Annotated in this window: 47 protein-coding genes and 1 pseudogene (2 of these 48 only partly in view); 22 read left to right on the top strand and 26 right to left on the bottom strand. The window is 34.8% G+C overall.

Going from position 1 to position 57,671, the window contains the following annotated elements; genetic code table 11:
* A protein-coding gene (locus IPN31_03160) for a cyclic beta 1-2 glucan synthetase (GenBank protein ID MBK8680900.1) crosses the window boundary here: on the top strand, positions 1-8,182 show its 3' portion. 458 nt of this gene lie to the left of the window's left edge; only the last 8,182 of its 8,640 coding nucleotides appear in the window; its start codon lies off the left edge, out of view; its stop codon occupies positions 8,180-8,182.
* 280 nt (positions 8,183-8,462) lie between these two features.
* Here the strand turns inward: IPN31_03160 and IPN31_03155 are convergent, their stop codons facing one another.
* Together IPN31_03155 and mnmE are read right to left on the bottom strand one after the other, a co-directional pair.
* On the bottom strand, positions 8,463-9,512 hold the full coding sequence (locus IPN31_03155) for a DUF1016 family protein (GenBank protein MBK8680899.1): 1,050 nt from the start codon (positions 9,510-9,512) through the stop codon (positions 8,463-8,465).
* Positions 9,513-9,539: 27 nt separating this feature from the next.
* Complete coding sequence (gene mnmE / locus IPN31_03150) at positions 9,540-10,907, bottom strand: tRNA uridine-5-carboxymethylaminomethyl(34) synthesis GTPase MnmE (protein MBK8680898.1); 1,368 nt, start codon at positions 10,905-10,907, stop codon at positions 9,540-9,542.
* A gap of 65 nt (positions 10,908-10,972) precedes the next feature.
* Here mnmE and IPN31_03145 point away from each other — a divergent pair, with 65 nt between their 5' ends.
* From IPN31_03145 to IPN31_03130, 4 genes are read left to right on the top strand one after another with little or no spacing between them, the layout of a single operon-like run.
* Entirely contained in the window at positions 10,973-11,734 is a 762-nt protein-coding gene (locus tag IPN31_03145) for a hypothetical protein (GenBank protein ID MBK8680897.1), read from the top strand.
* A gap of 3 nt (positions 11,735-11,737) precedes the next feature.
* Positions 11,738-12,553: a hypothetical protein gene (locus tag IPN31_03140; GenBank protein ID MBK8680896.1), complete on the top strand. Its 816-nt coding sequence runs from the start codon at positions 11,738-11,740 to the stop codon at positions 12,551-12,553.
* A gap of 30 nt (positions 12,554-12,583) precedes the next feature.
* The gene (locus IPN31_03135; protein ID MBK8680895.1) at positions 12,584-13,039 is read left to right on the top strand and encodes a low molecular weight phosphotyrosine protein phosphatase; all 456 of its coding nucleotides are present in this window, start codon (positions 12,584-12,586) and stop codon (positions 13,037-13,039) included.
* A gap of 9 nt (positions 13,040-13,048) precedes the next feature.
* On the top strand, positions 13,049-14,449 hold the full coding sequence (locus IPN31_03130) for a histidine--tRNA ligase (protein MBK8680894.1): 1,401 nt from the start codon (positions 13,049-13,051) through the stop codon (positions 14,447-14,449).
* Positions 14,450-14,451: 2 nt separating this feature from the next.
* Here the strand turns inward: IPN31_03130 and dnaJ are convergent, their stop codons facing one another.
* The 9 genes from dnaJ to IPN31_03085 all read right to left on the bottom strand — a co-directional run bounded on the left by dnaJ (position 14,452) and on the right by IPN31_03085 (position 23,625).
* Positions 14,452-15,612, bottom strand: a complete 1,161-nt coding sequence (gene dnaJ / locus IPN31_03125) for a molecular chaperone DnaJ (GenBank protein MBK8680893.1) — start codon at positions 15,610-15,612, stop codon at positions 14,452-14,454.
* 1 nt (position 15,613) lies between these two features.
* Positions 15,614-16,171, bottom strand: a complete 558-nt coding sequence (locus IPN31_03120) for a nucleotide exchange factor GrpE (protein MBK8680892.1) — start codon at positions 16,169-16,171, stop codon at positions 15,614-15,616.
* A 69-nt stretch (positions 16,172-16,240) separates the two neighbouring features.
* Complete coding sequence (locus IPN31_03115; protein ID MBK8680891.1) at positions 16,241-16,792, bottom strand: redoxin domain-containing protein; 552 nt, start codon at positions 16,790-16,792, stop codon at positions 16,241-16,243.
* A gap of 100 nt (positions 16,793-16,892) precedes the next feature.
* A complete protein-coding gene (murA, locus tag IPN31_03110; protein MBK8680890.1) occupies positions 16,893-18,197 on the bottom strand; it encodes a UDP-N-acetylglucosamine 1-carboxyvinyltransferase in 1,305 nt (434 codons plus the stop codon).
* Entirely contained in the window at positions 18,197-18,817 is a 621-nt protein-coding gene (locus IPN31_03105) for a DUF4290 domain-containing protein (protein MBK8680889.1), read from the bottom strand. Before IPN31_03105 ends, murA begins: the two co-directional genes overlap by 1 nt.
* A gap of 118 nt (positions 18,818-18,935) precedes the next feature.
* Positions 18,936-19,895, bottom strand: coding sequence for a transketolase family protein (locus IPN31_03100; protein MBK8680888.1), 960 nt, complete (start codon positions 19,893-19,895; stop codon positions 18,936-18,938).
* Between the two features lie 3 nt (positions 19,896-19,898).
* Positions 19,899-21,290, bottom strand: coding sequence for a VWA domain-containing protein (locus IPN31_03095; protein ID MBK8680887.1), 1,392 nt, complete (start codon positions 21,288-21,290; stop codon positions 19,899-19,901).
* On the bottom strand, positions 21,287-22,642 hold the full coding sequence (locus IPN31_03090; GenBank protein ID MBK8680886.1) for a VWA domain-containing protein: 1,356 nt from the start codon (positions 22,640-22,642) through the stop codon (positions 21,287-21,289). The genes IPN31_03095 and IPN31_03090 overlap by 4 nt, the downstream gene beginning before the upstream one ends.
* Positions 22,643-22,779: 137 nt before the next feature.
* Complete coding sequence (locus tag IPN31_03085) at positions 22,780-23,625, bottom strand: transketolase (GenBank protein ID MBK8680885.1); 846 nt, start codon at positions 23,623-23,625, stop codon at positions 22,780-22,782.
* Positions 23,626-23,836: 211 nt separating this feature from the next.
* Between IPN31_03085 and IPN31_03080 the strand changes: the two genes are divergently transcribed.
* Genes IPN31_03080 through rnc form a run of 3 tightly spaced genes read left to right on the top strand, consistent with a single transcriptional unit; the run spans position 23,837 to position 26,063 of the window.
* Complete coding sequence (locus IPN31_03080) at positions 23,837-24,073, top strand: acyl carrier protein (protein ID MBK8680884.1); 237 nt, start codon at positions 23,837-23,839, stop codon at positions 24,071-24,073.
* Between the two features lie 13 nt (positions 24,074-24,086).
* Entirely contained in the window at positions 24,087-25,334 is a 1,248-nt protein-coding gene (gene fabF, locus IPN31_03075) for a beta-ketoacyl-ACP synthase II (GenBank protein MBK8680883.1), read from the top strand.
* A 6-nt stretch (positions 25,335-25,340) separates the two neighbouring features.
* A complete protein-coding gene (rnc, locus tag IPN31_03070; GenBank protein ID MBK8680882.1) occupies positions 25,341-26,063 on the top strand; it encodes a ribonuclease III in 723 nt (240 codons plus the stop codon).
* Positions 26,064-26,098: 35 nt separating this feature from the next.
* Here rnc and IPN31_03065 read toward each other — a convergent pair whose 3' ends face one another.
* Both IPN31_03065 and IPN31_03060 read right to left on the bottom strand, forming a co-directional pair.
* The gene (locus IPN31_03065) at positions 26,099-27,385 is read right to left on the bottom strand and encodes an efflux RND transporter periplasmic adaptor subunit (protein ID MBK8680881.1); all 1,287 of its coding nucleotides are present in this window, start codon (positions 27,383-27,385) and stop codon (positions 26,099-26,101) included.
* A gap of 14 nt (positions 27,386-27,399) precedes the next feature.
* Complete coding sequence (locus tag IPN31_03060; GenBank protein MBK8680880.1) at positions 27,400-28,746, bottom strand: TolC family protein; 1,347 nt, start codon at positions 28,744-28,746, stop codon at positions 27,400-27,402.
* A 160-nt stretch (positions 28,747-28,906) separates the two neighbouring features.
* Between IPN31_03060 and IPN31_03055 the strand changes: the two genes are divergently transcribed.
* Positions 28,907-31,186 (top strand): UvrD-helicase domain-containing protein, encoded by a 2,280-nt coding sequence (locus tag IPN31_03055; GenBank protein MBK8680879.1) that lies wholly within the window; start codon positions 28,907-28,909, stop codon positions 31,184-31,186.
* Between the two features lie 288 nt (positions 31,187-31,474).
* Here IPN31_03055 and IPN31_03050 read toward each other — a convergent pair whose 3' ends face one another.
* The gene (locus IPN31_03050; protein ID MBK8680878.1) at positions 31,475-32,854 is read right to left on the bottom strand and encodes a tryptophanase; all 1,380 of its coding nucleotides are present in this window, start codon (positions 32,852-32,854) and stop codon (positions 31,475-31,477) included.
* A 110-nt stretch (positions 32,855-32,964) separates the two neighbouring features.
* Between IPN31_03050 and IPN31_03045 the strand changes: the two genes are divergently transcribed.
* The 3 genes from IPN31_03045 to IPN31_03035 all read left to right on the top strand — a co-directional run bounded on the left by IPN31_03045 (position 32,965) and on the right by IPN31_03035 (position 35,439).
* Positions 32,965-33,276, top strand: a complete 312-nt coding sequence (locus IPN31_03045; protein MBK8680877.1) for a hypothetical protein — start codon at positions 32,965-32,967, stop codon at positions 33,274-33,276.
* Positions 33,277-33,459: 183 nt separating this feature from the next.
* Entirely contained in the window at positions 33,460-34,743 is a 1,284-nt protein-coding gene (locus tag IPN31_03040) for a citrate synthase (protein ID MBK8680876.1), read from the top strand.
* A gap of 318 nt (positions 34,744-35,061) precedes the next feature.
* Positions 35,062-35,439: a glutaredoxin gene (locus IPN31_03035; GenBank protein MBK8680875.1), complete on the top strand. Its 378-nt coding sequence runs from the start codon at positions 35,062-35,064 to the stop codon at positions 35,437-35,439.
* Here IPN31_03035 and IPN31_03030 read toward each other — a convergent pair whose 3' ends face one another.
* Both IPN31_03030 and IPN31_03025 read right to left on the bottom strand, forming a co-directional pair.
* Positions 35,440-35,880: a hypothetical protein gene (locus IPN31_03030; protein ID MBK8680874.1), complete on the bottom strand. Its 441-nt coding sequence runs from the start codon at positions 35,878-35,880 to the stop codon at positions 35,440-35,442.
* Between the two features lie 4 nt (positions 35,881-35,884).
* On the bottom strand, positions 35,885-36,391 hold the full coding sequence (locus tag IPN31_03025) for a DUF4442 domain-containing protein (GenBank protein MBK8680873.1): 507 nt from the start codon (positions 36,389-36,391) through the stop codon (positions 35,885-35,887).
* A 60-nt stretch (positions 36,392-36,451) separates the two neighbouring features.
* Here IPN31_03025 and IPN31_03020 point away from each other — a divergent pair, with 60 nt between their 5' ends.
* Positions 36,452-36,730: an ATP-dependent Clp protease adaptor ClpS gene (locus IPN31_03020; protein MBK8680872.1), complete on the top strand. Its 279-nt coding sequence runs from the start codon at positions 36,452-36,454 to the stop codon at positions 36,728-36,730.
* Positions 36,730-37,416, top strand: a complete 687-nt coding sequence (locus tag IPN31_03015; protein ID MBK8680871.1) for a leucyl/phenylalanyl-tRNA--protein transferase — start codon at positions 36,730-36,732, stop codon at positions 37,414-37,416. The genes IPN31_03020 and IPN31_03015 overlap by 1 nt, the downstream gene beginning before the upstream one ends.
* Positions 37,417-37,567: 151 nt before the next feature.
* On the opposite strand, the gene pdxH is transcribed toward IPN31_03015, so the two are convergent.
* On the bottom strand, positions 37,568-38,203 hold the full coding sequence (gene pdxH, locus IPN31_03010; protein MBK8680870.1) for a pyridoxamine 5'-phosphate oxidase: 636 nt from the start codon (positions 38,201-38,203) through the stop codon (positions 37,568-37,570).
* Positions 38,204-38,343: 140 nt separating this feature from the next.
* Between pdxH and IPN31_03005 the strand changes: the two genes are divergently transcribed.
* Positions 38,344-38,925, top strand: a complete 582-nt coding sequence (locus tag IPN31_03005; GenBank protein ID MBK8680869.1) for a carboxypeptidase-like regulatory domain-containing protein — start codon at positions 38,344-38,346, stop codon at positions 38,923-38,925.
* Between the two features lie 3 nt (positions 38,926-38,928).
* Here the strand turns inward: IPN31_03005 and IPN31_03000 are convergent, their stop codons facing one another.
* Positions 38,929-40,353, bottom strand: coding sequence for a hypothetical protein (locus IPN31_03000; GenBank protein MBK8680868.1), 1,425 nt, complete (start codon positions 40,351-40,353; stop codon positions 38,929-38,931).
* A gap of 164 nt (positions 40,354-40,517) precedes the next feature.
* On the opposite strand from IPN31_03000, the gene IPN31_02995 reads away from it, so the two are divergent.
* Both IPN31_02995 and IPN31_02990 read left to right on the top strand, forming a co-directional pair.
* Positions 40,518-42,215, top strand: a complete 1,698-nt coding sequence (locus IPN31_02995; protein ID MBK8680867.1) for a hypothetical protein — start codon at positions 40,518-40,520, stop codon at positions 42,213-42,215.
* A gap of 28 nt (positions 42,216-42,243) precedes the next feature.
* Positions 42,244-44,556: a M4 family metallopeptidase gene (locus tag IPN31_02990; protein MBK8680866.1), complete on the top strand. Its 2,313-nt coding sequence runs from the start codon at positions 42,244-42,246 to the stop codon at positions 44,554-44,556.
* Positions 44,557-44,834: 278 nt separating this feature from the next.
* Here the strand turns inward: IPN31_02990 and IPN31_02985 are convergent, their stop codons facing one another.
* A complete protein-coding gene (locus IPN31_02985; protein MBK8680865.1) occupies positions 44,835-45,716 on the bottom strand; it encodes a flavin reductase family protein in 882 nt (293 codons plus the stop codon).
* 18 nt (positions 45,717-45,734) lie between these two features.
* Positions 45,735-46,770: pseudogene (locus IPN31_02980) on the bottom strand (fumarylacetoacetate hydrolase family protein).
* A gap of 71 nt (positions 46,771-46,841) precedes the next feature.
* On the opposite strand from IPN31_02980, the gene IPN31_02975 reads away from it, so the two are divergent.
* From IPN31_02975 to IPN31_02955, 5 genes are all read left to right on the top strand, one after another.
* Positions 46,842-47,324, top strand: a complete 483-nt coding sequence (locus IPN31_02975; protein MBK8680864.1) for a DUF456 domain-containing protein — start codon at positions 46,842-46,844, stop codon at positions 47,322-47,324.
* Positions 47,325-47,633: 309 nt separating this feature from the next.
* Positions 47,634-48,551, top strand: coding sequence for a hypothetical protein (locus IPN31_02970; GenBank protein ID MBK8680863.1), 918 nt, complete (start codon positions 47,634-47,636; stop codon positions 48,549-48,551).
* 6 nt (positions 48,552-48,557) lie between these two features.
* On the top strand, positions 48,558-49,991 hold the full coding sequence (locus tag IPN31_02965; GenBank protein MBK8680862.1) for a T9SS type A sorting domain-containing protein: 1,434 nt from the start codon (positions 48,558-48,560) through the stop codon (positions 49,989-49,991).
* Positions 49,992-50,411: 420 nt separating this feature from the next.
* Positions 50,412-51,329: a hypothetical protein gene (locus IPN31_02960; protein MBK8680861.1), complete on the top strand. Its 918-nt coding sequence runs from the start codon at positions 50,412-50,414 to the stop codon at positions 51,327-51,329.
* 8 nt (positions 51,330-51,337) lie between these two features.
* Positions 51,338-52,771 carry a T9SS type A sorting domain-containing protein gene (locus tag IPN31_02955; GenBank protein ID MBK8680860.1) on the top strand — a complete coding sequence of 478 codons (1,434 nt, stop codon included), beginning with the start codon at positions 51,338-51,340 and terminating at the stop codon, positions 52,769-52,771.
* A 6-nt stretch (positions 52,772-52,777) separates the two neighbouring features.
* Here IPN31_02955 and IPN31_02950 read toward each other — a convergent pair whose 3' ends face one another.
* From IPN31_02950 to IPN31_02925, 6 genes are all read right to left on the bottom strand, one after another.
* A complete protein-coding gene (locus IPN31_02950; protein ID MBK8680859.1) occupies positions 52,778-53,131 on the bottom strand; it encodes a hypothetical protein in 354 nt (117 codons plus the stop codon).
* A 13-nt stretch (positions 53,132-53,144) separates the two neighbouring features.
* On the bottom strand, positions 53,145-53,921 hold the full coding sequence (locus IPN31_02945) for a TIGR02757 family protein (GenBank protein MBK8680858.1): 777 nt from the start codon (positions 53,919-53,921) through the stop codon (positions 53,145-53,147).
* Entirely contained in the window at positions 53,918-54,691 is a 774-nt protein-coding gene (locus tag IPN31_02940; GenBank protein MBK8680857.1) for a PrsW family intramembrane metalloprotease, read from the bottom strand. The genes IPN31_02945 and IPN31_02940 overlap by 4 nt, the downstream gene beginning before the upstream one ends.
* A gap of 9 nt (positions 54,692-54,700) precedes the next feature.
* Positions 54,701-55,840 (bottom strand): cystathionine gamma-synthase, encoded by a 1,140-nt coding sequence (locus tag IPN31_02935; protein ID MBK8680856.1) that lies wholly within the window; start codon positions 55,838-55,840, stop codon positions 54,701-54,703.
* Between the two features lie 10 nt (positions 55,841-55,850).
* On the bottom strand, positions 55,851-57,095 hold the full coding sequence (locus IPN31_02930; protein MBK8680855.1) for a DUF1015 domain-containing protein: 1,245 nt from the start codon (positions 57,093-57,095) through the stop codon (positions 55,851-55,853).
* Positions 57,096-57,202: 107 nt separating this feature from the next.
* Positions 57,203-57,671, bottom strand: partial view of a 3-phosphoglycerate dehydrogenase gene (locus IPN31_02925; protein MBK8680854.1) — the 3' portion only. The gene runs 452 nt beyond the window's last position; the window shows 469 of its 921 coding nt (coding positions 453-921); the start codon falls outside the window, past its right edge; the stop codon is at positions 57,203-57,205.

Genomic DNA, 57,671 nt, shown 5'->3' with positions numbered 1-57,671 from the left:
ATATCAAACCGTTACCAATTTAAAATTGGGTGAATTGTGGTCTATTCCTATTATGTTGCGATTGGCATTGATAGAAAATATCCGTCGTGTTTCTGCACGATTTGCCAATGATAGAATGGAAAGAGATTTGGCGAATTATTGGGCGTTAAAAATGATTGAAACTGCTGAAACTGCACCAAAAGAAATTGTAATTGCATTGGCAGATATGGCAAGGTCCAACCCGCCAATTAAAAGTGCGTTTGTAGCAGAATTAATTCGTCAGTTAAGAGGTAAAGGACCTGATCTCGCATTAGTATTAAATTGGGTGGAGCAGCAATTATCCGGCAGTGGATTAACCGGTGCAGAAATGGTAAATGCCGAAAATCAAAAGCAGGCAGCAGATCAGGTTTCTATAAGTAATAGTATTGGAAGCTTGCGCACACTTGCATCCATTGACTGGAGAAATTTTGTTGAATCTCACAGTATAGTAGAAAAAATATTGTTGCAGGATAATAATGGAATTTATGGCAACATGGATTTTTCTACACGAGATCATTATCGGCATGTGGTTGAGCACATTGCTAAAAAAAGTGCATTGAGTGAAGAAGGTGTTGCGCAAATTGCAATTCAATTAATGCATGAAGACAGATCAACTGTAGGCAGTGATCCACGAACAGCACATGTGGGATATTATTTAATTGGAAAAGGAGTAAGCGATACAAAGAAGAGAGTAAAAATGCATATGTCAGGAATAGACAAAATGCAAAATTATTTTAAACGTCATGCACTGTTCTTTTATATTACTTCAATTTTATTAATCTCATTTGCAATTGGGGCTGCCATTTTCTTAAAAGTATTTTCTGAAACTTCAGATACCTGGGTGCTTGTATTAGTGAGTATTCTTGCTATAATTAGTGCAAGTCAACTGGCTATTTCAGTAGTAAATTTTTTCACAACACTATTAGTGAAACCTAACCTGCTGCCGAGAATGGATTTTTCCGATAATATTCCTGAATCGGCAAGTACCTTAATTGTTGTACCTACATTACTTTCCAATATAGATGATCTAGAATATTTAATTGAATCATTAGAGGTTAGATTTTTAGCCAACAGAAAAAACAATTTATACTTCGGTTTATTAACTGATTTCACGGATGCTGCACAAGAAAAATCTGATGAAGATGAATTAATATTAGATGCTGCAAAAAAAGGTATTGAAGCTCTCAATAGAAAATATCAAAGAGATAAGAATGATTTGTTTTTACTTTTTCACCGGCCAAGAATTTGGAATCCCAATGAAAATGTTTGGATGGGATATGAAAGAAAACGAGGGAAACTTTCTGATTTAAATTTATTATTAAGAGAAAATTCGAGTGAACATTTTTCATTGATTGTAGGGGATCAATCTATTTTCCCGAAAATAAAATATGTAATTACATTAGATACTGATACTAAGCTACCCTTAAATACTGCATGGAAATTAGTAGCCTCAATGGCTCATCCTTTAAATCGTGCATGGTATGATGAAAAAAAGAAACGTGTTACGAAAGGCTATGGAATTTTACAACCAAGAGTAACTATTAGTTTACCGGATATTTCAAGTTCCAGATATAGAAAAATGCATGGCAACGAACCCGGTATTGACCCCTATACCCGAGCATCTTCGGATGTGTATCAGGATTTATTTGGCGAGGGATCTTTTATCGGAAAAGGTATTTACGATGTAGATATTTTTCATAAAGTTTTGGAAAGGAAATTTCCTGAAAATCGTATTCTTAGTCACGATCTTTTAGAAGGCTGTTATATACGTTCCGGATTATTAAGTGATGTACAATTGTTCGAAAAATATCCGCCTACATATCGTGCAGATATGAAAGTGAGATTACGCTGGTTGCGAGGGGATTGGCAGATTATATCCTGGCTATTTCCGGTAGTGCCCGGCCCGCAAAAGCAACGTTATAAAAATCCCATTTCCGGATTATCCCGTTGGAAAATATTTGATAATATCCGCCGCAGTTTTGTACCGATAGCACATACGTTATTTTTGTTATTAGCATGGTTTGTTCTTCCTTCTGTATTGTTCTGGACAATTGCTGTTTCACTGATTATTGTGTTCCCGATTTTTATTACAACTCTCTTTGATATTTTTAGAAAACCCAAAAATGTGTTACTGCGATATCATGTAAAAAATTCTTATCAAAATCTACAGGAAATTACTGTTAAAACTTTATTCACTCTTATTAGTCTGCCTTATGAAGCCTATGCAAATTTGAGAGGAATATTGAGAACACTATGGCGGATGTTGATTTCTAAAAAATATTTATTGGAATGGGAGCCATCCGCAAATACTTCAAAAGAATATCAATCGAGTTTAGCAGCCGCATATGCTACGATGTGGGTAGAGCCTTTTCTCACCGTTGCAGTATTTACTTATTTATGTTTATATGCACCCGAGAAACTTTATATCACCGCACCAATTTTATTTCTATGGATTGCTGCGCCACTTATCACATGGATTACCAGTAAGCCAAAAGCAAAACCTGTTTCCACATTATCTGATGATCAACATATTTTTCTTCAGAAACTGGCGAGAAAAACCTGGAATTTCTTCGAGCAATTTGTAGTGTCAACAGATAGTTGGTTACCTCCGGATAATTATCAGGAACAACCCGTTGAACTGATTGCTCACCGCACTTCGCCAACCAATATTGGAATTGCATTATTGGCGAATTTAAGTGCTTATGAATTTGGATATATTACTATCGGGAAGTTTATTGAACGCTCTACAAATACTTTGAAAACCATGAAAATAATGGAGCGTTATAATGGTCATTTTTATAATTGGTATGACACACAAACTCTGCATCCACTTTATCCAAAATATATTTCAACTGTGGACAGTGGAAATCTTGCAGGACATTTGTTGGTTTTGAAACAAGGATTATTCGCAATTCCACATCAACCAATATTCAGATTAAAATTATTTGAAGGAATTCGGGATACTTTAGGTGTGCTTTTAGATACATTAACTGAAACAAAACAGCAGATACCTGAATCGCTGATGAATGATTTGAATGCAATCTGCGAAACAGAAATTTCTTCTATTTTAGAAATTAAAAAACAGTATGAAGATTTAGATATACAAATTCGAAATTTTCTAAATGAATTAACGGAGGAAACCAATACTGAAACAATTCGGTGGAAGCAAATGCTTATCGAAGATTTAGATGAAATACATCAACATTTTTTATTTTTTAAACCGTGGATTTTATTACAAAATGGCCCGGCTGAATTTAAAAATATTTCTACACCGGAAATATCTTTTACCTGGCATACCTTATTAAGGAAAACAATTGAACTGCAGACCAATGTAAACGGAAAGCAGAATTCATATAACACTACGATTGAAAAAGAATGGTTTGAAATAATGCATTTCGCATTAGCACAATCAATAAATGCTATCGGTGAATTAATTATTACATCAAAAAATTTTGCAGATCAATGCGATGAATTTGCGGATATGCAATGGGATTTTCTGTATGATAAAAATAGCCATCTGTTCACCATTGGTTATAATGTACATGATCACCGCATTGATCCCAGCTATTATGACTTACTCGCATCTGAAGTACGGCTTTGCATATTTGTTTGTATTGCACAAGGTAAACTTCCTGAAGAAAGTTGGTTTGCATTGGGTCGCTTATTAACTAATCTGGAAGGTGAATCTATTTTATTATCATGGAGTGGTTCCATGTTCGAATATTTAATGCCGCTGTTAGTGATGCCTACTTTTGAAAATACATTGCTTGATGAAACTTATAAAGCAGCAGTGGACTGGCAAATTAAATACGGTAAAAAAACCGGCAGGCCTTGGGGTATTTCTGAGTCAGGTTACAATATGATTAATGCAAGTTCTAATTACCAATATCGTGCATTTGGTGCACCCGGTTTGGGATTAAAACGTGGTTTGGAAGAAGACACTGTTATAGCACCTTATGCCACAGTAATGGCATTGATGGTAGAACCTAAAAAAGCTTGTGAAAATCTGGAGTTGCTGCACAAAAAAGGTATTGAAGGAAGATATGGATTTTATGAAGCAGTGGATTACACACCTTCACGTTTACCTCGTGGTCAATCAAGGGCAATAGTTTATTCATTCATGACGCATCACCATGGTATGAGTTTATTATCCTTAGCGTATTTGCTATTGGATAAACCTATGCAAAAATTGTTTGAAGCGGAGCCACAGTTTAAAGCAACACTGTTATTATTACAAGAAAGAGTACCAAAAGCTACTGCTGCTTTTGCGCATACTACTTCGCTTGAGGATATTAATTATAAGGCAACTGCTCAGGAAACCAGAATACTGCAAACTGCTTTCACTCCTATTCCTGAAATACAATTATTATCCAATGGTAAATATCATTTAATGATAAGTAATGCAGGTGGTGGATATAGCCGCTGGAAAGATATTGCCATCACTCGCTGGCATGATGATGTTACTTGCGATAACTGGGGCTCATTCTGTTACATCCGTGATGTGAAAGAAGATACAATTTGGTCCAATACGCTTCAACCTACACTTAAAAAAACATTGAAGTATGAAGTTGCTTATTCGCAAGGTCGGGTAGATTTCCATATTTCTCAGCACGAAATAGATGTACATACGGAAATTGTGGTTTCTCCTGAAGATGATATTGAAATGCGCAGATTGCATTTAACACATTGCGGAGATAAACCCAAAACTATTGAACTGACAAGTTATGCAGAAGTAGTATTAGCCCCTGCAATTTCTGATTTGATGTCGCCGGCTTTTAGCAAACTGTTTGTTCAAACTGAAATTTTACCTAATCAAAATGCGATCATCTGCACACGTCGGCCAAGGTCTGCCGATGAACATGCACCCTGGATGTTTCATTTGATGGTTGCCGAAGGCAGAGAACCGGAAGAAATATCCTATGAAACAGACCGCATGGCATTTATCGGCCATGGCAATACAATAGTAAAACCGCAAGCGATGAAACCCGGTAAACTTGGCGGAGGGCAGGGTTCTGTATTAGATCCAATTGTAGCTATTCGGTATAGAATTACAATTCAACCTGAAGAGACAATTACAATTGATATGGTAACCGGAATTGCAGAAACAAAAGAAGGTTGTCAGAATTTAATCAATAAGTATTACGATAATAAATCCCATAAGGATAGAGTGTTTGAATTGGCTTGGTCGCATAGTCAGGTAGTGCTTCATCATTTAAATGCATCAGAGCGGGAAGCCCAGTTATTTAGCAGATTGGCAAGTTCAATATTATATCCGAATTCCTTATTCCGGGCGGATCCTACGGTGCTTATAAATAACCGCAGACAGCAATCCGGCTTGTGGGGATATGCTATATCGGGAGATTTGCCTATCGTGTTATTGATAGTAGAAAGTCAGGAAAATATTGCCTTAGTGCATGATATGATTCAAGCCCATGCTTATTGGAGATTGAAAGGATTAGTGGTGGATCTTGTAATTTGGAATGAAACACATTATGGTTACCGGCAATCCTTTCAAAGTGATATTGAAGCACTTATTCCTCCAGAGTTATTGGGAAAAAAAGGTGGAGTATTTATTATGGCATCCGATCAGATTCCAAATGAGGATCGCATTTTATTCCAAACTGTAGCTCGTATTATTATTTCCGATTCTGTAGGTTCTTTAGCAGATCATGTGAATAAAAAAGAAATTGCAAAAGTGCTTGTACCTCGTATTGCACAAAGCGAATCCTATCCTCGTTCTGAAGCAACACTTCCATTGCCAAAGGATCTCCTCTTCTTTAATGGAAAAGGTGGATTTTCTGCGGATGGAAAAGAGTATGTGATCATATCTGATAATGAAAATAGAACACCGGTACCTTGGGTGAATGTAATTGCAAATCCAAATTTTGGAACCGTAATTTCAGAAAGTGGCTCCACATATACCTGGACTGAAAATGCGCATGAATTGAGATTAAGTACCTGGAGCAATGATCCGGTTTCGGATACCAGCGGAGAAGCGTTTTATATAAGAGATGAAGAGGGCGGACATGTTTGGTCAACTTCATTATTGCCAGCCGGAGGTGCGTCTCCATATATTACCCGACATGGTTTTGGTTACAGTGTGTTTGAACATTTGGAAGATGGAATACATACTGAAATGACTGTGTTTGTGGATATAGAATCGGCTGTGAAATTCAATGTAATAAAAATTAGAAATAAAAGTGGCAGACCTCGCAATTTATCTGCCACCGGATATATTGAATGGGTGTTGGGTGATGTCAGAACAAAAACTGCAATGCATATTCACACCGAAATTGATCCGGACAGCAAAGCCTTATTTGCAAAAAATCAATACAATACAGAATTCAATTGCAGGGTAGCATTTTTTGATGTGGATTATTTGAAAAAATCTTATACAGGAGATCGAACAGAATTTTTGGGACGCAATGGAAATCTTAAAAAACCGGATGCTTTAACACGAATGAAGTTGTCGGGAAAAGTTGGTCTGGCGTTAGATCCCTGTGGTGCAATTCAAGTTCCTTTATTCCTGGCAGATGGTGAAGAGCAGGAAGTTATTTTCCGCATTGGTGCCGGCAAAGATGAAACGGATGCAATTGCATTAAGCAAGACATTTCGGGGTAAAGAGAAAGCAATAGATGCATTGCAAAAAGTAAAAGCATATTGGGCAAAAACTATTAATGCATTTCAAGTAGAAACACCGGATACGGCTATCAATTTAATTACCAACGGTTGGCTTACATATCAAACACTTTCCTCAAGACTTTGGGGTCGCAGTGGATTTTATCAGTCTGGCGGTGCATTTGGTTTCCGAGATCAATTGCAGGATGTAATGTCGCTACTTCATACCAGACCTGAACTTGCCCGTAAACAGATTTTACTTTCAGCTTCACGACAATTTAAAGAAGGAGATGTGCAGCATTGGTGGCATCCGCCTGTTGGCAGGGGAGTGAGAACAAGAATTTCTGATGATTATTTATGGCTTCCTTTTGTAACAAATTATTATCTAAAACATACCGACGATACTTCAATATTAGATGTATCCATTGATTTCTTGGATGGCAGATTATTAAACCCGGGAGAGGAATCTTATTATGATTTACCCTTGCTGGCTCATGCTCCTGCTTCATTGTATAATCATTGTGTTCGGGCAATTAAACATGGACTTAATTTCGGTGAACATGGTTTGCCTTTAATAGGTACCGGCGATTGGAATGATGGCTTTGATAAAGTGGGTAAAGAAGGGAAGGGAGAAAGTGTATGGCTTGCATTTTTCCTGTATGAAATTTTGGATGAGTTTGCACAAACGGCAAGTTTACATAATGATGAATCCTTTGCAGAAACATGCAAAGTAGAAGCAACAAAATTGAAAGCGAATATTGATAAAAGTGCGTGGGATGGTGAATGGTATAAGCGTGCTTGGTTTGATGATGGAACTCCGCTGGGATCTAAAACCGATGAAGAATGTATGATTGATTCTATCTCTCAAAGTTGGTCGGTATTATCAGGTGGTGGTAATGAAAAATTAATTGAAACCGCAATGAATTCTGCTTATAAAAATTTAGTGGAACAAGAAGTGGGTATTATAAAATTACTTACACCTGCATTCGATAAATCTGAATTGGATCCGGGTTATATCAAAGGATATGTTCCGGGAGTAAGAGAAAACGGTGGCCAATATACACATGCTGCAATATGGATGATAATGGCATTTGCCAAACTAGGAAATAATGCCCGTGTGTGGGAATTATTAAATATGATAAATCCGGTTAATCATGGAAAAAATGCAGAAGATGTTGCGGTTTATAAAGTAGAACCTTATGTGCTTGCAGCCGATGTATATTCCCGTGACCCACATGCCGGTCGTGGCGGATGGACTTGGTACACAGGTTCCGCAGCATGGTTATATCGTTTAATTACAGAATCATTTCTTGGTATTCACAAAGAAGGAAATACACTAAAAATTATTCCTTGCATTCCCGAAGAATGGAATTCCTATAAAGTAAATTATCGCTATTATGATAAACATTATCATATCGAAATAATTAAAGCCGATGGGAAAATAAAAGTGATTGTGGATGGCGTGGAGTTGAAGGGGAATGTGATTGAGTTGGAAGGGAATGGAGAGGTAGAACCTTTGGATATATCATCAGAAAGTGTAGAGTAAAATGATGAAAAGAATTAAATAAAAATGTTGATGTAATTATTAAATAGAAAAATAGATTTTATAATATTCCAATTTGAGTCGATATTCCTTTATCACTAAAGCGGATTAATGGGTGTATGACTTATCAGGCATTGATTGCTATTTTCAGTGTTAGTGAATGAATGCTCATTCAAATGTAGGGATTAAATCCTTTAATTATTTCCTCGATACAAAATATCGAAAAGATAAAATCCAGCTTGTTTTCATGGGTTACTTCGCTGGTTATTTCGCTCAACTTCCATCATTCTTCTTCCATTTTTTTATTCTCCAATCTATGTTTTGCAATCGCAATGGCTTCATGCAGTTTTTGTTGCAGCAGTTCTTTGCTGGGCAGTTCGGTAAGGTATTGTGCCACTTGTATTCCGGTGGCATCCATTTCAAGCAGTTCTACCATTTCATTGCTTTTATCGGCACAAAGTATTAAGCCAATAGGGGCTTGTTCGTGTTCCTGCTGTTCATATTTGGCCAGCCAGCGCAAGTACAATTCCATCTGGCTTTTATGGCTGTGTTCAAACTTGCCTAATTTTAAATCAATGGCTACCAGCCTGCGTAGTTTGCGGTGGTAAAACAGCAGGTCAATATAGTAATCAGTATCATCCACTGTAATACGCTTTTGCCTTGCCATAAAAGCAAAATCGTTACCCAGTTCTAAAATAAAAAGCTGCAATTGGTAAACAATAGTTTGTTCTAAATCTTTTTCGCTGTAGGTATCTGCCAAGCCTAAAAAATCTAACAGGTAAGGGTCTTTAAAAACCAACGGCAAACTTATTTCTTGTGTGGTTCTTAGTTTTTCTAAATCGTTTTGTATGGTTAGCTCCGGCTTTTTACTAATGGCAGTGCGCTCAAATAGCATGGAGTTAATGCGTTCCTGTAATTGCCGGCTACTCCAACGTTCATTGGCACAAATTTCCAAATAAAATTCCCTTTGGATTTCATCTTTCAGATACATAATGGTTCGGATATGTGTCCAGCTCATTTGTCTCCGCACTGCGGAGACAATTTGAATTTTGGTAAAAGTCTCCGCACTGCGGAGACAATGCCTTAATGTTTTTTCATGCCAACCCTTGCCATACGTCTCCGTCAATTCTTGCGACAGTGTCCAAAGAATCTGTTTGCCGTATGCTGCCCTTTTATCGTTCAGCAAAAATTGGCTAATGTGTTTGCCAATATTCCAATAGAGCATTGTGATTTCTGCATTCACCGCCACAGCTACCCGCTGACGGCTGCTTTCAATCAGATGCTTTATATCCGTAAATAAAAACTGCTCGGTTTCTTGTAATTGTTTAGTCATTGCGTTTATGAAATAAGGATAAAATAATCATTTCCCAATACAAAATTTCGAAAAGATAAAATCCAGCATATCCTCATGTGTTACTTCGCCGGTTATTTCACCGATATAATTTAATGCGCTGCGGATATGTAATGCAGTGAACTCTCCACTCACTTTATTTTCTACTGCATTTATAATTTCTTGCAATGCTTCTTTTGCTTTTTGCAATGCTTCTAAATGACGAATATTGGAAACAATAGCACTTTCGGTATAGGAATTATTCTGAATTACTTTTTTATACATCATCTCTTTCAACTCATCCAAATTGGTATGTTCTAATGATGAAATATAACAGTCGGGTTCTAATGCAAAAAATTTTGAGAATTTATAGCCTGCATCATGCTTATCAATTTTATTTGCAACCAATAATAACTTATCTCCTGTTTCAATTAATGCATTCAAATCATTTTTTACTTCTTCGGGGGTCATTGTATTTACATCAAACAAATAAATTAATAATGTAGAAGTTTTTATTTTCTCCATTGTTTTTTCTACACCCATTTTTTCAATGATATCTGTTGACTCACGAATTCCCGCTGTATCAATCATGCGGAAATTAATACCGTGAATATTTAATTCTTCTTCAATCGTATCACGAGTGGTTCCTGCAATTTCACTTACTAAGGCACGCTCTTCATTTAATAATGCATTTAACAAAGTAGATTTACCTGCATTTGGTCTGCCGGCAATTACAGTATTCACTCCCAACTTAATTACATTACCTAATTGAAAAGAAAGTATTAATTGATCAATAACTTCTTTTATTTTTTCAGTCAGTTTTACTAAATGTGAACGATCTGCAAACTCCACATCTTCTTCACTGAAATCCAATTCCAATTCTATCAATGAACCAAACTCAATTAATTTATACCGCAAATTTTTTAATGTTTCAGAATAGCCGCCACGCATTTGTTGCAATGCAAGTTGATGTGATGCTTTTGTTTCTGATGCAATTAAATCTGCCACAGCTTCTGCTTGTGATAAATCCATTTTGCCATGTAAAAATGCACGCATTGTAAACTCACCTGCTTTAGCTAATCGTGCACCATTACTAACTAATAATTGAAGAATGCGTTGCGTAATATAAATTGAACCATGACAAGAAATTTCAACAACATCTTCACCGGTATAAGATTTTGGTGATTTAAAAATTCCGATAACCACTTCATCAATTTTTTCATCACCGGATTTTATTATTCCGAAATGCAATGTATGTGAATCTGCTTTTGTGAGATCTGTTCCTGAAAAAATAGAATTTGCAATGTGAAGAGCTTCATTTCCTGATAATCGTAATACTGCAATTGCGCCGACACCGGGAGCCGTGGACAACGCTGCAATTGTATCTTCCGTCAACATGATTGTAAAGTTACATATTGTAATTACATCGCTTCTTAATTATCATTGACATTGAATAGAGAATTATGCTGAACAATCAACAAGTAAAAAAAGGAAATTTAATTATTGTAGTAATGCTAATAATGGTTCTTGTTATGTTATTGCCTGTTGCTATTGGTGCATTAATAAGTGGAGTTTGGTTTTTGGGTTTGCCGTTAATGGTTTCATGTATTTTAATTGGTTGGGGCATTTATAAAAAGTTTAAGGAACATAGCAAAGCAGAAATTATAATTCCAGAGAAAAAAGATAATACGCATCCTCATTCACCAGATCAAGAAAAAAATTCTGATATATTAATTCTGGGAGAGTGGATAATAGATGCTGAAAGCTGGAAGCAATTTATAATTACTGAAAAAAAATTGCGCAATGAAGATTCTATTTATTTATTTATTGGCGCAATAGTAATGGGTACAATGGGTTTAATGGCTGCCAGAGATGTGAATCTAATTACAGCAATATTATTTGCAAGTGCAATTGGCTTAATAGTTGTCTGGCTACGCAGATATTTTGCAATAAAGAATTTGAAAATGCAAATGCTTACACCGAGACAAATAGTAATTACACCAACAACAGTTTTTATTAATGCACAAGCGTTTACTTTAATTGGTGAAAACAGATATTTAAGGAAAGTGGAAATGATGAATAAAAATCAGCAAGATATAATTGAATTCACTATAGGATGGGAAACACGCAAAGGACATACTTTTGATGAATTGAGAATCCCGGTTGCGTCAAGTAACTTTACACAAGCAGAAAATATTTTAAATTATTTTAATAAAACACAATAAACTATGAAAAACATTAGCACCACAATTCTTAGTATTTTAATTATCACAACCACAGTGTCGGCACAATTGCGTCCTGGTGAAATTGGTTATAATCCTGCAATAGAAAAAGTGTATGCAGCTCTGCGTATTCAAAAAATAAATACATTTCAAACGAATCCTGAATATGGCAATGAAGAGTTTTTATACGCTATTGGTTTGGTAGATGAAAGCGGAAAAATTACAGAAGAAAAATATCCTTCTTTAGATAATTATTTCTCTACAGACGACGAAGGTTATGGCGATGATACCTCTCATTATTTTTATGAATACACATCCGATAATTTGATTAAACATATCACTTCATTAGATTTTGATTTGAATACTGTGGAAACCTATTTTGTATATAACGAAAAAGGAAAACTTGTGGAAAAAACCGAAGGTGGTGCAGAAGCAAGACGTTATACTTTCGAGTATGATGATAAAGGAAATATTACAAAAGCAAAAGGTCAGACTCCGGTTTATACAAGTGGTGAAAAAGGAACTCCGGTAGATATTCAAAGCTGGAAGGATGTGGATTTATACACTTATAAATATAACGATAATAATCAACTGATAGAAACACAATTTAAATATGGCAATGAGTTTTCTTATAAGATTTTATATACTTATGAAAGTTCAAGAATAAGTGGTTTTAAAATGTATTCGGATGAGAAATCTAAAACACCTGATAATATAAACACACTCACTTATAATTCTAATGGTACATTAGATAAAATGGTTGTGGTTTCAAATCTGAATAATACTCGCATCACTTACAGATGTGCATACGACAGTAAATAATATGTATTAATTGCAAAGAAGAATTTTGATATGAAGATTTTGATGGTGTGTTTGGGGAATATTTGTCGCAGTCCGATTGCAGAAGGTGTTATGCGACATAAGATTGAACAGCATGGATTGGATTGGCAAGTAACTTCTTGCGGCACGGGTGATTGGCATAGCGGCGAAGCACCACATCCGGGTGCGAGAAAAATTATGCATGCAAAAAATATGGATATCAGTAAGCAGCGAGCAAAACAATTCCATTATTCTTTTTTTAATGAGTACGATCATATTTATGCAATGGATGGTTCTAACTATCGTGACTTATTAATGCAGGCCGAAACGGAAGATGAAAAACAAAAAGTACAATTAATTATGAATCTTGTTTATCCTGAAAGAAATATCGGAATACCTGATCCTTATTATAATGAAGAGAAGTATGAAGAAGTATTTTCAATGTTGAATTCTGCATGTGATAAAATAATTGAAATTTATTCCAAGTAAATTTGCTGCATGACAATAAATAAACCCGGCATACCATCAGGCACAAGAGATTTTGGTCCGGTAGAAGTTGCAAAACGCAATTATATCATCGAAGCAATTCGCAAAGTTTATACACTCTATGGTTATCAGCCAATAGAAACTCCTGCAATGGAAAACCTGAGTACGCTTACAGGTAAATATGGTTTAGAAGGTGATAAACTGTTATTTAAAATTTTGAACTCGGGAGATTTTTTAAAAGATGCAGATGCGGAAATTTTACAGGAAAAAAGTGCGCAAAAATTATTACCTGTTATTGCAGAAAAAGGTTTGCGCTATGATCTCACCGTTCCATTTGCCCGCTATGTGGTGATGAACAAACACTTAATTACATTTCCTTTTAAACGATATCAAATACAATCAGTGTGGCGTGCAGACCGACCACAAAAAGGACGCTATCGTGAATTTTATCAATGTGATGCAGATGTAATTGGAAGTAAAAGTTTGGTATTAGATGCAGAGCTTGTGCAGATAATTCAAGATGTGTTTTCGCAGTTGAATGTTTCAGTTACGATACGATTAAATAATAGAAAAATTCTGGACGGTATAAGTGAATACATCGGTGAAACAGAAAAGAATTTATTCTTAACTGTTGCCATCGATAAATTAGATAAGATAGGAATAGAAGGTGTAGAAAAAGAATTATCGGCAAACGGATTTAATGCTGCGCAAATTGAAAAAATAATTTCAGTAATTGCTATTGATGGAACAACGGCTGAAAAAATTTCTGCATTGGAAAAAATATTTACTGGTGAAAAAGGGAAGGAAGGATTGAAAGAATTAAAAGAATTATTCAGCTACATACCCCCAACAAAAAATTCTGCAATACAAATTCAATTTGATCTCACCCTTGCACGAGGATTAAGTTATTATACCGGTACTATCTATGAAGTAATAGCCAATGATGTAAAAATGGGGAGCATACTTGGTGGTGGAAGATATGATGATCTCACTGGGATTTTTGGTTTGCCGGATACAAGTGGTGTGGGAATATCTTTTGGATTAGATCGTATTTATGATGTATTAAATGAATTGAATCTGTTTCCCGCTTCTGCATTACAAGGTCCGGATGTGCTGTTGATTCCGATGGAAGATTCTGCAATTAAAATTGCCATGCAGTATGCAATGGAATTACATGCAAATAATATTGCCGCAGAATTATATCCTGAAACTGCAAATAAACTTGGTAAGAAATTTAAATACGCAGAAGCAAAAAATATTACTTACGCATTATTGGTTGGTGAAAAAGAAATAAAGGAAAATGTAGTAGCGTGTAAAAATTTAATTACCGGCGAACAAGAAAATTATTCTATAGCTCAATTCATCAGATTATTGCAAAATGGAGTTGCTGATTTTATAGATCTCAGCGAATAATATCACCCGAATAAATTCCGCATTTTATCAAAGAAATGTTTTTCCTTTTTTGTTTCATTCACATCCGGTTGAAAGTTTTTTGAAGACCTTAATTTTTCCATTGCTTTTTTCTCTTCACTACTTAAATGTCTTGGAACCCAAATATTAACCTGAATAATTTCATCGCCTTTTCCGTAAGAATTTAATCCCGGCAAACCTTTACCTTTTAATCGCAGGATATGTCCGCTTTGTGTTCCTTCAGGAATTTTAACTCGTACTTTCCCATCAATAGTTGGGACTTCTACTTGTGTTCCTAAGGCAGCATCTGCAAAGTTGATATATAAATTATGCAGCACATGATTGCCTTCCCGTTTTAAATCTGGATCTGGAATTTCTTCAATGCTAATTAATAAATCTCCATTGGGACCACCCTTATCACCGGCATTTCCTTTTCCGTTCATACTTAATTCAATACCATCGGTAACACCTGCGGGAATATCAATTGTAATTGTATCCTCTCCATAAATTTTTCCATCACCGTGACACTTAACACAATTCGCAGTTACCGTTTGTCCTGTACCATGACAAGTAGGGCAGGTTTGTGTTGTTTGCATCTGACCGAGAATAGTATTGGTAACTCGTCGTACATATCCTTGTCCATTACATGATTTACAACTGTGAAATGAACTGCTATCTTTTGCTCCACTGCCGTTGCAAGTATCACAAGTAATATATTTTTTTACTTTGATGGTTTTGCGTGCGCCTTCTGCAATTTCTTTTAAAGAAAGTTTTACTTTAATACGAATATTACTTCCCTTTCTACCAGTTGCCTGGCGACGTCCGCCACGACCACCGCCACCACCAAAAAAGTTATCGAAAATTGATTCACCGAAAATATCTCCAAACTGACTGAAGATATCTTCCATATTCATATTGCCGCCGCTAAATCCACCTGCGCCACTCATGCCTGCATGACCATACTGATCATAACGCTGTTTTTTATCAGCATTACTCAGAATATCATAGGCTTCGGCACCTTCTTTAAATTTTTCTTCTGATTCTTTATTACCCGGATTTTTATCGGGATGATATTGCAAAGCAAGTTTGCGATATGCTTTTTTTATTTCTTCAGCAGTAGCATTTTTGCTTACACCCAAAATTTCATAATAGTCTCTCTTCGCCATATTATTTTCCTACTACCACTTTTGCGTATCTGATAATCTTTTCATTTAAGGTGTATCCCTTTTCTAAAATATCTACTACTTTGCCACTCATCTTTTCTCCGGCTGCTATTTCTGTAATTGCCTCCATAGTTTCAGTATCAAAATCATCACCTATTTGCACGATGTTTTGCAGTCCTTTTGATTTGAGTATATTTTTTATTTTTTCGGAGATTAAATTCAAACCTTCTTTTACAGCATCCACATCTTTCGCTTCTTTCATCACTTGTTCCGCACGATCAATATCATCTAAAGCAGGAAGTAAATCTTTGATGACATCCTGACCTGCCACTTTCAGCATTTCAATTTTTTCTTTAGAAGTACGACGTTTATAGTTTTCGAATTCTGCAAGCAGGCGGAGAAACTTTTCTTTTTGTTCTTCCAGTTTGTTAATCATTTCAGAATTCTCATCTGAAGAATATTCATCTTCCTCCGACCTTTCTTTCGTGTTAGAAGCTTGATCCAAGTCTTCTTCCAAGGGCATTAAATTTTCTGCTGCCTCTTTATCTTTATTTTTAGACATACCTCTTTCCTGTTTTTGTGCAGACGCATAGGTCAAAAACAAAGCCACTACCTTATTGGTGTCAAACTGTCACCGGATTTTTCCGGAATACTTAGAAAGTATTTGAGGCAGGTCTTTCATCATGAACAGAGTTTCAATTATTTCTCCATCACCGTTTATTAGAAAGTACTTAGGAATTGATTGAATATTATAATCAAGTGCTGCTTTTGAATTCCATCGCTCGGGACTGCGCATGGAGTATTCCCAACTATTATTATCTCTGATCGTTGCCATTTTCCAACTTTCTCCTGAATCATCTAATGCAATGCTATACACTTCAAATCCATCCCCGTTTTTAAAATTTACATCCTTATAATCCATATAAATTTTTTCTAATTCTGCATGATCAACCATGCTGCTGCGATTGTTGGAGCCCCAGAATTCTATTAACACGATTTTTCCGGAAAGCGCATTCAGTTCAGTGCAATTTCCAATCATATCATCACATGTAATATTGGGGGCTTTATCGCCGGCTACTAAATGCTTTTCATTGTATTGGGAAAATACAGTCCCGGTAATAATTGTAAAAATTATTATTAGAGATAGAAAAGTTATATACCTGATTTTTATTTTAAGAAGCATATAAAAGGGATTTTTTTGATTAAAATTGGTTTATCTCAATTGACATTAGTTGTGCTTTGAAGGTTGCGTTAACAAAAGTTTAAAACTTAAATCCATTTTTCTAAAACCGACGAATATTTGCACCAAGCACATTCAGGCGTGTATCAATATTTTGATATCCACGATCAACTTGATTAATGTTGCGAATTATACTTTTGCCTTCCGCTGACATTGCTGCAATAAGCAATGCAACGCCTGCTCTGATATCCGGGGAACTCATTTCAATACCACGTAATTTAAAACGACGATTTAATCCGATTACAGTAGCACGATGTGGATCGCATAAAATAATTTGTGCGCCCATATCAATCAGTTTATCTACAAAGAAAAGCCGTGACTCAAACATTTTTTGATGAATAAGTAAACTGCCTTTTGCCTGTGTAGCAACTACTAAAACTATTGACAACAAATCCGGTGTAAATCCCGGCCATGGAGCATCCGCAATTGTAAGAATAGATCCGTCAATAAAACTTTGAATTTCATATTCATCTTGCTCGGGGATTATTATATCATCATTTTGCAGTTCTAATTTAATTCCCAGTTTTCGGAATACATCAGGAATTAATCCCAACATATCATAGCGCACATTGCGAATGGTCAATGCACTTCCGGTCATTGCTGCCATACCGATAAAGCTTCCTATTTCAATCATGTCGGGCAACAGACGATGTTGTGTTCCTTGTAATTTAGAAACACCTTCCACTCGCAATAAATTAGAACCAATACCACTAATTTTTGCTCCCATACTCACCAGCATATTGCAAAGTTGTTGCAGATAGGGTTCGCAAGCTGCATTATAAATAGTGGTAATACCTTCTGCCATCACAGCCGCCATCAATACGTTAGCTGTCCCTGTAACAGAGGCTTCATCCAACAACATATAATTTCCATGCAAATGAGAAGCATCAATAGTGTAAAAAGCATCTTTAGAATCGTAATTGAAAATGGCACCGAGTTTTACAAATCCTAAAAAATGTGTATCTAATCTTCTGCGACCAATTTTATCACCGCCAGGTTTCGGTAAACTTGCATGCTTAAATCTGGCAAGCAATGGTCCTAAAATCATTACAGAGCCACGCAGCTTTTTACTTTTTTCTTTGAATTTGTCAGTCTTCAAAAAATCAATATCTACAGCATCAGCTTTAAATAAATACGTATCCGGATTTTCTTTGGTAACATTCACACCAATATCTGCAAGTAATTCAATCAGCAGATTTACATCCAGAATATTTGGGATATTAGAAATGCGAACTTCTTCTTCAGTTAATAATACTGCACATAATACCTGGAGTGCTTCATTCTTTGCTCCTTGTGGAGTTATTTCACCATGTAATTTGTGGCCACCCTCAATTTCAAATGCATCCATTAACGATTCTTTTTAAAATTCCGGTTAGGAAATCTATTTGGTCTGAAAGGTTTCTTTCCAGGTTTATTTTGATTGGTTTTTTGTTGGGGTTGTGTTGATCTACGACTTGAGCGGGAGAGAGAATCTAAATTACTTTCATCATCCAACGATAACATATTATTAGAGAGGAAGCGTAAATCATTTTTAATAATATCATCCGTAACATTTTCTCGATTCCAGTTTTGATACACCAGTTTCATATAGTTTCCAATGATTTCTACAAATTCTTTTTTCTTTTCTGGATCTTCAATGCCTTTTGCCTTTTCAATCATTGATTCAACATAGCGGCCGTAGTGTCTGAATTTTACATTTTCTCTTGGATATTCTAATTCCATTGTACGCCGTGTAAGTAGTTCTCTTGTAGGAATTGGATAAGGAGATTCTGCTTTTAATTTAAAATCAGAAATCATGAAAAGATGATCCCAAAGTTTATGGCGATAATCCTCCACATTTCTTAGGTTAGGATTTAATGTTCCCATCAAATCAATAATATCTGCTACTAGCTGATTGCGCAATGTATCGTCTTGAATGGTAATTGCATGTTGTACTAAGTGCTGAATATTGCGCCCGTATTCTTTCATTTGAAGAAGGTTGCGGGAAGAGTTATAATTATATTCCATAATTGATTAAGCCAAAGGTAATTGAAATGCGATGGTATTTGATGAGTACATAATTGGTGAATAGTTAATACGCTACAAATTATTTATTTTTTCTTGCAATAGATTTCAATGCAGATTGTACAATATTATCTGTGCTTAAACCATATTTCTCTAATAATTTTTCCGGAGGACCACTTTCGCCGAAGCTATCGTTTACAGCAACAAATTCTACAGGAACCGGAAATGCACCGGCCACTGTTTGTGCAATCACACTTCCCAATCCTCCAAGCATTTGATGTTCTTCTGCGGTAACGGCACATTTGGTTTTCCGCACACTGTTTAATATTGCTTCAGTATCCAGAGGTTTTATCGTATGGATATTTATTACTTCTGCGGAAATTCCTTTTTCTTCAAGAATATTTGCAGCTTCCATAGCCTTCACCACAAGATGACCAGTTGCAAAAATGCTCACATCATTTCCTTCACTTATTTTCCATGCTTTGCCAATAACAAATTCCTGATCTGCTTTTGTAAATATTGGCCATTTAGGTCTGCCGAAACGCAAATATACCGGGCCAATATGCGCAGCCGCAGCAAGAGTAGCAGCACGGGTTTGATTGTAATCACAAGGATTAATTACGGTAAGTCCTGGAAGCATTTGCATCATGCCGATGTCTTCTAAAATTTGATGTGTTGCACCATCTTCACCAAGAGTTAAACCTGCATGTGATGCTGCAATTTTTACATTCTTTCCGGAGTACGCAATGGATTGGCGAATCTGATCATATACTCTGCCTGTTGCAAAATTTGCAAACGTGCATGCAAAAGGAATTTTACCACCAATAGTAAGTCCGGCGGCTATGCTCATCATATTTGCTTCGGCAATTCCACATTGGAAAAATCTTTCAGGATGATCTTTAATAAATGCTTCTAATTTTAAAGAGCCTACCAAATCGGCACATAAGGCAACCACATTCGGGTTGCTGTTTCCTAATTCTGCCATTGCCACACCAAATCCGGAGCGGGTATCTTTTTGGTTGGAGTAATCTATTGTAATCAATTGTTATAGTTTTAAAGTGGTTGAAGTTCCTGTTATAATTTCAAAGTCTATTTCTTTAGTGCCTGTCATTGCTCTTGTATTTTTATAACGGTAGATGACTTTATATTTTCCCGGTTGCAAGGCAAGTGATTCACGCAAGTCTTTATTCGACAATTCAAAAATTTCTACCCATTTATTATTGCTGTACATATAAATGCCGCCATATAATTCCTGCGCCTTAATGAAGGTGATGAAACCGGGCGAGGAAATTTCGATAGTAGTGGTATTGTCTTGTTCAATTTCTGCACTGTTGATTTTAATAATGGGCAAAGTTAAAATTTCAATGTCATACTTGCCTACAAGATAATTTATTGTAGAACCTGTCGGTTGCACTTCTATTACTTTGCCATCTTGTTTTACAATACATTGAATACTTTTTTTCTGTGATTCGCCTCGCACTGAAATGCGCAAATCGCCTTGAGGGGTATTTTCTGAAACTACATTATATTCAAATGGTGTAAAATAAATATCGTTTTTTTCAACCGATGGTCGGGTATGTACTTTTAAATTATATCCATAAGTAGGATCCACAGTGATGGTATCCGGAACTCCTTTCGGCGATAAGGTATGGTAGTAATTGTATTTAAATTTTCCCGATTCAGAATCGAATAAAGTAAACATCAAATCTGTTTCTGTTGGTCGTTGATATTTATCTAATAAATCAATGCGTACTGTAGTGGAATTAAATACTCTTCCCAAAATAGTTGAAACCACTTTTGATGCTTCAGAGGGCGATAACATGTTCATATATTCACCCATACATTCCAATTGTTTTAATTCATCTTCATCACTTATATCCAAACCCAATACAAATGATTTTGTGATAATCCCTTTTTGTTTCATTTCCAGAATTACTTCACAGGGATTGTTGCCACAAGATTCAGCACCATCGGTAAGCAGAATTACAATGTTGCGATATTTGGGATCGGGCTCACCAAAATCTATCATAGCTTCCCGCAGTGCAAGTGAAATTGGTGTAACACCTTGTGGAAATAAATTATTCAGCTTTGTTTTGATATTAATGCCGTTGTTACTTTTAAATTTCACTTCCAGTTTTGTGTCGTTGCAATCATTATACGGATGCGGAGTTTGATGTCCATATAATCGCAATCCTGTTTGTACTGTTGGATATTGATCTACACTATCTGCAATTTGATATATTAATTGACGAGCCACACTGAACTTGGTGGAGTTTCCCCATGTAGCTAACATGCTGCGTGAACCATCCATGATAAATAAAATACGTGTGATTACTTCTGTATCCTGCGCACTTACCTTTTGAATTGGTGAAATACTTATTGAAATGAATACAACTGCAATCATTAGCCATTGGCAATATGTATTTTTTATTTTCATTGCAGCGTAATTGAGGTAGTGCGATTTGTTTTAATATTCACTGCTATCTGTGCTGTATTTACAGCAGATTTCTTTGTATTACTTCTATAAACCAGAAGGTAATTTCCCGGTTGTATTTCAATATTTGCAATAGTTTTATTGATGGTTCCGGTATATATCTGAATCAAGTCATTACCTTTTTGCTGATAAATACTATAAATGAAATTATCATTTCCATTAATGCTCAACAAACCGGATTTTTCAATCACTATTTTATTTCCTTCACCCGATCTTAATTCATAATCTTTAAATTGCAATCGGGGTAAAGTCAACACTTCTAAATCATATGTGCCGATAATATATTTCTGTGTGGCATTCAGATTTTGCACATAGATAATTTCTCCTGATGCAGTATCTCTTACTACACATTGTTTATCGCTGAAACCGGCATTACCCATTTCTTCCAAAATCAACGTTCCCTGTGGTGCATCAATACCAATAATATTATGCTTGCCCGGATTCAGTTCAATATTTTTCTTTGTTACTGATGGAGTGGTATGCACCACAATATCATATTTACCTACAGGATCTATTTGTAAAGTATCGGGTTCCTTTTTAGAATTCATGCTATGTAAAAAATTATAGCGCACTTCACCACTGAAAGAATCATATAAAGTCATCTCCACATTTGTTTCAGATGGTTTATCAAATGCATCGATCAAATTAATTTGCAGTGTTGTATTATTTAATGCCTGTGATATAACCACGTTAATGGCATTTTCAAATGTGGTTTCATTTGTTGCATCATAATATGTTCCCACACAATTAAATTTTCCTTTGTCTTCTTCGGCCAATCCAATACCTATAATAAAAGGTTTTAAAGTAATCCGTTTATTGGTTAAAACTTCAGCACTTGCACAAGGATCGCCTTCGCAATTTTCAATACCGTCTGTAATTAATATAATAGAATTTGTTCCGGGTAAATCAGGAAAATCATCGGCTGCCAGAAATAAAGAATAAGCAATGGGAGTATGTCCTTTTGGAACAATTTCGTTGAGTTTATTTTGAATTGCAGCAGCAGAATTTTTTGAAATAACTACTTCCAATTTTGAATCCTTACAATCTTTCATTGCTCTCGGACTTTGATGGCCAAATACCCGCAAGCCGATTTCAACAGAAGGATTTTCTTTTTGTATGCTGTCTAATGTTTCTTGAATTAATCGTTTGGCAACTGTCCATTTCGTAGTGCCATCCCATGTTTCCAACATACTTCCGCTGCCATCCAATAATATAAGAATGCGTCTGGTTTCATTTGTTTGCGCATGCACTGAAAAAGAAATGCAAAAGAAAAGCAGAAGTAAAAAACGATTCATTATAATTTTTGGTAGAGATTGTTAACGCAATAGTAGCCAAAAACTTATAGGATCAACCTCTATTGTTCCGTTGATAAATAATCCTATGATAAAGCAATGTATTGCTGATACTACAAAAGAAAATATTTAATCAGATATTAGTAATCGCCGAATGTTTCCTCCAATTGCGCTAAAGCTTTTTCCTTTTGTTCATCATTTGGGGCAACGCCATGCCAGTGGTGTGTGCCTACCATAAAATCAACACCCTTACCCATTTCGGTATGCATTAATATCATTATTGGCGAGCCTTTACCTGTTTCAGATTTTGCTTTATCCAAAGTTTCAAGCAGCATTTCCATGTTGTTGCCATCACTACATTCCATCACATGCCATCCAAATGCTTTCCATTTCGCATGCAGATCACCTAAGTCCATAACTACTTTGGTTGGGCCATCAATCTGCTGACCGTTTACATCAATTGTGGAAATAAGATTATCCACTTTATGATGCGCCGCAAACATAGCAGCTTCCCAAATTTGTCCTTCATTCATTTCACCATCACCATGTAATGAATATACAAGATGATTATCCCCATTCAATTTTTTAGAAAGGGCTGAGCCGATTGCAACACTCATCCCCTGACCTAAAGATCCACTCGCCACTCTGATGCCGGGTAAATGTTCATGAGTTGTTGGATGGCCTTGCAAGCGACTATTCAATTTTCGGAAAGTAGAAAGTTCTTCGATAGGAAAATATCCGCTGCGGGCAAGTACACTATACCAAACTGGAGAAATATGTCCGTTGCTCAAGAAAAAAATATCCTCACCGGTTCCGTCCATATTAAATTCTGATTTCCGATCTAGTATATCAAAATATAATGCAACAAAATATTCAGTACATCCTAAAGAACCACCGGGATGACCACTCTGACATCCATGTACTTGTCGAATAATATCTCTACGCACCTGTGAACACATCTTATTAAGCTTTGTAATATCTCTCATTATTTCTGTTTGCCGCAAAAGTAAACAGGAATTCTTGATGTGCTAATTATTTAAAAGATCCTTCTACAATTGAGGATTAATTTTTATCGAATAAATTGTCGCAGCATTTAATTTTAGTCTGTTTAGAATTGAGTAAGTATTGGGGCATTTGCATAAGAACATATCTCTCGCTTACTTTGCACTTTATTTTAAAAATCTAATTTTTATAAAAATGTCAGAAATTGCTGAAAAAGTAAAGAAAATTATCGTTGACAAATTAGGTGTTGACGAAAACGAAGTAGTTCCAGAAGCGAGCTTCACTAACGATTTAGGTGCAGACTCATTGGATACTGTAGAGCTTATCATGGAGTTTGAAAAAGAATTCAATATCTCCATCCCCGACGAACAAGCCGAAGGAATCACTACAGTTGGTGATGCAATCACTTACCTTGAAGAACACGTTAAGTAAACCATACTTATAGATGACACTCCGAAGAGTAGTGGTAACCGGGCTGGGAGCATTGACTCCACTCGGCAATTCAGTCGCTTCCTATTGGGAAGGATTAATTGCCGGCAGAAGTGGGGCAGACTTTATTACCCGATTTGATGCCACGCTCTTTAAAACCAAATTTGCATGTGAAGTAAAAGGGTTTGATCCTACCTCCATTATTGATAAAAAAGAAGTGAGGCGCATGGATCCTTACCTGCATTATGCATTAGCTGCCACTGATGAAGGTGTTAGAGATGCCGGCCTTATTGATGCTGATATTGATAAGGATAGGATAGGAGTTATTTGGGCATCGGGAATTGGCGGATTAAAAACGTTTGAAGAAGAAGTGTCATTCTTTGCAAGAGGTGACGGCACCCCACGCTTCAATCCGTTTTTTATTCCAAAAATGATTAGCGATATCGCTGCGGGTACTATTTCAATTCGCTACGGTTATCGTGGTCTTAATTATGCCACCGTATCTGCTTGTGCTTCCTCTACGCATGCTTTAATTGCTTCCTTTGATTCTATCCGACTTGGCAGAGCAGAAATAATAGTGGCAGGTGGTTCTGAAGCCGCCGTTACTGCATCGGGAGTTGGTGGGTTTAATGCTATGAAAGCATTAAGCGAACGCAATGATAGTCCGAAAACAGCTTCACGTCCATTTGATTTAGATCGGGATGGATTTGTGTTGGGGGAAGGCGCCGGCTGTATCATCGTGGAAGAATATGAACATGCTATTAAACGAGGTGCTAAAATTTATTGCGAATTAGCAGGTGGAGGTATGAGTGCAGATGCCTATCACATGACTGCACCACATCCCGATGGTTTGGGTGCGCAATTAGTTATGAAAGATGCACTGCGTGATTCAGGTATGACAGTGAATGATATTGATTATATTAATGTACATGGAACTTCGACACCGCTTGGTGATCCTCAGGAAATAAAAGCAATTCAAAAAATATTTGGTGATGCTGTTTATAAATTAAATATCAGCGCCACCAAAAGTATGACCGGCCATTTGCTTGGTGCTGCCGGTGCTATTGAAGCAATTGCAAGTATTCTCGCTATGCAGAATAATATCATTCCCCCTACCATAAATCACTTTACAGATGATCCTGCTTTTGATCCTAAATTAAATCTCACATTTAATAAAGCTCAAGAAAGAAATGTGGATGTTGCCCTAAGTAATACCTTTGGTTTTGGTGGCCATAATGCATCTGTTATCTTTAAAAAATTATAGAATTGTTTGTATCCATTCAGGAAAATTTATAACCTTTATTTTTCCGACGACCGCTCTTTCTGTCGCAGGATAAAATCTATCACAGACAATACTCCGAAGAATATTGCCATTTATCATCTTGCATTTCAGCACAGCTCAATTCACAACAGTGTGCACATGAATAATGAGAGATTAGAATTGTTGGGTGATGCCGTAATTGATCTTGTTATTGCGGATTATCTGTTTAAAAAATATCCTTATAAACCCGAAGGATTTCTTACCGAGATGCGCTCGAAAATTGTGAGCCGTGAACAACTGAATCGTGTTGCTTTAAAAATCGGTTTATCAGAAATGCTGAAGATGCGTCGCACAGGTGGCGATCTTTCCAAGAGTTCTGTTTTAGGAAATGCACTTGAAGCTTTAGTCGGCGCATTATATATTGACCGTGGCTATCAGCCTGCATATTATTTCTTCAAAAATCAAATACTAAAAAATCATTTTGAAATAGATGAACTGGAAGTAACCGTTTATAATTTCAAAAGCAAGATTATTGAATGGGCTCAAAAAGGTGGTAAAGATGCGAAGTATGAAATGCTGGATGAAAGGGATATAAAAGGTAAAAAATATTATCGCATGGGGTTATTTGTTAATGGAGTAATGATTACTGAAGAAAGTGATTTTAGTAAGAAACGTGCAGAGCAAAAAGCATCAGAACATGCATGCCGTATTCTTGGAATTACTTTAGAATAATACTGCGAGAAATCAATCTTCAGATGTAGTAAAAATTATTTCTTTTCTACTTTGTTTTTATCCTCACGTTTTATCTTATCACCATCTTTTAAAATAGTTGTAATCGTATTGTAAGGTCCACTTACAATTTCTTCATCCGCTTGCAATCCTTCTAACACTTGAATATAATTATCATCCTGGATTCCGGTTTTAATTATTACTTGTCGTGCAGTATCATTTACAATGCGATATGCTATCTCTTGTAGTTCACCTTTTTTCAATGAATCTTCTTTTGTAGTAACTGCCTGAATTGGAATACTCAATGTATTTTTTTCAACTCTTGTTCTGATATCCACTGTGGCACTCATGCCGGGATAAAAAGGATATTTCTCTTGCTTATTTGCCGGCATAATATCCGAATAAGAACTTTGTAATATCTGAATTTTTACTTTAAAATTTGTTGCTTGTTCCGTAGTCATGGCAGCTAATCCTGTTCCTCCTGCTGAGTTTGCAACTTGTATAACTACACCTTTAAACTTGCGATTTAAATATGCATCTACATCCACTTCTGCAGTATCATTTATACTTAAACGCAATACATCATTTTCACTCACATCCACTTGCACTTCCATATTAGAAAGATCTGCAATACTCATCAATACATCACCACTCATTTGAATAGTACCCAACACTTTTTCACCTACTTTTTTACTAAGTCCAAAAACGGTTCCATCAATAGGTGCATATATCGCAGTGCGTTTTAAATTATCCTGCATTTCTTTTAATGCCGCCTCTGCACTTTTCACTGTAAACTCCAAAGCAAATACAGATTGTTGCGCCATATCATATTGCGATTGTGCACTTTTATATGCAAGATCTGCCTGTTCGAAATCTGCTTTTGAAATTACTTTATCATCATACAATTGTTTACTTCTGTTATAACTTAATGTAGAATTATCCAATGATGATTTCGATTGAATTAATTGAGATCGTGATGAAGCAAGTGTTGCTTTTGCATTATCTAATCCTGCCTTTGCCTGCGCAACCTGACTTTGATATAAATCCGGATTTATGCGCACCAATAATTGACCGGTGGTAACATATTGTCCTTCCACCACCGGCAACTCTACTATTTCCCCGGAAATTTCCGCACTGATTTTTACCTCATAAAACGGATAAATTTTTCCGCTGGCGGTTACGGTTTCCATAATATCTCTGGTGGCTATAGTATCAGTTTCAACAACAATTCCCGACGAGTTACCAAACCATCCTTTATTGCGACCGATTACCGCAACTATAATGAGCACGATTACAACTGCTCCTAAAATTTTTATGAGTTTCATTCAAATATTATTTATCAAAATCCGAGCGGCTTGCCCATATAATAATCTATCACTTTACTTTTAAAAATAAAATCGTATTTGGCGGAAAGCAATGATGTTTCCGCTTGTGTTAATGCATTGGATGCAGATATAAAATCTAACTGCGTGGATTGCCCTACATTAAATCTTTTTTGTTCGTACTCGAAAGATTTTTGTGCTGCTTCCACACTCTTTGCAGATGCCTGATAAGTAGCTGCTGCTGCCTGCAAACCGGTATATGCTTCTGTTACATTTTTTTTCAATTCATTGATATCTACTTTCTCTTGCAATTGCGTGGTTATGTAATCTAATTCTGCTTGCTGTTTATTCAACATTACCTGACCATTATTAAAAATAGGAATGCTTAATGTTAAGCCTACGGACTGACCAAAATTATTATCTATCTGCTCGCCATAAGGCTCAGGTTCTAATCCTAAAATAATGGATGATGCGCTGGAATAAGTTGAAAATAAACCACCCACTAATGTGAGAGAAGGCAATCCATATCCCTGTGCAATTTTCACATTTAAATCTTTGCTCTGCAACATGTATTCATATTTTTGAATATTGGGTTGAGTGCGTATTGCTTCATTAATTACAGTTTGTAATGAAGGTATTTCTGCAATAAGTGCATTTTCAAAAATGGTGATATCGGGATATACTATTTCAAACTCTTCACTATACTCCATCTGCAATAAATTTTTCATATCGGTAAATGCAAGCTTTAATATATTTTCTGCATTTACCACTTCTAATTCATTGGCAGCAATTTGCGATTCAAGAGTAAATAAATTTCCTTCGGGAATAGAGCCTGCATCAAATGCTTTTTGTGAATTGCTGCGTTGCTCATTAGATAAATTTAATTTTTCATTGGCCACTTTTAATTGTTCCTGACTATACATTATCTGCAGGTAACCCAATAAGGTATTCAATTCTATAAAATCAATATTTGCCTGTTGATTCAGCTTACTCACTTCCAGATCATAACCTGTTTGTTTAATTGTGTTATTAATTATTCCACCTTGAAACAGCGACATGCTGGAAGAAAGATTGTAATCATTATTTGCAAAATTCTGGGTTACATAAATATTGGAAGTATAATCAATACCTCTACCGAAACTCCAAAAATAATTAGTGCTGAAATTCAGGTTTGGCAATAACAGTAATTTACTTTGCTTCACTGCATTTTCTCCCATTTGCACACCGGCTTGTCCTTGCATTAGCGTAATATTTCTTTCTAATGCCATTGCAATAGTTTGCTCCAAACTCAATTGTTTGGTTTGTGATTTTGCCTGAACAGAAAGCAGTAATAAAACTGCGAGAGTGATTGAATTGAACTTCATAGTATAAGCCAAAGTTAATTAACCAAAACTGGAGAACATACTTTGCTTTTTTATTACTTTGTTTTTTAACAAGTTTTAAATATTTCCATAATTTTCTTTGGTGGAAATAATGTGCATGAATTTAAAATTTTAAAAATTGGTATTACATTAACTTTAAGCCATGAGTTTTCTGAATGAATTAAATGAAGAGCAGCGACAAGCAGTAGTGCAAACCACCGGACCAGTGATGATAATTGCCGGCCCCGGTTCGGGGAAAACTCGTGTGCTTACATATCGTATTGTACACATGATGCAGGAAGGTGCGGATCCATTCAGCATACTTGCGCTCACTTTTACAAATAAGGCGGCACGAGAAATGAAAAACCGCATTGAAAAATTGCAAGGAACAGATGCACGCAGTTTATGGATGGGAACATTCCACAGCACCTTCGCAAGAATTCTACGCAGTGAAGCTTCTAAAATTGGTTACTCATCCAACTTTACAATTTATGATTCTGATGATTCTAAAAATCTGATAAAAGCCATTGTAAAAGAAATGGGTTTAAATGATAAATTGTATAAACCCGGTTATGTATTGTATCGCATTTCGCTTGCAAAAAATAATTTGATAAATCATCTGCAATATAAATTGCAAACGGATTTAATGAATGAAGATGAAGTAAATGGTAGGCCAAGATTAGCAGATGTATTTGCAGAATATGCAAAGCGATGTTTTCGTGCAGGCGCTATGGATTTTGATGATTTACTTTTAAAAACGTATGAGTTATTAGAAAGTAATCCTGAAACATTATATAAGTATCAGCATCGGTTTAAATATGTATTGATAGATGAATTTCAGGATACAAATTTTTTGCAATACGCTATTGTGCGCAGATTATCAGATGTGTTTCAGAATATCGCAGTAGTGGGTGATGATGCGCAAAGTATTTATGCTTTTCGTGGTGCAAATATTTCAAACATTCTCAATTTCGAAAAAGATTTTCCGGATGTAAAAACATTTCGGTTGGAACAAAATTATCGCAGCACAAAAGTGATTGTGGAAGCAGCAAATCATATCATTTCAAAAAACAGATCGCAGCTTGCAAAAAAAATATGGACTGAAAATACGGACGGGAGTAAAATACAAGTAGTGCGAGCAATGAGTGATAATGAAGAAGGTCGCATGGTGGCAGATGCAATTTTTGAACAGCGCATGCGAGATCATGTTCCCAATAATGGCTTTGCAATTTTATATCGCACCAATGCACAATCCCGAGCTTTTGAAGAAGGTCTGCGACGCTTAAATATTCCATATCGTATTTATGGGGGTGTTTCTTTTTATCAACGCAAAGAAGTAAAAGATTTATTAGCCTATTTAAAAATTACTGTTAACCCAAATGATGAAGAAGCATTTAAGCGCATCATTAATTATCCGGTGCGTGGCATAGGAAAAACATCTATTGAAAAACTCACGGTGTTTGCTGCGGATAATGATCGCACGTTGTGGGATATTGCTGAAAATATTGTACTGTTTCCATTCACACCTTCGGCACGAAATGCAATTACAGATTTTGTAATTATGATTAAAAATTTTCAGGTAATGCTGCAAAAAAAAGATGCCTATGAAGTAGCATCGCATATTGCAAAATCTGTGGGCATACTTAAAGATTTATACAATGATCAAAGTGTGGAAGGGTTGAGCCGTTATGAAAACTTACAGGAATTATTAAACAGTATAAAAGAATTTTCTGATCCTGAAAATATATCACCGTTATTATCTATTGAAGAAACAAATACAGATAAAAATCTGGCGACATATTTACAACAAATCTCCTTACTTACAGATGCGGATAATACTGATGGCAATGATGATACAGTGAAGTTAATGACGATACATGCTGCAAAAGGATTAGAGTTTGAAAGTGTGTTTGTGGTGGGCATGGAAGAAAATTTATTTCCCAGTGCACTTAGTATAAATAGCAGAGAAGAGTTGGAAGAAGAACGTCGTTTATTTTATGTGGCAGTTACACGGGCAGAAAAAATGCTGACTATAACTCATGCTGCTTCACGCTATAAATATGGCAGTTTAGATTACTGTGAACCGAGTCGTTTTTTAGAAGATTTACCGGAGGAATTATTAAATAGAATCGGATATAATTCTGCCAATCAAAAAGCGTATGAAAATGCATTTGAAAAAAATATTGTGCATGCACAAAAAGTAGTGAAGCAGGCAAATGCAGATCCGAAATTTACACATACAACTTCTGCCGCATTTTCTGCAGTTACTCCCGATGAATTACATGCAGGAATGCAAGTAGAACATCAGAAATTCGGCTATGGAAAAATAGTGGCAATGGAAGGAAATAATGAAAGTAAAATGGCCACAATAGATTTTGTGCGGGCAGGTCAGAAAAAACTATTATTGAAATTTGCGAAGCTGAGTATTGTTGAAAAAACTTAGACTATTGACTTTGACCATTGACAAAATGCTATTGGCTTTTTGCTATTGGCAGTTGGCTAAAAAAACTTATCACTTTAAAATTGACAATTGACAGTGGACAGTTGACAATGAAAAAAGTTTCAAGTTTCAGGTTTCGAGTTAAATAAAACTCACTGATTTTTTTTATTCACCAATCACTAAATTAAAACTCATCACTGATCACTCATTACTGATTTTACCATTAACCTTTAATAATTTACAATTGCATTTTGCTTATTGCACATTGCAAATTCTCTTACTACCCGATACTCATTTCATCTCTTCCAACTTACAAGTAAAGTGTCTTAAAAATTTTGGCTCTTCAATTATTTTATAACCCTTCACGGCATTTTTATTTTTAATTAATTCTGCAAATACCTCAATCACATATTCAATATGACTTTGGGTGTAAACTCTTCTTGGAATTGCAAGTCTTACTAATTCCATTGCAGCGGGAAGTAATTGTCCGGTGCTATCATATTTCCCAAACATCAAGGAGCCGATTTCAACAGCACGCACTCCGCCGGTTTTATATAATTCGCATACTAATGCTTGTCCGGGATATTGATGAACAGGTATGTGCGGATAAAAAGATTTTGCATCAATATACACCGCATGTCCACCGATTGGCATCATTAAAGGAACACCCATCGCATGTAATTTTTCGCCGAGGTATGCAGTACTTCTTATGCGATAATGTAAATAATCCGGTTCAAATACTTCTTTCAATCCAATTGCAATTGCTTCCATATCACGACCTGCAAGTCCGCCATAAGTTGCAAAACCTTCGGTAATAATTAAGAGGTTAGTACATGCTTCTGCAAGTGCTTTATTGCGCAGCGATAAAAATCCACCCATGTTTACAAGCGCATCTTTTTTAGCACTCATAACTCCGGCATCTGCAAGGGCAAACATCTGTTGTGCAATTTCAAAATAACTGTGGTTTGCATATTCTTTTTCACGATGTTTTATGAAGTATGCATTTTCTGCAATGCGGCAACAGTCCAATGCAAATAAAATATTATGTGCTTTGCAAATAGCACTTACTTCTTTTGCATTTGCCATACTCACCGGTTGTCCGCCACCACTATTATTAGTAACCGTAAGAATTACTGCACCAATATTTGTTGCGCCATATTCTGTTATCAGTAACTCTAATTTATCTGTATCCATATTTCCCTTAAAAGGTAAAATAATGGTTGGATCAGTTCCGTGTTCACAAGGAATATCAATAGCAGTTGCACCACTATATTCAATGTTTGCTCTTGTAGTATCAAAGTGCGTATTGCTAATAAAAATTTTTCCTGCGCCACCTAAATGACTGTATAAAATTCTTTCTGCTGCTCGGCCTTGATGCGTTGGTAATACATGTTCCATTCCGGTTAAATCAAAAACTGTATTATACATGTGATTCCAACTTGTGGCTCCGGCATACGATTCATCGCCCATTATCATTCCTGCCCATTGCCTATTACTCATTGCAGATGTACCGCTGTCGGTTAGCAAATCAATTAATACATGTTCGGCATTTAAGGTAAAAGGATTGTAGTGTGCTTTTTTTAAATATTGAATACGTTGTTCTTCTGTTGTAAGCGAAACAGGCTCCACCATTTTTATGCGGAAGGGTTCTATGATAGTTTTAAATTGCATTCGTTTTATTTTGCGCTAAGGTAAAAAAGCAATGCTGCTGTTTTGATGATGTTTGTCAGCATATAAATCTTTGGCAACTCAAATAGTATCTTTGCAGTCTTAATAATTGTATGGAACAAGAAAATCATCAAGACCAAAAATTAGACTACAGCCAAATGTGGGATGGAGTTTATTATCTCTCTTTTTTTATTTTTTTTATATTGGTTGTAATTCCCAATCTACCCAAATCACTTACACTAAATGGGTATTATCCTATAGCAATGGTTATCTATGGAACTATCGGTGTATTTACAGGAATTGGCGTGTATAGGTTGGTGCGCAATGCTTCAGATAAATTGAAATGGGTTATCATTATTGTGCTTTATGTACTAGTGGTATATCAGTTGCTTTCGCATGTGGATCGTTTCATGGTGCCGAATTAAAGTCTCTTTTAAAACTACTTACATTTGCTGCCTGTTATCCTTTTATTAAACAGGGAAATTCGTATAAAGAAATTGTATTTGGATTTAATTGCTTAAATTCCCGTATTTCACAATAAATTTCAAGCACGAATTTTTTAACTTTGTAGTTCTATTCGTAATGTAATTCCAAAATAAATAATAAGCATGTCCACAGCAAAAATAAATTTCGAAGACAAGGATTTTGAATTTCCGGTTGTAGAAGGTACAGAAAATGAAAAAGCAATTGATATATCTAAATTAAGAGAGCAATCAGGTTTGATAACTCTTGATGTTGGTTATAAAAACACCGGCTCTACCAAAAGCGCAATCACTTTTCTGGATGGCGAACAGGGAATTCTACGTTATCGTGGATATCCAATTGAACAATTAGCTGAGCGCTCTAATTTTTTGGAAGTTGCGTACTTACTTATTTATGGAGAGCTGCCGAGCCATGATGATAATCAGGCTTTCACGGGTAAGATAATACGCCACACATTAGTACATGAAGATTTAAAGAAATTTTTTGATGGCTTTCCAAGTAAAGCACATCCAATGGGTCAGTTATGTTCTTTGTTATGTGCGATGTCTGCTTACTATCCTGAGTCTTTAAATCCAAACAGAAGCACAGGAGAAACTGATTTAACTATTATCCGCATCATTGCAAAAATGTCAACCCTTGTTTCATGGATTTATAAAAAATCTATTGGTCAACCATTGATTTATCCGAATAATAAATTTGATTACGTTACCAATTTTCTGTTTATGACTTTCGGTATGCGTACAGAAGATTTTCATGCAGATCCGGTAATTGTGGATGCAATGGATAAGCTGTTGATTTTACATGCAGATCACGAACAAAATTGCAGTACCAGCACAGTGCGTTTAGTAGGTTCTTCTCATGCAAATCCGTATGCAAGTGTTGCGGCAGGAGTTGCAGCGTTATGGGGTCCTTTACATGGTGGAGCAAATCAGAAAGTGATTGAGATGTTGGATAAAATAAAAGATGATGGTGGCAATGTAGATAAGTGGGTTGCCAAAGCAAAAGATAAAGATGATTCATTCCGCTTGATGGGATTTGGACATAGAGTGTATAAGAATTTTGATCCGAGAGCGAAAATTATAAAAGTGGCTTGTGATAATGTATTAAGTAAGCTCGGCATTCATGATCCGATTTTAGATATTGCAAAACAATTAGAAGAAGTGGCGTTGAAAGATGATTATTTTGTTGAGAGAAAATTATATCCAAACGTAGATTTTTACAGCGGCATTATTTATCGTGCAATCGGATTCCCTACTGAAATGTTTACTGTATTATTTGCTTTAGGTCGCACACCGGGTTGGCTGGCACAATGGAAAGAAATGCGTGAAGAAGATCAACCAATCGGCAGACCACGTCAAGTATATACCGGTAAGAATACAAGGGATTATGTGAATATAGCAATACGCTGATTTACTAAAATATATTTCTTTAAAGGCAGAGTTGAATTCAACTCTGCCTTTTGTTTTTAATAAAATTATGTAATTGAAAAATTTATTGCATAAAGGTTTACAATGCAATTCTGATCTATTATTATCCAAATTTTGAAAGTGTGGGCAGAGATTTTTTTAGGCGATAATTCAACAGATTTTTTCAAACGAGACATGGAAATTGGTAATGGAATACTTCTTAAAGATATATCTGTCTTAAGCACCATGTTAATAATAAAATGGCGATTTTTTTACTAGGTTTAAAAAGAATAACCTATCTTGTTGGAAAATTGCATGAGTATGAAGACTCCGAATAATGAAATTATTATTTACTACAATCCTGAACATCAAAATGCGAAAAAAGTATTGGCGTATGCCCGAGATATCACGCCTCATATTCATGAAGTGGAATACACTCGCTCGCCGGTATCAAATACTATCTGGAGACAACTTTTAGCAATGCTTGGCGATCCTGATCCAAAAACATTATTAAACAAAGCACATCCGTATTATCAGCAAAATTTAAGAGGTAAAGAATTTAATCGGGAAGACATTCTGAATATCATAAACCGCAATCCGGAAATTATCAGATCACCAATTGCTGTGAGAGGAAAAGTTGCTGTGCTTTGCGAACAGGCAAGTGATGTATTAAGACTTGTAAAATTTCAGGAAGCTTAATTATTCATTCACCACTACATCCACAATTTTATATTGCGTTGCATAAACTCTCGCCGAATCCGCTGAGGGAAATAATGTAATCACTTTATATGCAGTCATAATCTGTTCTTTTTCATCACCCAGATTTATCATGTGAACAGAAGTTTCATCATCATCCAAACAGATATCCAGCAAACAATATTTTGGTGGATGCGGAGATGCATTTAATTCTTCTTCACTGAGGTTAGGTGCATATTGTGATACTTCTAATTTGCGGATGATAGTACAAAATTCATTCGGCTGATTTTCAAATGGATTTTCTGCTGTAATTCTCGCCTGCACATCATTGCTGATAACTACATTTTTTTCCTCCGGTGTTTCTGTTTTTCTTTCTTCTGCAGTTGGTCTGTTGCATGCAGCAAAATATATACTTATTGAAAATATAATGGCAATGTATTTCATTCTGTTATTTTGATCTTACTTTAAATGTCCATGTAAATTTAAAAGTACTTACTAAAATATCATCGGCGGTTTTGCCTTCAGTAAGTACATCCACACTCACACCTTCACCTGTGTCAACAGCTTGCTGAATTGCTTGTTCAATTGCATCACCTGCATTGCATGTAAAATAAATGCGTTGTGTTCCTTTCTTATGAAACTGACCTTCCATTTTTAAAACCAACATAGATATACCCGGATGATTTCCCTGAATTTTCATCATAGCCAATGCTCCTGTGCTCATTTCTGCAGCCATACTTTGCGATGCAAAATACAATGACTTAAATGGGTTTTGAGTAAACCATTTATAAGGGATGGAGCATGTGCATGAATGATTGTCAATATGCCGAATGCGCAATCCGGAAATGAGTGCTATGGGCATTTTCATCAGCAGAAAAAATCTGAAATACCAGGGGTTGCGCAGTTGATTGAGTACTTTCTGTTGAGCTACTTTCTGTGTGTTTTCTATATTCATCTTGTTTAAAAATTTTCTGTTTGCAGATATCCGAAGTAAATTTGTAAAAATTCCTGCACTGTGAGTAAAGTATTTACCAAAGAATTAGTTGATATTGATCTGTTAACGGAAGAAGTAACTGGTCGTACGCTCGTAGTTCACAATGACGAAGTAAATACTTTTGATTGGGTAATTGAATCCTTAGTGGATATTTGCAAACACACCTGGGAGCAAGCCGAACAATGTGCTTTTATTATTCATTTCAAAGGTAAATATGCAGTGAAGCACGGTGAAATGAAATCGCTTCGGCCGATGCGGGCAGCGTTAAGCGAAAGAGGTATCAGTGCCACTATTGAGTAATGATTTATTTTATTCAAAAAGAAAATTCTCCCTTTCCAAATCCTGATTTTGCTGAAGAAGATGGTTTGCTTGCTGCCGGCGGAACACTGTCTGTTGAGCGATTAGTACAAGCATATACTTCAGGAATTTTTCCATGGTATTCTTTAGAGGAAATTCCATTTTGGTTTGCACCCGATCCACGTTTTGTTTTATTTCCGGATAAGTTGAAAATTACTAAGAGCATGCTGCAACTTTTTAAACATAATGCATTTCGTGTTACCTATAATGCATGTTTTAAAGAGGTAATTATTAATTGTGCAATAGCGGATAGAAAGGATGATGCAGGCACTTGGATAACACCGGATTTTATAGATGCATATATTGCATTGCATAAAGAAGGATATGCGCATTCCGTAGAAGTGTGGAAAGAAAAAGAATTAGTGGGTGGATTATATGGTGTGGCTATAGGAAAAATATTTGCCGGCGAAAGTATGTTTTCAATACAAAACAATGCATCTAAGTATGCACTCATCGCATTAATAGAAAAATTAAAAGCATTACAATTTTTAGTAGTTGATTGTCAAGTGCATAGTGCACATTTAGAAAGCATGGGTGCAGAAGAAATTCCACGCAATACATTTATGGATATTATTAAAAAAAATAATTCACTTATAGAAAATGGATTGCAACAAAAAATAGAATTTTAATCAATGGACAATGGACAAACAAAAATAAAAAGTTAGTTAACCCTAAAGAAATTTAGTAATGTTTTATTTTGATAGTGATGACTTTCCTTCTTCGGTAAATGTTTTGACTCTCCCCTCTAAATAACAGCTTGCACCCAAAAACACAATTTCATTAAGGGGAAAGTCTATCTATTTTCCATTCACCGTTTTCAAGTAATGTATATCGCAATCTATCGTGTAATCTGTTTGCTCTTCCCTGCCAAAATTCAATAGCATTTGGAATTAATAAATAGCCTCCCCAATCTTCCGGTCGCTTTAATTTTTCCTGCTTTTCAATTTCTATAAATTTATTTTCAAGCAGTTCTCTATTTTCAATTACGCTACTTTGTTCTGATGCAATTGCACCGGCCTGACTACCATGCGGACGTGAATAATAATAAGCATCACTTTCTGCTTCTGATACTTTTTCTATCACACCTTCAATGCGCACTTGTTTTTCTAAAGGCGACCAATAAAATGTGATACACGCATTTGGATTTTCTGCGATTTCTTTTCCTTTGCGACTATTATAATTTGTAAAAAAAACAAAACCTCTTGTTCCGAATTCTTTTAACAATACCATTCTTGATGATGGTTTTCCTTCCGCAGAAACTGTACTCAGCATCATTGCATTTGCTTCTAATTCACCAAGCTGCATTGCCATGTCAAACCATTTTGAAAATTGTTGAATTGGTGAAGCATCTGCATCACTTTTATCAAATCTTTCTTTTTCATAACTCAAACGTAGATTGCTAATATCTTTTTCCATCGTTATTTTTTTTCAAAGGTAAAATGTTATAGCAAGGTTAAAAATGATTTTTGAAAGGAGATATGATTTATCTTTATTTAATCGTTTAAAACACTTACTTTCCAAAAAATGGTATTCTTTGGGAAAATGGAAAACAGAATATGCGCACACATTTATTCCGATATCTTTTAATAATTGTAGTTTTTCTGATTACAATATCAGAAGCGCAGGCGCAAAGGCGGTTAACACAATTATCGGGAGTAATTATCGACAAGGAATATCAATACCCTTTACCTTATGCTACCGTGGAAATTATGAATTCGTATCGTGGAGCGGCTTCTAATTCGCAGGGTTTTTTTTCATTAGTGGTTGCAGTTGGCGATACACTGCGTTTTAGTTCGGTGGGATATAAGCCACGCATTTTTATTGTACCTGATACCATCACAGATATTATTACAAGCATTGGTGTATTACTCGACAGAGATACCGTTTTTCTGAATACAGTTGAAATTTATCCCTGGCCCAAACGTGAAGATTTTAAAGATGCATTTTTGGCAATGCGTATGGCAGAACCACAATTTACTATGGGGCTTATTCCTGGTATAAAAACGCATGTGGACACCACACAAATGGCGCCCACTATTTTTAATCCTATCAGTTTGTTTTATGAATCGGTGATCGTACCTATTGAATATAATCGCAAGAAGAAAAATAAAGCAAAGGAATTGCCGAAGTGGGAATGATTATTATTCGTTAAGATGTTGCAAAATCCATTCTTTTAAAAGGAAATTATCTGACTCCACGGCACTTTTGTATTTAGAAAAATTCTTCTTCTCCGGATCTAATTTAAGTTTGGTGAGTTGTGTAAGATGCTGACAATACTTAATTGCATTGACATGATTTACAGTTTCTATTAGTGCTTTATTGTAGGTAATAAAATGCTTGAAACTCTCTATGTAAGATAGTAAAGTGAGATATTCTTTTTTCTCGAAATAAATCATGGATTGCAGAATACGCAATTCATATTTTATCATAATATTTTCTGTTTGTATAGGTATTAATAATGCATGTGCCTTTTCATAATCTTTTTCATAGAAGGCAATAAATGCTGTGCAAAGGTTTGTAACATCTTGTTGGACGTCTGGATGTACATGAGCTGCGTATTTTTCTAAAATAGATTTTGCATAATCCGGCTTGTTTAATGCCAAAGCGTTTTCAATGGTGTTTTTAAATGAAGTATATGCAAGTTCGCCGTGAATTTTCCAGATATTATTCTGTAAACGATAATCATAAATATCAAAAATTTCAATGCGCCAACGCAAACTATCTTTTTCAACTACTTCATTTAAAAAAGCCAGCATACCAATTGTAATATTCTCTTTATCTGCAATATTAGTGATTGCATCGTCGCTTGTAATTAGTTGCTTTAGCGGTAAATAATATTCTTCGTTATGGTAAATAATGAGTTGTGCCAGCATATAGAAAATATTTACATACTTATCTTCAGAACACAATCCATTTTCATATATCTGAAATAACTTCTTTGCCAATTCATATTCAAATGGTTCATCATTAATTTGTGTTGCCTTGTGATAGTTGATAAGATTTATAAATGATTTTGTAATTGCAAAGTCCATTAACTGTTCATTGCCTGTTATTTTTAAAATATCGGCACTTGTCTTTTCTAACTGTGTGCGATTCTGTAAAATCGCTAATTTTTTTTTGTAATCATTTATCCAAAGTCTATCCCGTAATTTTTGACTATACTGAAGATTGGAAACAGCGAATTGCTTTTGAATACTATTCAGTTGTTTTTCCAGCAAGTCAATAAGTTTTAAATTAATTAATGCATTCAATTTATATTCTTGCTTAGCAAATTCAGTGGACTCGAAATTTTCAATCATCAAATAATCCAAAAGCAATTGCAATAGGTCTGAACATAAATTTCTAAAGTTGCTGTCATTATAGGGTTTTTTAAAAACAGAGAAATACGCAGCTTCCTTTTCTGCTTCAGGAATATCAAATTCGGGAGCAAAAGGGTTTAAAAATTCCCAAAAATCCAGAATGGTTTTTTTCTTGTTGAAGTAAGGTGAATTCAAGTAGTCATCAAATCGCTTTAATTGCTGTTTACTGAGCTTCTTTAAAGCTACTTGTAACAAGGTGTTATTCATTTTTAAAAATACTGATTTTATAGTAATCTCTAAATATCGAACACTTCAAATTTTAAAGAACTTGCTGCTACAATCTTAATATTTTCTCCTTTCAGCTAATAACGAAGCAGAGTTTCTTTGCCTTTAATTCAAACTCAAATATTTAACAGTTAAAACAAATTACTATGAAAAGCTTAATTACATTATTCTGCGGGATTCTAATGTTTTCCCAATTAGCACTTTTTTCCCAAACCAATACTTTCCCCTCAACAGGCAGTGCAGGTATCGGAACAACTACTCCTAATGCTTCCTCCTTGTTGGATATTTCATCCACCACTAAAGGAGTTTTAATTTCTCGTATGACTAAGGCTGAACGTGATGCAATTGCTTCACCGGCTACCGGATTACTGGTTTTTCAAACAAATTCAACCGCCGGTTTTTATTATTTTAATGGTTCAAATTGGACTGCCATTTCTACAAAAGGTGCGAATACAAGTTTATCAAACTTATCTGCAAGTGGCACAGCGATTAATAGGGATTTAGTGCCAAATGCTGATAACACTTTAGATCTTGGTTCTCTGACAAAAAGGTGGAATGAAGTATATGTAAATTCAATAAAATTTATGGATGGCACTACGCAATCTACTGCAGGCGGAGTCGGAGGTGCGGGTGTTTCAGGAAGTGGAACTACAGGTTATATTCCAAAATTCACTTCTTCCACTGCTATAGGAAATTCAACTATTTATGATAATTCCGGCAATGTTGGAATTAATACTACTTCAATGGTTGGCAGTGCAAACTTTGTAGTAAAATCATTAAACACAACAGGATATGGTGGCATGTATATCAATATGGATGGCACCTCAGGTAGAAAACCGCTTTATGGTTTTGCCGTAAGTGGTACCCCAAAAGCCTGGATGTATTTTGATGAGGCAACAAATCAATATCGGGTTTATAATAGTGGCGACAGATTTGTAATTGACAATACAGGTAATATCGGAATTGGAACCACTTCTCCTTCTACAAAACTTGATGTGGAAACAACTGGTACAAGCACCGTAATGGAGGTTACAAAACCCTGGACAGGTTCCGGTACCACAAACTTTGATCTTGTCTCAGTAAGTAACACTTATAATTTTGGTTATGGTACAGGAATCTTTTCTTCAGGTGGACAAATAGGAATAAAAGGTTCTTCTGCCAATGGCGCACAAACAGGTTATGGTGTTTATGGCCAATCTCTTGGAGCCGGTGGTGATTCTTATGGTATTTATGGTACTGCTTCTTCTTCAGCAGGTGATGCATTCGGCGTGTATGGAACAACAACAGGAGGTGTAAATCAATGGGCCGGATATTTTAATGGTAAAGTCCATCTGGAAAATGGTGATGATGCATCACTTTCTTCAAAGGGATTTTTAACAATAGGTACACTAACATCTTCCAATATAGTGATTGATAATAATGAAATTATCGCAAGAAATAATGGAGCAACATCAACGCTGTATTTAAATAATGATGGAGGTAATGTGAACATGTGTTACTCAGGTGGCAATGTTCATATTGGTGCATCTGATGCTGCGGCAACAGGATATCTTTTGGCTGTTGATGGAAAAGTAATATGCGAGGAATTAAAAGTACAATTAAGTGAGAGCTGGCCGGATTATGTGTTTGGCGAAAATCATCAATTGATGAATTTATATGATCTTGAAAAATCAATTCAATTGAATAAACATTTACCCGGTGTGCCTTCTGCAAAAGAAATTGAAACAGATGGATTAGCAGTTGGTGAAATGCAAAGAGTAATGATGGAAAAAATTGAAGAACTCACTTTATATATCATACAACTTCAGAAACAAATTGATGAGTTGCAGGCAGAAAATAATTAATTGTAATGTTTTTTAAAAAATAAAAATTATGAAAACGTTATATCTATTTATAGCTCTATCTATGATATTGGATTCAGCTATAACAAATGCCCAGCAACAACAATTTATTCCGGACAATAAATATGAATCCATTGTAAAACCGGGAAGTAAATTTGGCTGGATTGAATTTAAGAAAGGCACTCCATATAAAGGAGATAATATTTTTAATCAGGCTCCCGATTTATTGAATATGAGTGGTGATGATGCTTTGAGTATTTTTAAAACAAATACAGACCTTGCAGGAAATAAACATTATAAATATGCGCAATATTATAAAGGGATAAGAGTGGAAGGTGTGGAACAATATGCACATGAACGCAATGGTGAATTGCATTTAATAAATGGTGATTTTGTAGAAGGATTAAATATGGATATAAATCCTTTAATTACTCCTGAGCAATCTGTGAAAACAACACTTGCTGCTTTCCCTGCTAAAAAGTATATGTGGCAAGATTCTATTGCAGAAGCAAATTTTAAATTGAAAAAAAATGATCCGGACGCAACATTGTATCCAACACCGGAATTATTAATCGTAAAAAGAAATGCAAGAGAAGAATCCATTGCGAATAATTATACACTTGCATATCGGATGTATGTGTTTGCAAAAATTCCGCAGATTGCAAAGTATGTTTACATAGATGCGGTTACAGGAGAATTAATCAGAACAAGAGAATTGGAATATAATTGTAATTCTACATCTTATGAAACTACTTACAATGGAACAAGAACTGTTTATACAGATTTCAGAACAGAAGAATGTGATATCTCAGGTGATGATGTCACGAAATACTTTTCCATTAATGATTGCAATGCTGGAACAGAAATCAGAAGTTATTATTCGGCAAGTTATGATGCATTTGATTATGGAGAAGATTATTTAAAATGCAGTGATGATAATATATGGTACACCAGTGGTTCCACCAAAATGGTGATGACTTCTTTATGGGCAGTTGCACAAGCATTTAAATATTTTGATGTAACGTATGGTCATGAAAGTTTTGATGGCTCATCGGGATTAATAGATATATTTAATAATAAAACCTATTTTACGGATGATGATGATGAGCCTTATTGTGGTAATGCAAACTATACAAACATTATCGACAACTTGAGTTTTGGTGCAGGTAGTGATTGTGAAACCGGTACATTGGATGATTATAATCCGCTTGATATTGTAGGGCATGAATACACACATGGAATAGTGGAATATGCGCATTTCGATGCGTTGGATTATTCAGAAGAATCAGGTGCATTAAATGAATCCTTTGCAGATATTTTTGGTGAGATGGTGGAACATTATATTGAAGGTGGAGAAATGACTTGGTTGCATGGTGAAGACATGACCACCGGACCCAATCGTTCTTTTATTAATCCGAATGATGTAAATGATCCTGATACCTATTTTGGATCCTATTGGGCATCATTAGATGGGGATGATAATGGTGGTGTGCATACAAATAGTTCTGTACAAAATCACATGTTTTATTTATTGAGTGAAGGTGGTTCAGGTACGAACGATAATGGTATAGAATATTATGTGGATGGTATCGGGTGGAATGCTGCAAGATGTATTGCATGGCAAGCAATGATGGAATATTTAGATGGAAGTGATGGGTATATTATAGCACGCAATGCATGGATACAATCGGCAATAGATTTATATGGAAGTTGCTCGCAAGAAGTAATTTCTGTTGGTCAGGCATGGCAGGCCGTTGGTGTTACCGAATTTACCGCATTCGACAGAGCAAGTATTTGTGGATCATTTGTAAGTATTGGTTATGCAGATGCTACCTATGGTATTGAAAATTCAACTTTGGTTTTTGATGACTTCTTATTGGATTGTACAACTACAATTTATACAACCGCTTCTGTAACTTTTGAATCCGGTTATTATATCCAATTAAATCCTGGATTTACTGCGCTAAGTGGCGCTACTCTTACAGCATGGATTGACCCATGTGAAGTAAGTGATTATGATCCGGATGAAGTGCGCTTGGCTGATACTGAAAATTATTCTGAAGAAGAGTTTTCTCCATCAATAAATACTCGCTTTAATTTATATCCATCACCTGCGGATAACTATATAACTATTGATTTGTATTTAGAAAATCCAACGGATGTGGTGATTTCAATTTTTGATATTGCAGGAAATAAAGTGAGTGAGAAATTATATCAAAGCACAATCATTAATGGGAACTCTAGCATTGCTTCCGATACAAAGCAGTTGAGTAATGGAATGTATATCGCAGTGGTACAAATGGATGGAATTTCTTGGCAGGAAAAATTTATTGTTCAACATTAAAAAGTGTTTTGGATGAATTTACAACTACAAAATATCTTCTATACTATTTGTGAAATTACAAGCTGTATAGTTGGTACATTATCAGCGAATCAGAAACTAAATACAACTAATCATCAAGTAGATTTGGTTGTGCAATCGTTAGCTAATGGAGTAAGTGAATTAAATGTATTCTGTGATAATGGAATGATTTGTTGTAAATAATAAATTATTAGAATTCGGTTGTTAAATACCGGGTTTGAATATTGCCTGCATGCGGATGATCATGCAGGCTTTTTTTATTATAGCTTTTGGTAATGCGCTAATAGCAAACAAACAGCTTCCTCTACTTTATTTTCATGCAACAATTGTTTTGCTGCTATATGAATTGCAGTTTCATCTTTGTTAAGATTAGCAATTAATTCTTTATGCGATTCTAAGAAATGTTTTATTGCTGTTTCATCAGGCAACGCAGGCAATGTTCCTAATTGACCAATATTATTTCCTGTAAGTACTTTGCTCAATCGTATTGATTCAGGTAACGCATCCACACCAATATGATTAGCATCTTTTGGTTGTGTTAATTCAAAAATACTCTCAGGAATAACCCGATTATAAAAACTGCCACCCATACGTGCTACATAATCCATTTTATAGGGATCAATTTTTCCTTCTTCATCCAAAACGGCATCATCAATATGCATTAAAATAATTTCGCAGATAACAATATTTCCCGCAGCTCCTTCCGTTCCTGTTTTAATTACATCCCGCATTTTACATTCAAACTGCACATAACTTTCTTTTACACGAAATGGCTTTATTAATTCAGATGGAATTGGTGTAAGTCCGGATTTAATAAATTCATTTACACCTTTTGCAAATGGTGCACTTGCCAAACTCATTTGCCGAACCATTTTCCAATTCACAATATTGATAACTACTTCTTTTGTTTGTAAAATATTATCTAGAGTTCCTTTTGTTGTTTTATCTCTTCCACTTAAAGCAGGAGAAAAAACAGCAATAGGTGGATTGCTTCCCATCAAGTTAAAAAAGCTAAAAGGAGCAAGATTTGGATTGCCATCTTTATCCATTGTACTTGCAAAAGCAATTGGTCGTGGTGATATTGCACCTAATAAATATTGATGACGTTTTGGTACCGGAATTTCTAAAGGAACTATGCGCATAAATTGTTTTTGTTGTAATTATAAAGCGGGTAATAATTTTGCCCGCACTTCTCCAAAACCTATTCGTAAAGATTTTTTTTCGCACCAGCCTTTCATAATTACCGTATCATTATCATTTATAAATTTTCTCTCCGTATCATCACTTAATCTCATGGGTTTTGTTCCCCGCCATGTAAGTTCTAACATCGAACCATATCCATATTGATCGGGTGCGGAAATAGTGCCGCTACCATACACATCACCTGCTTTAATATTACATCCATTAATAGTCTGATGTGCTAATTGCTGCTCCATATTCCAATACAAATATTTGAAATTACTTGTACAAACCGTTGTTGGAATTTTATTTTCAGGAATAATATCTACTTGCAATTTTATATCAATATTTTTTGCGCCTTTAAATTGTAAGTAAGGTAACACTTCAGGATTTTGTTGCTGACCTGCAATACGAAATGGTTCTAATGCATCAAGTGTAACTACCCAGGGGGACATACTGCTTGCGAAATTTTTTCCTAAAAAGGGTCCTAAGGGAACATATTCCCAACGTTGAATATCTCTTGCACTCCAATCATTAAATAATACCATTCCGAAAATATAATCATCGGCTTCTTCGGTTGTAATATGTTGACCTAATTGTTTGCCTTCGAAAGTGATAAAAGCCATTTCCAATTCAAAATCCAATTGCTTGCTTTCGCTAAAAATCGGAGTAACATTATCGGTATCTAATAGTTGTCCTTTCGGTCTGAAAATTATCGTTTTCAGAAAGTAATTCTGCAATTTTATTTCTGATTGCACTTGTTTTTTTCTTACCTAATAAAATAAAATCATTCAGAAAATAATTTTCTAATATGGAATCAGTTAAATCGAATTCTTGTAAGAGATTAGCTTTATTCAGTTCATATAAATCCAACACATATTTTCCAATTGCAACACCCACTCTTGGATGTTTGCCATTGTTTTTAAAAATGCCGAATGGTAAATTTTGAATTGGAAAATCGCTGTTTGCTTCTATGGGTATCCACGATTTTAATGTGAGATCATTTGTTTTTGTCATTAGAATTATTATTGGTTTAGCGTCGCTAAGTTAAAATATAATAATTTGACGCTTTGTAACAAAAAGTGCGTATGGATATAGTATTGCTGATACTCGGAATTGTTTGTATGCTGATAGGTGTAATAGGAAGTGTGTTGCCAATTCTTCCCGGTTTGCCTGTAGCTTATCTTGGATTTATTTTATTGCATCTATCGAAGTATGGTGATTTCAGCAATTGGTTTTTAATTATCTGGGCAGCTATTGTTATCGTAATGGTAGTTGTAGATTATTTTATTCCGAAATTGGGAACAAAGAAATTTGGTGGTACAAAGTATGGACAAAGTGGTGCATTGATTGGAACCATTGCAGGCATTTTTATTTTCCCGCCATTTGGTTTAATTCTCGGTCCATTTGCAGGTGCATATTTCGGTGAACTATTACATGATTATAAAGACACAAATAAAGCAATGCGCAGTGCATGGGGTTCTTTTATTGGATTTATTACAGGCACTGTTTTGAAATTAATAATTGTATTGGTAATGTGTTTTTATTTTGTGAGAGAATGGATAGGGTAGATTTATAAATCGGAATATTTAACACAATATAATTACCATTAGAAATAATATAGGCAGAAAAAAAGTTTTTATCTATTAGCCTTTTAGTTTGCTTATTAATTCAATATGTTTTCAACATTATTTAATTGTTTTTGAATTTATTATTTGAAAAATTCAGTTGGATATTAAAATTAATTTTATTAAATTTGCTTACATTCATAAATCTTTACATTCATTATAATGAACACCAAACACCAAACACCAAACACCAAATTAGTCTGGTTTAACTCAATTTTATCAAGTAAACTTTTTATAATATTTTTATTTGTTTTGAGTTTAGCTTCCTGTACCAAAGAAATTATAGAGAAAACTGCAATAGAAGAAAATTTTGAATTGGATCAATTAATTCAACGAGCAAAATCCTTATCTTCTATTCACGATAACCCCACAACTTTTCGTTTAGAATCCGGTGAAGACTTAAATATTGAATCTACAAATCAATTATTAGAAGCTACTTTAAATTATGATTTTTATAGTGAGGATTTTGAATTTGAATTTTTGATTTCCGATTCATTTGAAATTAATATTCATAAAGAAGAGTCGGACTTGATAGCTTTTGCAAATTATGTTGAATCGTACACAGATCTTTTTGATTTTATCAACTCAAAAATTTCTGATTCTTCCCAATTTGTTATTTGTGATTTATCATTAAAGGAAATAGGGGTAGAAAACATATCAATATCTGCAAAATTAATTACCGCCTATCCCTCTCCGGTTTCTTCAGGAAAATCAACCGGCGTATGTGATTTTACAGAGTTTGATTATTGGTATCCTTTATTTGATGATGGTAAATGCGATTGGAGTCCAGGTGATTTTGCCGGCTTAAAAGATGGTAGTGATAGGATCGAACAGAAATTACCGTGTGGCTATGCAAGTCCAACATGCGGCAGTGGATATAGAAAATTTTATTATAATGTTACTTGGACTTACGAGGGATTTCTGTCAGGATCTAATCCACCAAATGATGTATTTTCCTTTTTTGATACTGATTGCCTTTCACCTGAGGATTTAACGGAAGTCAGGGATGCAGCATTATATTGGGCTAATTATTATTTACCTACTGGGAAAGTAATAAAGTCAATTGACATAGATTTTGATTTAATACCTTCAGGTGGTTCAGATATTACATATAATTATTTGGCATTTATTTATTATGCAAATTACGATTGTATAGCCATTACAGAATAGAAAACTATGAACACGAGATTATTAGTAATAGCAGTCATTTCTTTTTTCTATGTTAAGGCATATAACCAGAGTTTCCCTTTAGTTATTGCCACTGAATATGAGGATGAAAGTAGCGTAATAATGAGTGCTAACGATTCATCATTTTATATAATTAGAAGGGAATCCATCGGATTAGAAAGTGATTTTTATTTGACACAATTCAATTTGTATGGAGAAATTCTGAATAATGTAGAAGTTATTCAAGATCCGACTTGTCGCCTTGATGCAATTTATTCATTTACTCGGGATCAATCAGGCAATTATTATGCGTATGGAATGTGTAAGGAAATAGATGATTTGAGTGAGTCTCAAACATTTGTGTTAAAGTATAGTTCTGATTTTGAGTTTATGCAGAGCTATACTATCGGGAGGCCGGATATTTCTGAATATGTTCGTGATCTGTATTTCGTAAATAATACATTTTTTCTTGCAGGCTTTTCAACAAATGCATCAGGAGATTTTTTGTATAAGTTAGACACAAATTTTAATATTATTGATGAGTTGATAATTGATACGGTCGCTGTTTTTGGACCATCGAAATTAGCCATGGATTTTGATGGCAATGAGTTAATTATGTTTATGTACACAAAGAAGGCGTATTATATTGATACATCTACATTAATGATTAATTCTACTTTTTTTATAGAAGATGTTAATGCCTATTCTTTGCGAGAGGTTATGCCTTTAACGGAATCTGAAAGATTTGTAATGCCATATTTAGTACCACCCGGAGTACCGTTTGGTAACAAGGATTTAACAATTCAATTCAGAGATAAGGATTTAAATCTAATAAATGAATCGTTAATTTCAAATGATACAATGAGTATTATTCAAGCTCAGAACACTTTGAATTATTTGGATGATAATATCTGGCTATGTTTTACGACTTATCGGGAAACTATCGAAATTTTTAGTGAAGAAATAAATCATCCTATTGGGGTAATGAAATTTAGTCCCGATGGTGAAATATTGCATGAAGGATATATTGATGGGAATGCAAATTTTATTGCGTATGCAGCGCTGGCATTAGCCGATGGTGGTGCTATCATTCTAACTAGTCGTTATGACTGGACTAACCCGGAAACTGATCGTGATATTTATATCTTCCGGGTAGATGCAGATGGTGATTTAATTCTTGATATGGAAAATTCTCCTATTCAGCAATTTGATTTTTTAGTGTATCCAAATCCTGTAAGTGATTATTTGATTATTAAAAGCCAGTTAATTCAATCTGCATTTGTTGAAATCTATAATATGAATGGGCAATTAGTAAATAGAAATGAAAAATTATCTACTGAATTGAAAATAGATTTATCATCACTTTCATCTGGAATATATACATATCGAATTTTTACAGAGAAAGGATTGATGCAGTCAGGTAAGTTTGTAAAGAATAATTAGGAATACATATCTTTAGAGACGTAAATAATTAGCACTTAATCAGTTCTTCATCAACGTTTCCAAAATATTTTGTAATTGTGTTTTTATTTTGTGAGAGAATGGATAGGGTAGATTTATAAATCGGAATATTTAACACAATATAATTACCATTAGAAATAATATAGGCAGAAAAAAAGTTTTTATCTATTAGCCTTTTAGTTTGCTTATTAATTCAATATGTTTTCAACATTATTTAATTGTTTTTGAATTTATTATTTGAAAAATTCAGTTGGATATTAAAATTAATTTTATTAAATTTGCTTACATTCATAAATCTTTACATTCATTATAATGAACACCAAACACCAAACACCAAACACCAAATTAGTCTGGTTTAACTCAATTTTATCAAGTAAACTTTTTATAATATTTTTATTTGTTTTGAGTTTAGCTTCCTGTACCAAAGAAATTATAGAGAAAACTGCAATAGAAGAAAATTTTGAATTGGATCAATTAATTCAACGAGCAAAATCCTTATCTTCTATTCACGATAACCCCACAACTTTTCGTTTAGAATCCGGTGAAGATTTAAATGTTGAATCTACAAATCAATTATTAGAAGCCACCTTAAATTATGATTTTTATAGTGAGGAGTTTGAATTTGAATTTTTGATTTCCGATTCATTTGAAATTAGTATCAATAAAGTAGAGTCGGACTTGATAGCTTTTGAAAATTATGTTGAATCGTACACAGATCTTTTTGATTTTATCAACTCAAAAATTTCAGATACTTCATTATTTGTTATTTGTGATTTATCTGTAAAGGAAATAGGAGTAGAAAATATTTCAATATCTGCTAAATTAATTACCGCCTATCCTTCTCCGATTTCTACAGAAAGATCAACTGGTGCATGTGATTTTAATGAATTTGATTATTGGTATCCTATGAATGATGATGGCAAATGTGATTATAGTCCAGGGGATTTTGATGGATTGAAGGATGGTAGTGATAGGATCGAACAGAAATTGCCATGTGGGTATTCCAGCCCTACTTGCAATAGCGGTTACACAAAGTTTTATTATAATGTTTCATACGTTTGGGATAATCGCTTGTCCGGATCGACTCCACCAAATGATTTATTTTACTATTATGATACAGATTGCCTTACTCCCTCAGATTTAACTGAAGTGAGGGATGCATCACTATATTGGGCTAATTATTATTTACCAACCGGTAAAGTAATAAAAGCAATGGACATTGATTATGATTTCTTGGTTGACTATGGTTCAGATACACATTGGAATTATATTATTATTATCTACTATGCAAATTACGAATGTATAGCAATTATTGAATAAAAAACTATATGAACAAATTATTTTTACTAGCAATTATTATTTCAATTAATTCTATCCACACATTTGGTCAGAGTTGGCCACTCATTATTGGAGATGAATGTGTAGATGAAAGTGCAGCCCTTGCGCAGTATAATGATTCTACATATATAATAATCCGTACTGAAGATTGTGGTGATCAATCCAAATATTATATTTCTCATTTTAATTTAAATGGAGAAGTTTTGAGTGATGAAGAAATTATTGTAGATCCACAATATATGTTAAAAGGCTTCTTCTCAATTATTCAGGATGATTTAGGTAATTATTATGCTTATGGTAATTGTGAAGACACATATAATTTTAATGAGAATCAAACTTATGTGTTGAAATACAATAGTGATTTTGAGTATATTCAAAGTTATGTAGCAGGGAGACCTGATATTTCTGAATATGTTCGTGATTTGTATTTCGTAAATAATACTTTTTTTCTTGCAGGATTTTCAGAAAATACAATCGACGACTTTTTATATAAATTAAATACGGATTTTGAAATAACAGAAGAGTTATTAATTGATACTGTTACTGGATTTGGACCTTCAAAACTATCTATGGATTTTGATGGTAATGAATTGATCATGTTTATGTACACCAAGAAGGCTTATTATATTGACACTGCTGCTATGCTGATAAATTCTACTCATGTAATTGAAGATGTAATTGCTATCTCACTTAGAGAAGTTCTACCATTGCCGGAATCAGAAAGGTATGTATTGCCTTTTCTAAATCAGCTTGGTACAGAGGGTGATACTTATACTGATTTGATTATTCAATTCAGAGATAAAAATCTGAGTCTTTTAAGTGAATCATTTATCACCATTGATACAATGGGTATCATACAAGCTAAAAATACATTGAATAGTTATGGTGATAATATATGGTTAAGTTATTCAACCTATAGAGAAGCTATCGCTATTTTTTATGAAGAAATAAATCATCCGATTGGTGTAATGAAGTTTAATTCGGATGGTGATATCCTTTATGAAGGATATATTGATGGCGGTGCAAATTTTGTTGTTTATGCTACGCTTGCATTACAAGATGGTGGTGCCCTTATTCTAACCACTCGTTATGATTGGAATACACCGGAAAACAAACGTGATATTTATATTTTCCGGGTAGATGCAGATGGTGATTTAATTCTTGATGTGGATGATTCTCCTATACAGCAATTTGATTTTTTAGTTTATCCGAATCCGGTCAGTGATTATCTGATTATTAAAAGTCAGTTAATTCAATTTGCATTTGTTGAAATCTATAATATGAATGGACAATTAGTAAATAGAAGTGAAAAATTATCTACTGAATTGAAAATAGATTTATCACAACTTTCCGCCGGAATTTATACGTATAGAATTTTTACAGATAAAGGAGTGATGCAGACAGGTAAGTTTGTAAAGAATTAGGAAAAGCTATAACAGTAATAAATCATCTGTTTCATCAGATTTGTTTTTAAACTCCGATTTATATTTTTCTTTTTGTTTTTCTCTGTCAATTATCATTTGAGCAATAATTGATGGAGCATCTACGGGACTGTTTTCTTTCAATACTCTTTTGAGTTTTGCTTCGTCCACATCAATGCGGTATAATATCCAAAGCAGTTTTTCAAAATTGGTATCTATCAGAAATATTATTATTTGAGTTAGTGCATGTAAAGCTTGTTCTTCAGTAATTATTTCAGCAATTTTATTTTCATCAGTTTCAATATCTGTCTGCTGAGAAATATGCTGTATAACCTTTTGAAATATGTTTGTATTCGTTTCCATTTTCAAAAACAAATTATTGCATTTTTTCCGTTACACCCAATCCGAATAAAGCAAAATCATATTTCACAGGATCCTTTGCATCCATTTCTTTTAGTCTGTCTGTTAATTCTAAAGCAGTTTGCCAGTCTGTTTGTTTACGTGTAATTAATCCTATATTCCTTGCCACACGATCCACATGTAAATCCAGAGGACAAATAAGTTGTGAGGGTTTAATTTTTTTCCAAACACCAAAGTCAACACCAGTATTATCATTGCGCACCATCCATCGCAGGAACATATTTAAGCGTTTGCAAGAGCTTTTACTTGCAGGTGAACTCACATGTTTTTTGGTGCGATGCGGTAAATCGGGTAAGCTGAAAAATGTTTGATTAAAATGCATCAGCATCTTTTCTGTATTTAATTCTTTCATATAATTTTTGCAGAGAAATGCATCTTCCAAACTGTGATGTTGCTGATAATAATTTTTGAAAAAATGAATAAAATACAATGTATCGGTTGCATTAAAAGTGCGGTGCTTAAATTCTAAAAATCTTTTCAAATCAGTTTCCTGATGATTCAAAATAAAATCATGCGGCGCACCATCCATAAGTGCAATTAATTCTTTTGCTTTATTGATGATAGTAACACGTTGTCCCCATGCAAGCATAGCAGTCCAGAATCCCATAATTTCAATATCTTGTAATTTCTGAAATTGGTGGGGAATACTTATCGGATCATTAATTATAAAATCCGAATTATTATATAGCAAAACTTTAGAATCTAAAAATTCTTTTAATGCATCACTTGTCAACCTTTGGGTTTGAATGGTGATTCATAAGAAGTCGTAATTACTTCTTCAGTTTCTGCCGCTATATTTTCTTCATTGAAAGGTGATTTGGTATTATGCATTTTTATTGCACGCATTGAATACCGGATTCCAAGTATTAATGATATCGCTGCACCGATATAAAGTCCTACATGTAGATTTTGAAATAAGAAGAAATCATAAAAACCATGTAGTACAGTCGCTAATAATAACCCTTGCAATAAATAACCTTTTTCATTTGTTTTACTGAATTTTGCAAGGCCAACATAGTATCCCATAATTGCAGCAAATGTGGCATGTGCGGGAATAGCTGTTAAAGCTCTTAACCCGGCAGTACTCCATGCGGAACCCAATGTATCGGAATCAAAAACATATAATAAATTTTCAACAGTAGCGAAACCCATTCCTACCATTACGGCATAAATAATTCCATCGAATGGTTCGTTGAAAGATCTTTTTTTGTAAGAATAATAGCGCAGAAAAATAAATTTGGATAATTCTTCACTAAATGCAATTACAACAAATGTGTAAATGGCAACAGAGATAATAGAACTGCCACCACTTCCGGGAATAATTCCCGGTAAAATAGATTCTAAAATTATTGCAGGAACTACACTGAAACATCCCCATAAAAAACTGACCAGCAAAATTCCGAAGGGTTCACGCTCATGTTTATCCTTTGCATAAAAATAAATCATGATGGCAATTGCAGGTCCGATTGCCATTGCAATTAGCGCTAATGTTTGTGTGTCCATAATATAAAGTTACCGCAATGCTTGTTGTAAATCTGCAATTAAATCTTCTACATCTTCCACCCCAACACTTAATCGTATTAAAGAATCAACTAAACCGGTTTTCATTCTTTCTTCTTTTGGAATAGAAGCATGCGTCATACTTGCGGGATGCCCAATCAATGATTCAACTCCACCCAGTGATTCTGCTAATGCAAATAAATGTGTAGATGATAAAATGCGTTTTGCTTCATCGAAATTATCACCCTTTAAACTAAAAGAAACCATACCACCAAAACCACGCATTTGTTTTTTTGCAATTGCATGATTTGCATGATTTTCAAATCCCGGCCAATACACTTTTTCAATCTTTGGATGTGTAACTAAATAGCGTGCAATTTTTTCTGCATTCTCACAACTGCGCTGCACTCGAAGATGTAATGTTTTAATTCCTCTCAATAATAAAAAACAATCTTGCGGACCGGGAACAGCACCATTTGCATTCTGAATAAAATACAATTGATCTGCAAGTGATTTATCTTTTACAATAACAGCTCCACTAACCACATCACTATGTCCACCGATATATTTTGTAGCGGAATGCATTACGATATCTGCACCAAAGTCAAGTGGATTTTGCAAATAAGGAGATGCAAAAGTATTGTCCACACAAACTAATAAATTATGCTTTTTCGCCAATGCACAAACTGCTTCTATATCCACAATATTTAACATTGGATTAGTTGGTGTTTCTACCCAAAGCATTTTTGTTTTTGAATTTATTTTCTGTTCAATATTTTCAACTTTCATCATATCAACAAAGTGAAATCCCAAACCAAAACGTGCATATACTTTTGTGAATGCACGATAAGTGCCGCCATATAAATCGTTGGTAGAAATTAATTCATCACCTTGACTTAGCAATTTTATAATTGCATCTGTCGCCGCAAGTCCACTGGAAAAAGAAATTCCGAAATTGCCGTTTTCCAATGCCGCAAGATTTTTCTGCAATGCATCTCTTGTTGGATTTTGTGTGCGGGCATATTCATAACCTTTATGATCACCCGGTGCATTTTGTACGTAAGTAGATGTTTGGAAAATTGGTGTCATTATCGCACCGGTAGAAGGGTCAGGATCTACACCTGCATGTATCGCTTTTGTTGCAAATTTCATTATGTTATTTTTAAAAGGAATGTACTACTAATCCACTGCGTAATTTGGGTTCAAACCATGTTGATTTTGGTGGCATCACATTTCCTGAGTCAGCAATATTTATGAGTTGTTGAATTGAAACAGGATAGAGTGCAATTGCAATTTGCATTTCGCCACTATCCACTCTTTTTTGTAATTCACCAAGACCACGAATTCCACCAACAAAATCAATTCTTGTATCAGTGCGCTGATCTTTAATTCCTAAAAGCGGATCAAGAAAATGATTTGATAAAATAGTTACGTCCAATACATCAATTGGATCATTATCATTATAAGTATTTGACTTTGCAGAAAGTTTATACCAATGCCCACCGAGATACATGCTGAACTCATGCAACTTAGCAGGCTTATAAATTTCTTTGCCAATAAGGGTTACATCAAAATTTTCTTTTACAAGATTTAATAGTTGTTCCGGTGAATGATTATTTAAATCTTTTACAACACGATTATAATCCATAATCATCAACTGACTTGCAGGAAAAATCACACTAAGAAAAAAATTATATTCTTCATTACCTGTATGATTTGGATTTTCAGAAGCCATGCGTTTGCCTACTTTAGCAGAACCTGCACTGCGATGATGTCCATCAGCGATATATGTAAAAGGAATTTGTTCTTGAAAAATAGTAGCAATCTTTTCAATTGTTTCTGCATTATCAATTACCCAAAAAGTATGTTGAATTCCATCTTCAGCATTAAAATCATAAACAGGATTTTTGCTTACTACACCATTCATCATTTCATCTAATTCTGCAACATCGGGATAGGTTAAAAAAACCGGTTCAGGTTGACATTGCAATTCATACATATGACGAATACGATCATTTTCTTTTTCAGGTCTTGTGTATTCGTGTTTTTTTATTACATCATTAAAATAATCTTCAATGCTACTGTTTGCAACCAGACCAATTTGTGCATGTCCATTCATGATTTGACGATATGCATACATGCATGGATTTTTATCTTGAAGAAACGTTCCATCACTTTTTAAACGATTCCAGTTTTCAACTGCTTTTGCATAAACTTTATCGTCGTAATGATCAATAGATGAATCAAGATCAATTTCAGGTTTGCATACATGTAAAAATGTTTTATCATTTCCTTTTGCCTCTTCTTTTGCTTCTTCGCTGCTTAAAACATCATAAGGTCTGGAAGCAACTTGTGTTGCAAATTCAGGTTTTGGTCTGTAGCCTTTGAAAGGTTTTATAGTTGCCATTAATTTTTTTTGTAAAGGTAAGAAATCGATTTTCACTAAAAATAAGATAATAAAAAAACGTCCGATTAAATCGGACGCTTTAATTTGTTTTTGAAATTTTATTTCAATCAGTTTACTTTAAAAGTAAGGTCACCCTTATCAAAAAAGTTTATGATTTGTCGTGCAGCTGCAATACCTGCATTTGCATTTGCTTCCTCAGTTTGAGCTCCTGCTTTTTTCACTGGATAAAAACATCTATCTGCAAATTTTTCTTTAAAAACAGATTCATTTTTAGGTGTGAAATCACTTACAAATGAAATGTCGTTTCTTTCTTCCATAATTTTAATTATATCAGCTTCGTTTATCACATCCAATCTTGCGGTATTAATTAAAATACTATTCTTGGGCAAAAGTTTTAATAGATCATAATTAATAGAGCCCTTGGTTTGCGGTGTTGATGGTACATGCAATGAAACAAAGTTGCATGAACTGAAAATCTCGGCCGCCGTTCCGATAGGTGTAACATTTTCTTGAATCATTGAGGATGGATTAGGATTTACATCATAAGCATATACTTCCATCCCGAAACCTTTTGCA

It is taken from the genome of Bacteroidota bacterium, from assembly GCA_016715425.1.
In the GTDB taxonomy this organism is placed as follows: Bacteria; Bacteroidota; Bacteroidia; order Chitinophagales; family BACL12; genus JADKAC01.
Note: the sequence above shows the minus strand (reverse complement) of the source record. Positions and strands in the feature narration are given on the sequence as shown.

Excerpts from the sequence above, each read along its gene's own strand:
- IPN31_03155 (MBK8680899.1), bottom strand. The coding sequence starts at position 9,512 with ATGACTAAACAATTACAAGAAACCGAGCAGTTTTTATTTACGGATATA.
- mnmE (MBK8680898.1), bottom strand. The coding sequence starts at position 10,907 with ATGTTGACGGAAGATACAATTGCAGCGTTGTCCACGGCTCCCGGTGTC.
- IPN31_03145 (MBK8680897.1), top strand. The coding sequence starts at position 10,973 with ATGCTGAACAATCAACAAGTAAAAAAAGGAAATTTAATTATTGTAGTA.
- IPN31_03140 (MBK8680896.1), top strand. The coding sequence starts at position 11,738 with ATGAAAAACATTAGCACCACAATTCTTAGTATTTTAATTATCACAACC.
- IPN31_03135 (MBK8680895.1), top strand. The coding sequence starts at position 12,584 with ATGAAGATTTTGATGGTGTGTTTGGGGAATATTTGTCGCAGTCCGATT.
- IPN31_03130 (MBK8680894.1), top strand. The coding sequence starts at position 13,049 with ATGACAATAAATAAACCCGGCATACCATCAGGCACAAGAGATTTTGGT.
- dnaJ (MBK8680893.1), bottom strand. The coding sequence starts at position 15,612 with ATGGCGAAGAGAGACTATTATGAAATTTTGGGTGTAAGCAAAAATGCT.
- IPN31_03120 (MBK8680892.1), bottom strand. The coding sequence starts at position 16,171 with ATGTCTAAAAATAAAGATAAAGAGGCAGCAGAAAATTTAATGCCCTTG.
- IPN31_03115 (MBK8680891.1), bottom strand. The coding sequence starts at position 16,792 with ATGCTTCTTAAAATAAAAATCAGGTATATAACTTTTCTATCTCTAATA.
- murA (MBK8680890.1), bottom strand. The coding sequence starts at position 18,197 with ATGGATGCATTTGAAATTGAGGGTGGCCACAAATTACATGGTGAAATA.
- IPN31_03105 (MBK8680889.1), bottom strand. The coding sequence starts at position 18,817 with ATGAAAGAATACGGGCGCAATATTCAGCACTTAGTACAACATGCAATT.
- IPN31_03095 (MBK8680887.1), bottom strand. The coding sequence starts at position 21,290 with ATGAAAATAAAAAATACATATTGCCAATGGCTAATGATTGCAGTTGTA.
- IPN31_03090 (MBK8680886.1), bottom strand. The coding sequence starts at position 22,642 with ATGAATCGTTTTTTACTTCTGCTTTTCTTTTGCATTTCTTTTTCAGTG.
- IPN31_03085 (MBK8680885.1), bottom strand. The coding sequence starts at position 23,625 with ATGAGAGATATTACAAAGCTTAATAAGATGTGTTCACAGGTGCGTAGA.
- IPN31_03080 (MBK8680884.1), top strand. The coding sequence starts at position 23,837 with ATGTCAGAAATTGCTGAAAAAGTAAAGAAAATTATCGTTGACAAATTA.
- fabF (MBK8680883.1), top strand. The coding sequence starts at position 24,087 with ATGACACTCCGAAGAGTAGTGGTAACCGGGCTGGGAGCATTGACTCCA.
- IPN31_03065 (MBK8680881.1), bottom strand. The coding sequence starts at position 27,385 with ATGAAACTCATAAAAATTTTAGGAGCAGTTGTAATCGTGCTCATTATA.
- IPN31_03060 (MBK8680880.1), bottom strand. The coding sequence starts at position 28,746 with ATGAAGTTCAATTCAATCACTCTCGCAGTTTTATTACTGCTTTCTGTT.
- IPN31_03055 (MBK8680879.1), top strand. The coding sequence starts at position 28,907 with ATGAGTTTTCTGAATGAATTAAATGAAGAGCAGCGACAAGCAGTAGTG.
- IPN31_03050 (MBK8680878.1), bottom strand. The coding sequence starts at position 32,854 with ATGCAATTTAAAACTATCATAGAACCCTTCCGCATAAAAATGGTGGAG.
- IPN31_03045 (MBK8680877.1), top strand. The coding sequence starts at position 32,965 with ATGGAACAAGAAAATCATCAAGACCAAAAATTAGACTACAGCCAAATG.
- IPN31_03040 (MBK8680876.1), top strand. The coding sequence starts at position 33,460 with ATGTCCACAGCAAAAATAAATTTCGAAGACAAGGATTTTGAATTTCCG.
- IPN31_03035 (MBK8680875.1), top strand. The coding sequence starts at position 35,062 with ATGAAGACTCCGAATAATGAAATTATTATTTACTACAATCCTGAACAT.
- IPN31_03030 (MBK8680874.1), bottom strand. The coding sequence starts at position 35,880 with ATGAAATACATTGCCATTATATTTTCAATAAGTATATATTTTGCTGCA.
- IPN31_03025 (MBK8680873.1), bottom strand. The coding sequence starts at position 36,391 with ATGAATATAGAAAACACACAGAAAGTAGCTCAACAGAAAGTACTCAAT.
- IPN31_03015 (MBK8680871.1), top strand. The coding sequence starts at position 36,730 with ATGATTTATTTTATTCAAAAAGAAAATTCTCCCTTTCCAAATCCTGAT.
- pdxH (MBK8680870.1), bottom strand. The coding sequence starts at position 38,203 with ATGGAAAAAGATATTAGCAATCTACGTTTGAGTTATGAAAAAGAAAGA.
- IPN31_03005 (MBK8680869.1), top strand. The coding sequence starts at position 38,344 with ATGCGCACACATTTATTCCGATATCTTTTAATAATTGTAGTTTTTCTG.
- IPN31_03000 (MBK8680868.1), bottom strand. The coding sequence starts at position 40,353 with ATGAATAACACCTTGTTACAAGTAGCTTTAAAGAAGCTCAGTAAACAG.
- IPN31_02995 (MBK8680867.1), top strand. The coding sequence starts at position 40,518 with ATGAAAAGCTTAATTACATTATTCTGCGGGATTCTAATGTTTTCCCAA.
- IPN31_02990 (MBK8680866.1), top strand. The coding sequence starts at position 42,244 with ATGAAAACGTTATATCTATTTATAGCTCTATCTATGATATTGGATTCA.
- IPN31_02985 (MBK8680865.1), bottom strand. The coding sequence starts at position 45,716 with ATGCGCATAGTTCCTTTAGAAATTCCGGTACCAAAACGTCATCAATAT.
- IPN31_02975 (MBK8680864.1), top strand. The coding sequence starts at position 46,842 with ATGGATATAGTATTGCTGATACTCGGAATTGTTTGTATGCTGATAGGT.
- IPN31_02965 (MBK8680862.1), top strand. The coding sequence starts at position 48,558 with ATGAACACGAGATTATTAGTAATAGCAGTCATTTCTTTTTTCTATGTT.
- IPN31_02955 (MBK8680860.1), top strand. The coding sequence starts at position 51,338 with ATGAACAAATTATTTTTACTAGCAATTATTATTTCAATTAATTCTATC.
- IPN31_02950 (MBK8680859.1), bottom strand. The coding sequence starts at position 53,131 with ATGGAAACGAATACAAACATATTTCAAAAGGTTATACAGCATATTTCT.
- IPN31_02940 (MBK8680857.1), bottom strand. The coding sequence starts at position 54,691 with ATGGACACACAAACATTAGCGCTAATTGCAATGGCAATCGGACCTGCA.
- IPN31_02935 (MBK8680856.1), bottom strand. The coding sequence starts at position 55,840 with ATGAAATTTGCAACAAAAGCGATACATGCAGGTGTAGATCCTGACCCT.
- IPN31_02930 (MBK8680855.1), bottom strand. The coding sequence starts at position 57,095 with ATGGCAACTATAAAACCTTTCAAAGGCTACAGACCAAAACCTGAATTT.